Source organism: Glaciecola sp. HA4-3, assembly GCF_055693685.1.
Map to the genome: position 1 here is coordinate 2,373,014 of NZ_CM146340.1, position 57,671 is coordinate 2,430,684.

At 39.8% G+C, this 57,671-nt stretch carries 44 protein-coding genes, 1 other RNA gene and 7 pseudogenes (2 of these 52 running past the window's edge); 34 read left to right on the forward strand and 18 right to left on the reverse strand.

What is annotated here, in order from left to right; translation table 11 throughout:
- The 3 genes in view from ACZ1G6_RS11340 to ACZ1G6_RS11350 are tightly spaced (at most 11 nt apart) and all read left to right on the forward strand, a layout consistent with a single transcriptional unit that may run on beyond the window.
- Positions 1-2,558, forward strand: partial view of a hypothetical protein gene (locus ACZ1G6_RS11340; RefSeq protein ID WP_472616393.1) — the 3' portion only. Its footprint begins 898 nt before the window's first position; only the last 2,558 of its 3,456 coding nucleotides appear in the window; the start codon falls outside the window, past its left edge; the stop codon is at positions 2,556-2,558.
- Positions 2,559-2,569: 11 nt separating this feature from the next.
- Positions 2,570-3,457, forward strand: coding sequence for a glycoside hydrolase family 17 protein (locus tag ACZ1G6_RS11345; protein WP_472616394.1), 888 nt, complete (start codon positions 2,570-2,572; stop codon positions 3,455-3,457).
- Entirely contained in the window at positions 3,450-4,427 is a 978-nt protein-coding gene (locus tag ACZ1G6_RS11350) for a glycoside hydrolase family 17 protein (RefSeq protein WP_472616395.1), read from the forward strand. Before ACZ1G6_RS11345 ends, ACZ1G6_RS11350 begins: the two co-directional genes overlap by 8 nt.
- 90 nt (positions 4,428-4,517) lie before the next feature.
- Here the strand turns inward: ACZ1G6_RS11350 and ACZ1G6_RS11355 are convergent, their stop codons facing one another.
- Positions 4,518-7,955 (reverse strand): M36 family metallopeptidase, encoded by a 3,438-nt coding sequence (locus ACZ1G6_RS11355; RefSeq protein WP_472616396.1) that lies wholly within the window; start codon positions 7,953-7,955, stop codon positions 4,518-4,520.
- Positions 7,949-8,569 carry a hypothetical protein gene (locus tag ACZ1G6_RS11360; protein WP_472616397.1) on the reverse strand — a complete coding sequence of 207 codons (621 nt, stop codon included), beginning with the start codon at positions 8,567-8,569 and terminating at the stop codon, positions 7,949-7,951. The genes ACZ1G6_RS11355 and ACZ1G6_RS11360 overlap by 7 nt, the downstream gene beginning before the upstream one ends.
- Before the next feature lie 300 nt (positions 8,570-8,869).
- Here ACZ1G6_RS11360 and ACZ1G6_RS11365 point away from each other — a divergent pair, with 300 nt between their 5' ends.
- Complete coding sequence (locus ACZ1G6_RS11365; RefSeq protein WP_472616398.1) at positions 8,870-9,424, forward strand: hypothetical protein; 555 nt, start codon at positions 8,870-8,872, stop codon at positions 9,422-9,424.
- A gap of 39 nt (positions 9,425-9,463) precedes the next feature.
- On the opposite strand, the gene moaB is transcribed toward ACZ1G6_RS11365, so the two are convergent.
- Together moaB and ACZ1G6_RS11375 are read right to left on the reverse strand one after the other, a co-directional pair.
- A complete protein-coding gene (moaB, locus tag ACZ1G6_RS11370) occupies positions 9,464-9,985 on the reverse strand; it encodes a molybdenum cofactor biosynthesis protein B (RefSeq protein ID WP_472616399.1) in 522 nt (173 codons plus the stop codon).
- 29 nt (positions 9,986-10,014) lie between these two features.
- Positions 10,015-12,552 carry an EAL domain-containing protein gene (locus tag ACZ1G6_RS11375; RefSeq protein ID WP_472616400.1) on the reverse strand — a complete coding sequence of 846 codons (2,538 nt, stop codon included), beginning with the start codon at positions 12,550-12,552 and terminating at the stop codon, positions 10,015-10,017.
- 198 nt (positions 12,553-12,750) lie between these two features.
- On the opposite strand from ACZ1G6_RS11375, the gene ACZ1G6_RS11380 reads away from it, so the two are divergent.
- From ACZ1G6_RS11380 to ACZ1G6_RS11395, 4 genes and pseudogenes are all read left to right on the forward strand, one after another.
- Complete coding sequence (locus tag ACZ1G6_RS11380) at positions 12,751-15,093, forward strand: putative bifunctional diguanylate cyclase/phosphodiesterase (RefSeq protein WP_472616401.1); 2,343 nt, start codon at positions 12,751-12,753, stop codon at positions 15,091-15,093.
- A 101-nt stretch (positions 15,094-15,194) separates the two neighbouring features.
- Positions 15,195-16,090, forward strand: a pseudogene (locus ACZ1G6_RS11385) (histone deacetylase family protein).
- 100 nt (positions 16,091-16,190) lie between these two features.
- Positions 16,191-17,099: a WYL domain-containing protein gene (locus tag ACZ1G6_RS11390; RefSeq protein WP_472616402.1), complete on the forward strand. Its 909-nt coding sequence runs from the start codon at positions 16,191-16,193 to the stop codon at positions 17,097-17,099.
- A gap of 35 nt (positions 17,100-17,134) precedes the next feature.
- A complete protein-coding gene (locus ACZ1G6_RS11395) occupies positions 17,135-17,521 on the forward strand; it encodes a hypothetical protein (RefSeq protein WP_472616403.1) in 387 nt (128 codons plus the stop codon).
- Between the two features lie 120 nt (positions 17,522-17,641).
- Here the strand turns inward: ACZ1G6_RS11395 and rnpB are convergent.
- The 3 genes from rnpB to zapE form a co-directional block, all read right to left on the reverse strand.
- Positions 17,642-18,002, reverse strand: an RNA gene (gene rnpB / locus ACZ1G6_RS11400) — RNase P RNA component class A.
- A 15-nt stretch (positions 18,003-18,017) separates the two neighbouring features.
- Complete coding sequence (locus ACZ1G6_RS11405) at positions 18,018-18,734, reverse strand: YebC/PmpR family DNA-binding transcriptional regulator (protein WP_472616404.1); 717 nt, start codon at positions 18,732-18,734, stop codon at positions 18,018-18,020.
- 117 nt (positions 18,735-18,851) lie between these two features.
- Positions 18,852-19,949, reverse strand: coding sequence for a cell division protein ZapE (zapE, locus tag ACZ1G6_RS11410; protein ID WP_472616405.1), 1,098 nt, complete (start codon positions 19,947-19,949; stop codon positions 18,852-18,854).
- Positions 19,950-20,131: 182 nt separating this feature from the next.
- On the opposite strand from zapE, the gene ACZ1G6_RS11415 reads away from it, so the two are divergent.
- The 3 genes and pseudogenes from ACZ1G6_RS11415 to ACZ1G6_RS11425 all read left to right on the forward strand — a co-directional run bounded on the left by ACZ1G6_RS11415 (position 20,132) and on the right by ACZ1G6_RS11425 (position 23,200).
- Positions 20,132-20,590, forward strand: a complete 459-nt coding sequence (locus ACZ1G6_RS11415; RefSeq protein WP_472616406.1) for a ZapG family protein — start codon at positions 20,132-20,134, stop codon at positions 20,588-20,590.
- Positions 20,591-20,661: 71 nt separating this feature from the next.
- Entirely contained in the window at positions 20,662-22,020 is a 1,359-nt protein-coding gene (locus ACZ1G6_RS11420; protein ID WP_472616407.1) for a DegQ family serine endoprotease, read from the forward strand.
- A 99-nt stretch (positions 22,021-22,119) separates the two neighbouring features.
- Positions 22,120-23,200: pseudogene (locus ACZ1G6_RS11425) on the forward strand (trypsin-like peptidase domain-containing protein).
- Here the strand turns inward: ACZ1G6_RS11425 and murA are convergent.
- From murA to ACZ1G6_RS11460, 7 genes and pseudogenes are all read right to left on the reverse strand, one after another.
- A complete protein-coding gene (gene murA / locus ACZ1G6_RS11430) occupies positions 23,197-24,456 on the reverse strand; it encodes a UDP-N-acetylglucosamine 1-carboxyvinyltransferase (RefSeq protein ID WP_472616408.1) in 1,260 nt (419 codons plus the stop codon). The pseudogene ACZ1G6_RS11425 and the gene murA sit on opposite strands and share 4 nt — an antisense overlap.
- 79 nt (positions 24,457-24,535) lie before the next feature.
- Positions 24,536-24,784: a BolA family protein gene (locus ACZ1G6_RS11435; RefSeq protein WP_472616409.1), complete on the reverse strand. Its 249-nt coding sequence runs from the start codon at positions 24,782-24,784 to the stop codon at positions 24,536-24,538.
- Positions 24,774-25,103, reverse strand: coding sequence for an STAS domain-containing protein (locus ACZ1G6_RS11440; protein WP_472616410.1), 330 nt, complete (start codon positions 25,101-25,103; stop codon positions 24,774-24,776). Before ACZ1G6_RS11440 ends, ACZ1G6_RS11435 begins: the two co-directional genes overlap by 11 nt.
- Before the next feature lie 2 nt (positions 25,104-25,105).
- Positions 25,106-25,849 carry an MlaC/ttg2D family ABC transporter substrate-binding protein gene (locus tag ACZ1G6_RS11445; protein ID WP_472616411.1) on the reverse strand — a complete coding sequence of 248 codons (744 nt, stop codon included), beginning with the start codon at positions 25,847-25,849 and terminating at the stop codon, positions 25,106-25,108.
- Positions 25,850-25,851: 2 nt separating this feature from the next.
- A pseudogene (mlaD, locus tag ACZ1G6_RS11450) lies at positions 25,852-26,377 on the reverse strand (outer membrane lipid asymmetry maintenance protein MlaD).
- Between the two features lie 8 nt (positions 26,378-26,385).
- Positions 26,386-27,177: a lipid asymmetry maintenance ABC transporter permease subunit MlaE gene (gene mlaE, locus ACZ1G6_RS11455; RefSeq protein WP_472616412.1), complete on the reverse strand. Its 792-nt coding sequence runs from the start codon at positions 27,175-27,177 to the stop codon at positions 26,386-26,388.
- A 10-nt stretch (positions 27,178-27,187) separates the two neighbouring features.
- Entirely contained in the window at positions 27,188-28,009 is an 822-nt protein-coding gene (locus ACZ1G6_RS11460) for an ATP-binding cassette domain-containing protein (RefSeq protein WP_472616413.1), read from the reverse strand.
- A gap of 339 nt (positions 28,010-28,348) precedes the next feature.
- Between ACZ1G6_RS11460 and ACZ1G6_RS11465 the strand changes: the two genes are divergently transcribed.
- The 12 genes and pseudogenes from ACZ1G6_RS11465 (at position 28,349) to mgtE (ending at position 37,880) form a co-directional block, all read left to right on the forward strand.
- Positions 28,349-29,317 carry a calcium/sodium antiporter gene (locus ACZ1G6_RS11465; RefSeq protein ID WP_472616414.1) on the forward strand — a complete coding sequence of 323 codons (969 nt, stop codon included), beginning with the start codon at positions 28,349-28,351 and terminating at the stop codon, positions 29,315-29,317.
- Positions 29,318-29,320: 3 nt separating this feature from the next.
- Positions 29,321-30,283, forward strand: coding sequence for a KpsF/GutQ family sugar-phosphate isomerase (locus tag ACZ1G6_RS11470; RefSeq protein WP_472616415.1), 963 nt, complete (start codon positions 29,321-29,323; stop codon positions 30,281-30,283).
- On the forward strand, positions 30,280-30,828 hold the full coding sequence (gene kdsC / locus ACZ1G6_RS11475) for a 3-deoxy-manno-octulosonate-8-phosphatase KdsC (RefSeq protein WP_472616416.1): 549 nt from the start codon (positions 30,280-30,282) through the stop codon (positions 30,826-30,828). The genes ACZ1G6_RS11470 and kdsC overlap by 4 nt, the downstream gene beginning before the upstream one ends.
- Positions 30,825-31,385, forward strand: a complete 561-nt coding sequence (gene lptC / locus ACZ1G6_RS11480; RefSeq protein WP_472616417.1) for an LPS export ABC transporter periplasmic protein LptC — start codon at positions 30,825-30,827, stop codon at positions 31,383-31,385. The genes kdsC and lptC overlap by 4 nt, the downstream gene beginning before the upstream one ends.
- Positions 31,354-31,998 carry a lipopolysaccharide transport periplasmic protein LptA gene (gene lptA, locus ACZ1G6_RS11485; RefSeq protein WP_472616418.1) on the forward strand — a complete coding sequence of 215 codons (645 nt, stop codon included), beginning with the start codon at positions 31,354-31,356 and terminating at the stop codon, positions 31,996-31,998. Before lptC ends, lptA begins: the two co-directional genes overlap by 32 nt.
- Positions 31,995-32,723, forward strand: coding sequence for an LPS export ABC transporter ATP-binding protein (gene lptB / locus ACZ1G6_RS11490; protein ID WP_472616419.1), 729 nt, complete (start codon positions 31,995-31,997; stop codon positions 32,721-32,723). The genes lptA and lptB overlap by 4 nt, the downstream gene beginning before the upstream one ends.
- Positions 32,724-32,826: 103 nt before the next feature.
- Positions 32,827-34,372, forward strand: a pseudogene (locus ACZ1G6_RS11495) (RNA polymerase factor sigma-54).
- A 21-nt stretch (positions 34,373-34,393) separates the two neighbouring features.
- The gene (hpf, locus tag ACZ1G6_RS11500; protein ID WP_472616420.1) at positions 34,394-34,681 is read left to right on the forward strand and encodes a ribosome hibernation promoting factor; all 288 of its coding nucleotides are present in this window, start codon (positions 34,394-34,396) and stop codon (positions 34,679-34,681) included.
- Positions 34,682-34,690: 9 nt separating this feature from the next.
- On the forward strand, positions 34,691-35,134 hold the full coding sequence (gene ptsN, locus ACZ1G6_RS11505; protein ID WP_472616421.1) for a PTS IIA-like nitrogen regulatory protein PtsN: 444 nt from the start codon (positions 34,691-34,693) through the stop codon (positions 35,132-35,134).
- Positions 35,135-35,220: 86 nt separating this feature from the next.
- On the forward strand, positions 35,221-36,147 hold the full coding sequence (gene rapZ / locus ACZ1G6_RS11510; RefSeq protein ID WP_472616422.1) for an RNase adapter RapZ: 927 nt from the start codon (positions 35,221-35,223) through the stop codon (positions 36,145-36,147).
- Positions 36,148-36,164: 17 nt separating this feature from the next.
- Positions 36,165-36,437, forward strand: coding sequence for an HPr family phosphocarrier protein (locus tag ACZ1G6_RS11515; protein ID WP_472616423.1), 273 nt, complete (start codon positions 36,165-36,167; stop codon positions 36,435-36,437).
- A gap of 84 nt (positions 36,438-36,521) precedes the next feature.
- Entirely contained in the window at positions 36,522-37,880 is a 1,359-nt protein-coding gene (gene mgtE / locus ACZ1G6_RS11520) for a magnesium transporter (RefSeq protein ID WP_472616424.1), read from the forward strand.
- A gap of 4 nt (positions 37,881-37,884) precedes the next feature.
- Here the strand turns inward: mgtE and arcB are convergent.
- Positions 37,885-40,246 (reverse strand): annotated as a pseudogene (gene arcB, locus ACZ1G6_RS11525) (aerobic respiration two-component sensor histidine kinase ArcB).
- A gap of 580 nt (positions 40,247-40,826) precedes the next feature.
- Between arcB and gltB the strand changes: the two are divergent.
- From gltB to ACZ1G6_RS11565, 8 genes and pseudogenes are all read left to right on the forward strand, one after another.
- Positions 40,827-45,293, forward strand: a pseudogene (gene gltB, locus ACZ1G6_RS11530) (glutamate synthase large subunit).
- 21 nt (positions 45,294-45,314) lie between these two features.
- A pseudogene (locus tag ACZ1G6_RS11535) lies at positions 45,315-46,731 on the forward strand (FAD-dependent oxidoreductase).
- Positions 46,732-46,897: 166 nt separating this feature from the next.
- The gene (locus ACZ1G6_RS11540; RefSeq protein ID WP_472616425.1) at positions 46,898-48,079 is read left to right on the forward strand and encodes a hypothetical protein; all 1,182 of its coding nucleotides are present in this window, start codon (positions 46,898-46,900) and stop codon (positions 48,077-48,079) included.
- A 139-nt stretch (positions 48,080-48,218) separates the two neighbouring features.
- Positions 48,219-48,887: a DUF2726 domain-containing protein gene (locus tag ACZ1G6_RS11545; RefSeq protein ID WP_472616426.1), complete on the forward strand. Its 669-nt coding sequence runs from the start codon at positions 48,219-48,221 to the stop codon at positions 48,885-48,887.
- Between the two features lie 102 nt (positions 48,888-48,989).
- Positions 48,990-49,682 carry a 5'-methylthioadenosine/adenosylhomocysteine nucleosidase gene (locus tag ACZ1G6_RS11550; RefSeq protein WP_472616427.1) on the forward strand — a complete coding sequence of 231 codons (693 nt, stop codon included), beginning with the start codon at positions 48,990-48,992 and terminating at the stop codon, positions 49,680-49,682.
- 9 nt (positions 49,683-49,691) lie between these two features.
- Positions 49,692-50,648, forward strand: a complete 957-nt coding sequence (locus ACZ1G6_RS11555) for a cobalamin biosynthesis protein (RefSeq protein ID WP_472616428.1) — start codon at positions 49,692-49,694, stop codon at positions 50,646-50,648.
- Positions 50,649-50,650: 2 nt separating this feature from the next.
- Positions 50,651-51,496, forward strand: a complete 846-nt coding sequence (locus ACZ1G6_RS11560) for a helical backbone metal receptor (RefSeq protein WP_472616429.1) — start codon at positions 50,651-50,653, stop codon at positions 51,494-51,496.
- A 26-nt stretch (positions 51,497-51,522) separates the two neighbouring features.
- Positions 51,523-51,909, forward strand: coding sequence for a rhodanese-like domain-containing protein (locus ACZ1G6_RS11565; protein WP_472616430.1), 387 nt, complete (start codon positions 51,523-51,525; stop codon positions 51,907-51,909).
- A gap of 40 nt (positions 51,910-51,949) precedes the next feature.
- Here the strand turns inward: ACZ1G6_RS11565 and tyrS are convergent, their stop codons facing one another.
- Positions 51,950-53,149 carry a tyrosine--tRNA ligase gene (gene tyrS / locus ACZ1G6_RS11570; protein ID WP_472616431.1) on the reverse strand — a complete coding sequence of 400 codons (1,200 nt, stop codon included), beginning with the start codon at positions 53,147-53,149 and terminating at the stop codon, positions 51,950-51,952.
- A gap of 231 nt (positions 53,150-53,380) precedes the next feature.
- Between tyrS and ACZ1G6_RS11575 the strand changes: the two genes are divergently transcribed.
- A complete protein-coding gene (locus ACZ1G6_RS11575) occupies positions 53,381-54,694 on the forward strand; it encodes a peptidoglycan DD-metalloendopeptidase family protein (RefSeq protein WP_472616432.1) in 1,314 nt (437 codons plus the stop codon).
- A 9-nt stretch (positions 54,695-54,703) separates the two neighbouring features.
- Here the strand turns inward: ACZ1G6_RS11575 and ACZ1G6_RS11580 are convergent, their stop codons facing one another.
- Positions 54,704-55,132, reverse strand: coding sequence for an SRPBCC family protein (locus ACZ1G6_RS11580; RefSeq protein ID WP_472616433.1), 429 nt, complete (start codon positions 55,130-55,132; stop codon positions 54,704-54,706).
- 166 nt (positions 55,133-55,298) lie between these two features.
- On the opposite strand from ACZ1G6_RS11580, the gene ACZ1G6_RS11585 reads away from it, so the two are divergent.
- Positions 55,299-56,237, forward strand: coding sequence for a D-2-hydroxyacid dehydrogenase (locus ACZ1G6_RS11585; RefSeq protein WP_472616434.1), 939 nt, complete (start codon positions 55,299-55,301; stop codon positions 56,235-56,237).
- Here the strand turns inward: ACZ1G6_RS11585 and ACZ1G6_RS11590 are convergent.
- Complete coding sequence (locus ACZ1G6_RS11590) at positions 56,231-57,355, reverse strand: HD-GYP domain-containing protein (RefSeq protein ID WP_472616435.1); 1,125 nt, start codon at positions 57,353-57,355, stop codon at positions 56,231-56,233. The two genes, ACZ1G6_RS11585 and ACZ1G6_RS11590, sit on opposite strands and share 7 nt — an antisense overlap.
- Before the next feature lie 258 nt (positions 57,356-57,613).
- Between ACZ1G6_RS11590 and ACZ1G6_RS11595 the strand changes: the two genes are divergently transcribed.
- Positions 57,614-57,671, forward strand: the start of a protein-coding gene (locus ACZ1G6_RS11595) for a 1-acylglycerol-3-phosphate O-acyltransferase (RefSeq protein WP_472616436.1). Its footprint extends 542 nt past the window's final position; only the first 58 of its 600 coding nucleotides appear in the window; the start codon lies at positions 57,614-57,616; its stop codon lies beyond the right edge, outside the window.

Sequence of the window (57,671 nt, forward strand, 5' to 3'; positions counted from 1 at the left end):
CGCTTCAAAGTGAATTAAAAGATAGTGCACAGCTATCAAAAGACATTGCGCTGTCAGTCGAAAACGGTAGCCGCGAGCTTGCCAATATTATGGCAGCTTCCGATGGTTTCCAAGCGACTGCAGAAGAAGAAGTGAGCGTGCATCACTATGCCAATACGCTATTTAACGTATTGCGCGGCGGTATTTTTAATGACCAATATAATATCGAAACCAATGACTTTGTGTCCAATATACGCATGTTCAATATTGATGTTTACAATGCGCATTCCTCATTTTTAAAAAACCTGCCCAGCAACATCAACGCAATGAATTTGAAAAAACTGATAGCGGCCCAAAATGATGGTCAGCTTGAACGTTTATCCAATGAGTATTTACCGATTTATTTTGGACGACGCCATGGCGACCCAAGTCGGCCGTGGAATCAGTTTTTGATTAAACTTAAAGATGACAATGGCCAAGCGCTTTTGACCTATCAAGGAAATTGGCGTGATATATTCCAAAATTGGGAATCACTTGCGTTTAGCTACCCTGAATTTATTGAGAATATTATCTCAAAGTTTGTAAATGCCAGTACAATTGATGGCTATAACCCATATAGAATAACCAAAGAAGGTATAGATTGGGAAGTTGAAGAGCCTGATGATCCTTGGAGCTATATCGGGTATTGGGGCGATCATCAAATCATATACTTGTTGAAATTATTAGAGCTCTCGAGACAATTCCACCCCCAGCAGCTCAACGATTTGTTAGACCGTAAATTGTTTAGCTATGCAAATGTGCCCTATCGTATCAAGCCATTTGAAGACTTACTCAAGGATGCTAAAGATACCGTTTATTATGACGAAGAGTTGTCGCAAAAAATCGAAAAGCGTGTAGAAACAATAGGTGCAGACGGTAAGCTTTTACTTGATCACCACAACCGAGTATATCAAGTCAATTTGATTGAAAAGTTACTAGTGCCTTTGTTAAGTAAACTAAGTAACTTAGTAATTGATGGCGGTATTTGGTTGAATACCCAACGTCCAGAATGGAATGATGCAAACAATGCATTAGTTGGGCAAGGTATTTCCATGGTGACCTTAAATTATCTACGGCGTTATGTTGATTTCTTGCAAACATTGTTGGGCGAACAAGCTAACGAATATGAAATATCAAGTGAAGTGAGTGAATGGTTACTACGCACCAGCTCCACTCTTGAAGCGGTATCTCATAAACTTGATGGCACGCTAGTCAGTCCAAGCCTTAGATATGGCGTATTAAGCGACCTTGGCAAAGCGGCAAGTGACTACCGTTTGAAAGTGTATAAGCAGGAAGGATTCACAGCGACACAAAAATGTACAAGCACACATATTCTTAACCTTTTGAAACACGCTCAGATCGCAATAGAACATACTATCAGTGTTAGTAAAAGTCATGACGGTTTGTATCATGCTTACAATCTATTGTCATTTGATAAAGACCAAGCACATATCGAGTATTTATACCCCATGCTTGAGGGGCAAGTTGCCGCCCTAAGTTCTGGTATGCTTGAATTTAGCGAAGTAGTATCCATTACCGAATCGCTGTATGGAAGTGACGTTTATCGACAAGATCAAGATACCTTTATGTTGTATCCCGATAAACCGCAAATAGCGTTTATGCTTAAAAATTGCATTGAACCCTCGCAAGCCCAAAAAAGCACTGCGTTGAATGAAATGCTAGAAAACGGTGATCCAAGACTTATTAAGCTCGATAATGCCGGTAAGCTCAGGTTTAATCATCAATTAACCAACGCTGGGGCAGTAAAATCGCGTATCGACAGTATGACTGCAGATTACCCGCAGCTAGTATCACAAACTGATATCATCTTGGACATCTATGAAAGTGTATTTGATCATCAATCATTTACCGGACGCTCAGGTGGCATGTTTGGCTTTGAGGGCCTAGGTAGCATCTATTGGCATATGGTGTCCAAAATGCTTTTAGCCGTTGCTGAGAACTTTCAACGTGCAAGTATTGCAAATGTTGAACACAGCACATTACAGGCATTAGGGAATGCTTACTATAAAATAAGACAAGGCATTGGTTTTAACAAAACCCCTGAAGAATATGGTGCATTTCCAACTGATCCATACTCCCATACACCTAAACACAACGGTGCACAGCAACCGGGGATGACCGGACAAGTTAAAGAGGAGCTTATTGCTCGATTTATTGAATTGGGGCTTAAAGTGAATGAAGGCAGTGTCTTTATTCAACCAACTTTACTCAGAAGCCAAGAGTTTTTAAAAACCGGCAGAGATTTTTGGTATTTAGACGTCAATAAAGAATGGAAGCAACTGCTATTAAGACCAAAATGTCTTGCTTTTACTTGGTGCCAAGTGCCCTTTGTTTACGAATTAAGTGATCAAAAATCAGGCATAGCGCTTGAAATGAGTGATGGGAAAACCCAAGAGATAGGAAAATACAAACTTGATAAACCATTAGCATCCCATCTGTTTACTCGAAATGGGCAAATTAGGAAAGTGACCGTTTATGTAGACGAAAGCATCCTATTTACGCCATCAACTGTTCATTAAGAGAGTACCTTATGTCTAATTATTACAAAAAGAAACTGTCACTTAGTGGAATAGATGCAAACGCCCTAAGTGTCGACCAGATGCAAAAAATAGTAAAGCAGTTACTTGATGATAAGATCCACGGAATTTCATTTAGTCCTTATGTTGAAGGCCAAGGCCCAGGCACTATCATGGAGCCTGCACAAATAAAACAAAGACTGATACCAATTCAATCTTCAGTCAAATGGATAAGAAGTTTTTCATGTACCGAAGGAAACGAAAATATTCCCGGTATTGCCAAGCAAGCAGGACTTAACACAATGGTTGGCGTGTGGCTTGAAGACGATCTTGAAAATAATGAAAAAGAACTTCTTGCCGGGATTGAAGTCGCCAAAGCAGGAAATGTCGATATATTAGCGGTTGGTAATGAGGTATTGCTACGAGATGAATTGAGCGAAGACCAATTAATCGATTATATTAATCGAGCCAAAGCTGCTTTGCCCGGTGTACAAGTGGGATATGTAGATGCTTACTTTAAATTTGTAGACTATCCAAAAGTAACCGAAGCCTGTGACGTTATATTAGCAAACTGCTATCCCTTTTGGGAAAGCTGTCCAGTGGAGCATTCCTTGCTTTATATGAAAGAGATGTATCGTAAAGCTTGTAAAGCGGCTAATGGTAAAAAAGTGATCATTAGTGAAACAGGTTGGCCAAATGTTGGTACACCTGAAGGCGGCGCTATACCTAGTTATGAAAATGCAATACGTTACTTTATAAATGCATATCAATGGGCAGAAGAAGAAGGAATAGAAATATTTTACTTTTCGTCATTTGATGAAACATGGAAGATAGAAGAAGAAGGCGATGTTGGTGCATTCTGGGGTCTATGGGACAAAGATGGAAACCACAAATATGTCTAAGTATAATCGAACAACGCTTATTGATAACGGTAAATTGAATATCCCTTACGGAAATGCCATTTGTTATTCAGGTTATCGTGATGGTCAAAGCCCTCAAACCGGTGATTATCCTAGTTATGACGAAATACTTGAAGACTTAAGGATCCTATCTCCTCATTTTTCGTATCTGCGGGTCTATGACTGCAGCCCTCATGCACAGACAATGCTCAAAATCATAAGAGAGCATAACCTTGATTTTGCAGTCATGCTTGGGATTGACTTAGGGGCTGAGGTTAATAATCCAAATTGTCCTTGGGGAGCAGACTATGATGAATCTACGCTTCAACAAAATCGTCAAGCAAATGATGCTCAAGTGAATAAACTCATCGAGACAGCAAACGAATATGACGACATTGTTTTTGCAACGTCAATCGGCAATGAAGCTAGTGTTGAATGGAATGATCACATGGTTGAGGTATCTCGCTTGGTAGAGTTTGCCACCAAAGTAAAAGCCAACACAATACAGGCGACTACTTTTTGCGAGAACTATGTACCATGGCGCGATAAGCTAGTACCGCTTGTCGAGGTAATTGATTTCATTTCTATTCATACATATCCAGTGTGGGAATATCACTCTATTGACTCTGCGCTTGATTATACGCAATTAAATCTTCAATCCGTCGCAGATGTGCATCCAAATAAGCCAATTGTCATTACTGAAGCAGGATGGACAACACAATCAAATGGCAGAGGAATTGAACCTTGGAACGCTAATGCTGAATTGCAAGCCCAGTATTGTGAGCAGCTAAGTAATTGGAGCCGTGAAAATAATATTCTCACATTTATGTTTGAAGCATTTGATGAGCCTTGGAAAGGCTCGGCTGATAGTCAAGAGCCTGAGAAGCACTGGGGGTTTTATTTTGTTGATAGACAAGCTAAACCAGTCGTTGAAAGACTATTTCCACCTACTAAATTACACGCAGTCAACTAAGCTCAACTTACAATCTCAGCAAGTATTTTTAATATAAAGGACAAAAAAACCAGCGACTAATCGCTGGTTTTTTACATCTATAAAGCGTACCTATTTAGAAGACTTAAACCTTCTTCTTAATATAGCTACTGGCAGCAATATTAGCGCCAACCAGCTAGGTAAACTACCACTACTACCTGTTAAGTCTTCCGTCACTGGACGTGCAGGAATAACAGGCGGTGCGTTATTTACAGTAACTGAAGTACTTGCTGAGTCAGTATCAGTACCATCGCTAACTGTAACAGAGAACCCTAATTGTGATGCATTAATCACTTCTGGCGCTGTAAAGCTTGGCGTAGCTGTATCAGCATCCATTAAGGTTACAGCAGGTCCAGATGTCTGAGTCCATGAGAATGATAGAGCATCATCTGCATTTCGGTCAGAAGCTGTTGCACCAAGTGTTGCAACTTCACCTTCAGTAACATTGTCACCTGAAATACTTGTTAACCTTGGAGCAGAGTTATCACACTGAGTCGTTTCACCGCTCACTACATCAGAGAAAATTGGCGATGCCAAGTTCGTAAATGTAATGTTGTCAATGAACCAACCAAAGTCTGAAGCAGTGAAGTCAGTCGCTAATCTAAATCTGAACTTAACTAAACTACCATTTAAGGTTGAACCAAAGCTAATACGCTCTAAGTTACCCGTTCCACCTACAGGGAATCCAGCGTCAATATTTCGACCTGTAAACACAGGACGACCAGCTAATGGCTGACCACCTAAGGTTGGATCTAGTGTCGCGTTGTAACCAACATCAAAGACACCACCAAAGGCTGTAACATCTGCCCATTCTCCGCCATTAACGCTAATTTCAACGACACCACCATCGAATCCTTGCTCAATCAAATATGAATGCCAGAACTCAATCGAGAAATCGTCTCTAAAGCCAACTTCAACGTCTCGAGTTTCTATGCCTACATCTGATTCAAAGCCTAAGTTATCAATGAATAGAGTGCGAGCACCTAGGTCTACACCTGGGTTACGTGCCCCAAAGAAGCCTGTGTTAACAGTATCAAAGAATAAGACATTGTTAGCAGCAGCATCGCCACCTGCCATTGCATTAACTGACCAATCAGTGAATGTCGATAAATCTTCAATATCATCTACCGCTAAACCATTTACTGGATCGACAACTTCAAAGTCAAAGTTAACAGTTGTTGAGAAAGACAAGTCACTTGGCAACGCTATTGCATCACCTTCAAAGCCTTCAGCTTCTTGTGACGGAATAGAGAACTCAACATTAAACTCAAGATCTTCAGCTACACCAGCTTCGTTTAGCGCAACCGCTATTGCACCGCTTGTTGTTGATTGGAATGGCGCTAAGCTAGGTAACTCAATAACACCGTCATTTTCAAGTGTTACATCTTGGTCGCCCACCACTGTGACTGTTGCAACAACGCCACTAATGGCTTCGCTACCAGTATTGCGTACTTGCACAGCAAGCAAACCAGTTTCATTCACATCAAGAATACCATCAGCAGTACAGAAGCCTGCATCAGCACCGTCAAAGTTAGCAGCAAACTGAACACTTGCGCCAGCAAATGCAGTTAACTCAGTCGCATCTGACTCAACCACACCCTCAAAATTAAGCGAGTTACGATCAGGTGCTACAGCCTCTAGACCCATGCCACGTTTGGCAAATGCAGCTAATGCTAATTGCGTGTCGCCTGCATCATTAGCAGCAGTTGCCGCAAGTATGCCATCACGCGCTTCAAGGTAAGTTGGCACGTTTGGTGTCATCTTATACCCTTCAACGATATAACGAGATATTCTTGCTTTACCCTCATCAAAACCATGAGTGTTGATTAAAGAAACATATAAATCCCACAACGATACGGCCCAAATCTCACCTGCCGCATGCGGCGATAAATTATTATCAGTTGGTCTGAAACCATCTGGTGCTGCGCCTGTTGTGATGTGTTGGAAAGTAAACGGGTTTATTTCCATATTTGAAGAATAAGGTGCTCTACGAATACCGGCAAAGAAATCAGTTACATAGGAACCAACACCATAACCAATACCAAACTCTTCGTTACCTTCAAGGTCAAGATGTTCTTCTTTAGTAACAAAGATCATTGCGTGGACGTCAGCCCAACCTTCACCCATTGAACGACCTTGACGGTTGCTTAGACCATTTGCATTACCAATCAAACGGTTTTGGATGTAGTGACCAAATTCGTGAGCAATGATTGCATTATCAAAGGTTGAATCTTTAAGTGAGAAATCACTAAACAATTCAGCCTCTACAGTGGTATCAGCATCAATCAAGTCGTATATAACTTTACCGTCTTGGAAACTCAACCCTTGGCTAGGAATAGTAACTGATGCATCAGCTCCACCCATAGGTGCTGGCGTGCCATCATCGTTATTGTTAACGATAATCGCGCCTATCGCACCCGCTGCTTGTGCGCTTAGTACTTTTGTAGTGAACGCACAACCACCGCGGTCAATAATCGCAATTTTACCCGCTAAATCAGCGCCATTTGTAGCCGCTTCACAACCATCGTTTACTGGTGCTGTGCCATCAACTAGACGTACAACTTCAGCTTCAATATCTTCATATTGTTGTGGACCAAAGCTAGCAACGGTACTGGTAGGCAAAGCGCCGATATCTGCAGGATTGGTAACGTTTACCGCCCAGTTTTCACCTACAACCGCGTCTTTATCTGTCCATAAAAATTGTTGCATACGAGGACTGCCGCCGTCAGAAGGCGTAGACATGTTTGCATTGTTTAATCCAGAAAAATCTTGCGCTTCAAGTCTAAGTGGGTCACCTTCAACACCGCCACGCCCAAAGTTATCAAGCTGAGCATTACCTGATGCTTCGTCAAAACCAAAGTCATAATAGTAATTGTGTAAATAGTTACTCATATAGAACAGGTTAACGATCGCAGACTGTCTGTTGGCAAATGAGTTTGCTCGTGCGTCTTGATCAAACGGATAATCAAACGTTTTATCTGATGAAGTTTCAACAGTAAAATCGCCATTTCCAAAACCATCAGGCGCAATCAAATCAGCATAAGCAAAAGCGTTATTGCCCGATAGCGTGGTTGCATCATCTGCTAACCATGGATCTTCTTGGCTAAAACCTGGTAAAAATGGAATCGTAACCATTCTCATGTCAACGATGTCCGTCGTGTCGTTTCCAGGAGTAAGTTGTGGAATAACATCGCCGTGAGGACCATGTAATGGAATAGAATCTTCACGAGCGAATACGTTATAAGTAAAGTCATCTGAGGTAAGATTATTTTCAAATAACACCTTACCGCTGTTTGCATCGACTACGTATGAATACATCTTACTATCCACACTATCAATTTCACTCATACTTACTTCTACATAGAATGCAGGGACAAGTCCACGAGCAGAATCAAATAATACTGGCTTTGTTCTTGGTTCTGAAGATACAGTCATGCCTGGAGTAACAGATTTACCAGTAAATTTGGTGTATTTACCTGCTTGTTCTGGGTTGCTAACAGTTACTAGCATCTTACCGTTAGACAATTTGTCAAACGCGGTACTAACTGCATCTTCTGGCGCACCAAAAGTAAAGTCTGGCGCAACCTATAGCCAGCTGGTAATGCGCTAAGTGCAAAGTAACCAGAACCCGCGACTAGGTTATTCTCGACGTCAAGCATGACGTTATAATTGCGATTAAAGACTTCATAGCCACCAACTTCTTGTTGATAAGTTGCTATGCGAGTACCTTTATTTTGGTCATGTAAATCAACAAGTCGTGCAGTATTTAACGAATCTTTTAAAGATGACACACCTGTTAATAGCTGCAAATAATGGTCAGCAGCATGTTCAGAGTATTTTTCAGGTTTAACGTTCGTTAAGTTTGGAGCAGGTAAGCCTTTTGGCGCCCATACAAAGGTCGCTTTACCCAAAGTGCTATCGAACTGTGATTTCATTCCGCTGACTGTTTCACGGCCGGCTAGTGCTTGCTGTGATGCAAAATCATGGCTGACGGCGTTTACGCCTGCGCTTAATTTTATCTGGTCTGCCGCAAATTTAGAATTAGTGGGTGCTGCTTGGATTGCAGTTGCAGAAAGCGTTGAAATAACTGCAGCCGATACCAGCGCAATTTTGAACTTTTTCATCTAGATTCCTTCTGTCTTTTAAAAACGACAAACAGGTGAGTGACTGCTGAACTTGTAAAAGTCCTACTCAGATTGTCCTTAATAAAGAGTTTAGTGTTGTTTATAGTTATATAGTGCTGATACCTTGTGTATAATTTAAGTTAATACTTTATTATTATTTTTTGGTATCGAGTTACATACTACCGAAGAAACCTGAAATTACTAGCCTGTTTTTGGAATACTTTCAGACTAAATTACAGTTTTGTTAATTTTTATGAACACTTACTACTAAAAATTTTTGATCCTCAAAGGAGTTTTTTTGTGAAATCCGTTTTTTTAATCCTAAGTCTCCCATTTTTTTTATTTGCCTGTTCACCACAACAAGAACAATCGCAAACAGACGAAAAGACTGAGGTACAACAATACGAAGAGCCAAGTCAAACGCAAGATGAAATTACAAGTACGCCAGTATCCTCAAGCCCTTTGGAGCAATCTAGAGGTATTCCTTTAGGTGTAGGAGAATCACTTAGCGTTACCAAGCACTTGTTAATAAACGGCAGAAAAATGGAAGTATCAGACCCGAACTTCGCCGTAGGTGATATGTTGTTTGATGTTGCGGTTCAACAAAAAGCTATCATTAAAGGCAGCTTCACTGTCGTTATGAACGACAATCAGACCTTAGAAAAAAATGTAACAGATAATTACAAGGTTGAATCTATTGCACACAATACCTTCCGTTTGGTGCCTTATGATTTGCACGAGCAAGAAAAAACGCCCTTACATGTTCATTTTTCGAATTTGAAGGATTCAGCGTCGTTTAAACAAGTAGAACTTGATCTGTATTATGAAGGGCAAGGGCAAAAAGCATTGATGTAGTACAGCTAATAACGTTGACACTTATAATACCTAAATTGGCTACAATAATTGCGGGACAAAATTGCAAGGCCTGTGTGTTGAATCCAGTTGAGGTGAAATAATACCCCAAGCTGTTTTGCATGCTCCTGTCGAACCGGGGCATGCAAAAATAACGGTCTTATTGGCCATACCTGCTATGGCTCTTGACTGCATAGTAGAGGTGCCGATTTCTTCAAAAGAAACAGCCCTAAATACTTCACCAAACCCAGGAATATCTTTATCAAAAAGTACTTGCAGCGCATCTGGTGTCACGTCGCGTTTGGTGAAGCCTGTGCCTCCTGTAATTAATACACAATGTATCTGAGCATTTGCAATCCACGCCGAAACTACTTTTCTAATTTCGTAAACGTTATCTATTACGATTTGACGCTCAACAATGTGGTGCTGATTTTCTTTACAGGCATCTACTAAAAACTGTCCACTGGTGTCTGTTTCAATAGTTCTTGTATCAGAAACAGTCAATACAGCTACTCCTAAACACTGAGATTGTTGCATAGTATTGGCAGGTGACTTTTTTGACATGGGCATCCTTTTAAATTGTGTAGTGTACCTTAGGAAACTTTACTTTCTGTTTGTTGTAAATAGCTTCTAGCTCGTTCTGTCGTCATTGGCTTACTAAAGTAAAAACCCTGTTGAACTGGACAATTGTGGGCAAGCAACCATTGCTTTACTTCTTCAGATTCAACTCCCTCTGCAACAACTGAAAGGCCTAAATCTCGACTCAACTCAATCATAGATTGAATAATCTTCGCATCTACTGGGTTTTTGAGTACCCCAGTAATAAATTCTTTATCTATCTTGATAGCGTCAAGTGGCATTTTACGAAGTAAGTTTAATGAAGAAAAACCCGTACCAAAATCATCTAAGGCAATATGAAAACCATGCTTTTGAAGAGCTAATAGGTTATCTCCTGCCGTACCTGGGTCTTGAATAAATGCCGTTTCGGTGACCTCTAAACAAAAACAATCTGTAGGCACTTCATAACGCTCAAAGGTACTTATAAGTTGCTCATTAAACGTATGCAGGTGTAATTGAACCGCAGATAGATTTAACGATAAGCGCGAGCGAGATGAAATTAAACCTTCATTTAGCCATTTCTTGGCAATCGGTAAAACAATTTCTAATTGCCAAACAAAAAATTCATTAATCAGTCCGTTTGTCTCTAATTGCTCAATAAATTCTTGAGGATCAACATGAGTATGCGACGGATAAGCCCAACGAGAAAGAATTTCTAGACCTACGACGTCTCCTGTGGCGGCATCAACTTGAGGCTGAAATTCAAAGGAAAAATCACCTGTGCTTATATTTTCTAAGCTGTTTTTAAGATAATTGATTAGTAAGCTTTCTCTTTCCAGCGCTTCGGTGTATACGTAAAATTGGTTTCGACCAGCACTCTTGGCTTTGTATACGGCTAAATCGACTTGTTGTAGCACACTTTTACTAGACACCGCACTTGAGCTCACAGTTGTCAGTCCAATGCTGCATTCAACTTTCAGTTTATGGTCTTCAACTAACATTGGTCGGGAGATTTCAATAATAATTTTCAACGCTAAATTTTCAATATGCTGAGAATGGTTGACATCACCGACAATGATTGCAAACTCATCACCACCAAGACGCGCAATTGTATCTTCTGTTCTGACAACATTTTTAAGACGTTGAGCGACTTTTTGAATAACGATATCGCCTGCATTATGTCCATATGTATCGTTGATCGCTTTGAATTTGTCTAAATCTAGGAATAAAACACCCGCGGCACCATGTCGATCCACTCGCGAAATAGCGACCTCTAATCGGTCATTAAAGCATGCCCGGTTACTAATACCTGATAGTGAGTCGGTTGTGGCTAAACTATGCAGTTGAAGCTTTTGTTTATGCGCTAAACTAACATCATCAAGTGTAACAATATAACCATCTAATTCGCCCAGTGAATCAAACAACGCAACACTTTTTATCGACACCCACTTTACTGCATTTTCAAGTGTGACAATCTGAAGCTCGGTCGAATACGCTTTGCCTGCTAGGTTATCTTCTTGCATCTTAGGCAAAGTGTTATGTAAATCATTAGAATTGAACGTCTTGGTCCAGCCTGATTTCATCAAAGCATCACCTGTTTGTTCGGTAATAACCTCAATAGCTGAATTTGCATACAGGCAATTAAAGTCCTTATCTAATTGCAATACACCAAGTGGCATAAGCCCTGTAAGCGCTTGAAACCTTTGTAAGCTGTGAAGTTCATCTGAGTCCGCATAGTCGACAATCAAAATAAACGTCGCTTTTGCGGCTTGTTCATCACTTGGACTTAAGTAAAGACTCAATAAAGTAAAATCAAGTGCAACGGTTTGAAAGGCATTTATGTTAAAAGGCGTACTTAACCATTGAGTTTGATGAAGCTTCCCATTGACTGTAAAATTTTGCACCGCTCTTTTAATCTGATGAGCCTGATTATGAGGCATTCTTGAAAATAATGACGTGATATTGTTGTTTATTGAACTTCCGTTAAACAAGCTCATACTCTGGGAGTTACAATGAACAACATTAAAATGCTCATCAAAAAAGACCATCGGTTGCTTTATATGCTGTAATAAAGGGTACAAGATATTGGGTAAAGTGATATCTGCGCTTATCTTTTTTGTATTAGGTAAAAAATCTCGAATATGCTTAATACTAAACAAATTGGCAGCAGCGATGATAAAAGGCTCTATGCTCATGGCACGGTTACCCCAACTAGACTCATCGAAATTGACCAAAAATACCAGTGCATAAACCCGTGATTGACTGGCAATTGGAATGACTTTTATTTGATCAATTAGTCTATTAGTTTCATCTTGATAGGCAAAATCATGATTATCGATAATAAATGGACTACGTTGAGTGAAGGGCCTTGTTTCAATTTCGGATTGAAACGTCTTTATTTGCGTTGACAACTGCTTGCTTAAATCGTCTCCGACCAAGCCAGTTTGAGTGCTCGTATCGCAATGGTAGGCAGATTCCTGAGTCGTGACCATATAGGCAAAGTATGCTTGTGATTTTACCACTTGCGATAATTGTTCGGCGCATCGACCAAGAATATCTACACTATTTGTCATTAACTAAAGCACACCTTTTCACGTTGGCTGATTAAACGTTAGCACTGGCAAGTATATATATCAACAAAACAGTGCTAAGACCATAAAACAACAAGCCAACGCTCTATCGAGAATATCTGATCTCAAAGATTCAAGTATTTGTTGATAATTCCGATATTTATATCCAACAAAGATAGTGTTCTTAACTATAACAAGTAGATGAAACTTACACTTAATCAACAAATATTCAAAATTACGACACTTACCGTGATTGGTACAGTTTTGGCATTACTGCTAATTGTATGGATGAGCACGAGTAAGATTGTGCTCAATAACATTGAGCGCCAATTAAATAATTCAGAAAAAGTGCTTATCAGTGAATTAATTAATCGACAGCGTAATAGAATCAAAAATGTCACCCTTATTGCTCAAAGCGAAGGGTTTACATCCGCAGTGTTTGATAGTCAAAGTGAAACCTTACAGAAAGAAATTGATCAATTTAAAGTAGAGTCAAGTTCAGACTTCGTCGCTATTTTCTCTTCCGATTACACAATTGAGGCCTTTTCTGGCGATTTAGGCGATCGTCTACATGATGAAGATATACGCAAAAATGTAGAATACGTCGCATTAGATGGCGCGTCAGGAAATCTATTCACCGTTAATGGAGAACTTGTATGGACTTATTGGCTAAGAGTCGATGATATATCAACAAACACTTATAAAGTGCTCGTCTCTGGTATAGCACTTTCGACGTCTTATTTTCAAGAAGTTTCCAGTTTATTGGATGTTGATATCTCTGCATATACCAAGACAGATCCTATTTCTTTTGTCAGTAGCCTGCCATTACCAGAATATTCAGTTGACGATTTGGAAGCCAGTCTGCTGTCTGAGTATTCGTCATTTGATATTGTCAAACCCTTTGCAAATGACAAAAACATCCTTTCTGAAAAGTTCGACATTCCTCATTCAGGTGATGTTGAAAGCATGATTTTTGTCTCAGTGAACACAAGTGATATCCAACAAAGCTTTTATGATTTACAAATTAAAATCGGGTTTACCAGCATCACAATTTTAATGCTTGCATTATTAGCAGGCCACCTTTTATCAAAGAAAGTCACTAAACCACTTGAAGCAATGACAAATTATTCCACGGAGATATCAAAGGGGAATTATTCAGAAACGCAAGACCTTGATGTCAGCACGCTGGAAGTCGAAAAGTTATTTACATCTTTTAAAGCAATGGAGGCGAGCGTAAAAAAACGGGAGCAAAAAATAGTTTATCAATCACGACATGACTTGTTGACAGGCTTATATAATAGAAATTACATCAAAACTGTCGTTGACTCATTATTAAGCAGTCAAAAAGAATTTCAAGCACTGGCAATTAACATCAAAGGGTTTAGAGGAATTAATGACGTTTTTGGATTTGAATATGGCAATTTATGTTTAAAGGAATTAGCGTCACGCTTGCGAAAATATGATGGCTTAGCTGCACGTCTATCAGGTGGTGAATTATTTTATATTCCTAGCACAAACAAAACCCAAAGCGACTTCGATGCTTTGAAATTTGTTTTAGAAAACCCTGTCAAGATTGAAAATATCAATGTACCAATTAAGGTAACGTTTGGCATACTAGATTGCCCAAGCGAGACGCAAGACGCCGAAGACTTGTTTAGGCGATTGGATATAGTGATTGATGAAGCTCAGGATAAAGGCTTAGCTACGCTTTATTTTCAAGAATCTCACGAAGAAAAACACTTACGCAAGCTTGCTATTATTAATAAGCTAAAATATGCGCTTTTAAATAATAGTGACGATTTGAAACTCAATTATCAGCCTAAACTTCATTTGCGCGACAACACCATATCAAATATTGAAGCACTCATTCGATGGCATGACCCCGAACTTGGTATGATTTCTCCAGAGGAATTTATTAATATTGCTGAGCAAGCAGGCTTTATCAATATAGTGACAAATTGGGTTGTAAAAAGAGCGTTGGAAGACTTAATCATGTTCGCTAAGCAAGGCATCAATGTGTCTATCTCAGTCAATATCTCGGCTCAAGACATCATGCGAGATGACTTTATTGCTTATGTAAGTTCACTGATTAAAAACTACGGTTTGGCGACTCATAACATTGTATTTGAGCTCACCGAAAGTGTTATCGTAAATGACCCTGAAAAAGCGATAGTGCAAATGCAAAAGCTCCAAGATGCAGGGTTTTCATTAGCTTTAGATGACTTTGGAAAAGGATATTCTTCGCTATCTTACTTAGCACAACTCCCAATTGATATTCTTAAAATTGACAAAAGCTTTGTGATCCCATTAGCTCAATCGAAAAATGAACAAGCCATCTGTAAAGCCATTTTGCAGTTAGCTAAACAACTCGAAAAAGCCGTTATTGCAGAGGGGATAGAAGATATTGAATCGCAAGAAATGTTGGCTCAATGGGGATGTGATTACGGACAGGGGTATTTTATTAGCCGCCCAATTTCTAGCGAAGATTTCATTGAATTTGGCCGACAGCATATCATTAGCAGTCCCAAAAACAGTCAGTCTTAACGATGCGCTTTACACTAAAATGAAGACAATAAATTCCTATCTAGTTTACTAAGGTTTCCGTAAGGCTATACTTAGTATATTAACGTTTTATTTATACTAGTATGATTCCATTAATATTTGACCCTATATATAGTCAACTCGATTTGCCGAGTCGACATCGTTTTCCCATTCAAAAATATCAAGGCATAAAAGATGCCCTATTAGGATTAGGAGTCAGCGAGACAACATTTTTTCAGCCAACAGCGCTAACTCCAGAACAAATATGCCAAGTCTATGACCCCCAATATGTGACGCAATTAGTCAAGGGTGAGCTACCTTACAAAGCAATGCGCAGAATTGGTTTTGAATGGTCATCACAGTTAATAAAAAGAACCTTAACTGCAGCAGGTGGAACCGTTTTGTGCTCAGATTTAGCACTAGAACACGGAAAAGCGCTGAATCTGACGGGGGATATCATCATGCTTTTGCTAATTTTGGTTCGGGTTTTTGCATGATCAATGATTTGTATTTAGCAGCCTTGAATATGCTACAAAAACAAACGATCAACAAGGTCTTAATATTTGATTGTGATGTGCATCAAGGGGACGGTACAGCAAAACTTGCAGCTAATAATAATCGCGTTTTCACAGTATCTATTCATGGAGAAAAAAATTTCCCTTATCGTAAACAACAATCTGACTTAGACTTTCCTTTAGAAAAAGGAACAAAGGACGATGAGTTTTTATCGACAGTTGAACAGGCACTAGCAATGGCCATAAACTTGTCTCAAGCAGATGCAATCATCTATGATGCAGGTGTTGACGTTCATATCAACGATGACTTGGGACATCTTGATATCAGCACAAAAGGCGTCTTAGAGCGAGATCAAATTGTTTTTAATACGGCGAACGAGCATGGTATCCCAATTGCTGCTGTTATTGGTGGTGGGTACCAAAGAGATATAACAGCATTAGTAGATGTTCATCTTCAATTATTTAAAGCTGCGCAAGTTTTTTAGTTAATACACCTTATTCGTCTCATCAAAATGATTTGATCTCTTGAAATAGTCACAACATATGTATATATTTACAGTATAAAAATACATAAAGTGATTGTTCATGAAAATTAGTTCCGCTTATCATCACCAAAATCATTACATTGAAGGACTGGCGCTTGCACAAAAAGAGAGACTTGCCTTTATAGATTTCAACCTTCAGTTTTTTGGCAAAGTCGCAAGAGCTGATCTTATTCAACGATTTAAAACCGGCCTAGCTGCAAGTACTAGAGATTTTGCAGCATATAAAGACATAGCGCCAAACAATTTACATTTGGATCACTCAAGTAAACAATATTGGAGAACGCCAAATTTTGAGCCTTTATTTCAATTTTCTGCCGACGCAATTTTACAGTCGGTAAGCAGAGGTTTTAGTGACGGGATTACAGCACCCATTCAGCCTTCTTCACATTGTTTTGAAGCGATACAACTTATTCACCCTAATGTGCATATCATTGCCGCTTTAATGCGGGCAATTCATAATAGACTAGGATGCCGCGTAAAATATGTATCCGTTTCATCTGGACTATCCGAACGCACGATAATTCCTCATGCAATTATTGATAATGGACATAGATGGCATGTCAGGGCATATGACACAAAGTCCGAGAGTTTCCGTGACTTTGTATGCACGCGGTTTGTTCAAGTTGACACCTTAGATATTGAAGCCACTCAAGAACAAAGCCCCTCATTTGATGAGAGTTTTAATAAAATGGTAAGCCTCATTTTAATTGTGCACCCTGATATCAAAGAAGCACAAGCAATTGAAATGGACTATGCGATGCAAAATGGTAAAAAACTAATGAGAGTCCGCGCAGCACTTGCCGCTTACATACTCCGTTATTGGCAGGTAGACTGCTCGTTCGAGCACCGAATATTAAATCAAGGATGTCAGTTAGCATTGCAAAACCATGAAGTGCTTGCACAGATTGATAGCCCTTATCTTGCTCCTGGAGTAAGTAACAAAGATTGAACTTAATGTAAAAATGAGCATCTAAAGGACACCGAATGAAAAGCGGCAACAAAAAAATGGACAAAATCGCTCCAAAAACATCTGACTTACCACATGATGGTTTTGATGATAGCCAAATCGAAACTGGCTATCAATCAACAGAGCAAGGCCAAGATTTTAGAATAAGTAAAGAACAACATTTCAATGAATCTTTAATTAAACTTGCCGTTCTTCTGTACCAAATTGATGGAAAAGTTACGCTAAGCGAACAAGACTTCTTTGACGCTTTAGTTGACCAACTTACTTGGAATAGTGGAATTGCCATTGAAGCTTTTATTAACGATTCCATTCATCAAACAAGAGTCGCTATTGACCAAAAGCAAACTCGAGAATTCCTTTTTCCCTATCTAGCGGTCTTAACAATAATCCAGCCAAGGCTCTAGAAGTAGCGATGGATATTACTCAAATCGATGGGAATAGAAGTGAAGACGAACTAGAGTTGTTATCACTCTTATCCAATCGTGTGCTTGCAAGAGGGCTAGAGAACTAGCCCTTTAGAAATGAAATGGAGTTGGCCGATAAGCCGGGTTCTGTTTCAAAAAGAATAGCAATCATTCCTCTAGGCTATTAATCGCTCAATAGCTCAAGCAACCTACCCGTTTTCAACGCGGACCACGTCATATGAAAACCTATTTGGTCTTGCTCCGGGTGGAGTTTACCTTGCCATAAACTGTTGCCAGCCATGCGGTGCGCTCTTACCGCACCCTTTCACCCTTACCCACTAAAGCAGGCGGTCTTCTCTCTGCTGCACTTGTCGTCGGCTCGCGCCGCCCAGATGTTATCTGGCACCCTGTCCTATGGAGCCCGGACTTTCCTCCCCATAATCAATAAATTAATTATGCAGCGATTGCCTTAGCCAACTCCGCGAGCGATTATAGTCTAAGCGTTAGCGTTATGATAGATGTTTTGCACATCGTCACAATCTTCTAGCATATCCATGAATTTTTCAAACATCGGCATGTCGGCTTCATCTATATCTTTTGTATCTTGTGGTACCCAGCTAATTTCTTCAACATCAAATTCAAGTTCAGGAAACTCATTTAGAAGGGCCGTTTTTGCTTTAAAGAATTCAGTATGAGGAACAAATACTGTAACAACACCATTATCGACCTCGACATCACTAACATCAACGTCATCTTCCATAAGGGCTTCTAAAACGACTTCGTCATCTTCTCCTGCAAAACTGAATATCGCAAGGTGATCAAACATAAATGCCGCAGAATTCTGGGCACCTAACTTGCTATCAGTTTTAGTAAAACAATTTCTTACATCGGTAATAGTGCGATTTACGTTATCGGTTAAACAGTCAACAATGACCATACAACCACCGGGTCCAAAGCCTTCATATCTAGCGGGTGCAAAATCCTCACCTGCCCCACCTGCTGCTTTATCAATTGCTTTATCGATAACATGTGCAGGCACTTGGTCTTTTTTGGCTTTTTCAATTAACCGTCTTAACGTTAAATTTGCATCTGGGTCTGGACCACCATTTTTAGCAACAACATATATTTCTTTTCCGTATTTTGAATATACTTTGGTTTTGGCGGCGGCTGTTTTAGCCATAGAAACTTTACGAACTTCGAATTTTCTTCCCATAATTTTCTCGTGTTTGTCGTTAATCTAGGCCACTACAGCATTTGAGTGGCGATGATATTGCTTATATTGTAGTGACTTTTGCTAATGAAAAACAGCTAAATCAAATGATAGACGCGTCTATGCTATGTGAGCTTGAGATAAGTACTCTCTAGATTGCATTTCTTGCAATCGACTCAAACAACGTTGAAACTCAAATGCCAGTCTTTTGCCTACGTACAAGGATTCAGCGTCAACTTGTGCAGAAATAATAAGTTTTACTTTTCGCTCATAAAACTCATCAACCATGGCTATAAAACGCCTAGCAATATCATCGTTGTTTTCATTCATTTGACTCACATTAGCCAATAAAACGCTTTGATATATCCGGCTTAGTTCAATATAGTCAGTTTGGCTTCTTGGGCCATCACATAACTCAAGAAAATCAAACATAACGACACTCTCTGCTTTTTTTAAGGCTTTTATCTCTCGCCCTTCTATTTCAACTCCGATATCCATTTCATAGGTTTCAGCCGCTAATTGCTCAAAATAGCGATCTAAGTTTTCTTGCGCTTCATCATCAAGGGGAAAATGATATATTTCTGCATTCTCAAGCGTCCGCAACCTATAATCTGTGCCGCTATCTACATTAACAATCCGAGTGTTTTGATTGATTAACTCAATTGCAGGCAAAAATCGCGCTCTTTGAAGGCCATTTTTATACAAGCCATCAGGTTCAATATTTGACGTTGCAACAAGTACAATATTATGGCTAAACAACTCCTGCATAAGTGTACCTAGGATCATTGCATCTGTAATATCTGACACAAAAAACTCGTCAAAACAAATTATGCGCGTCTCGCTAGCTAGCTTTTTTGCTATCAGTTTTAAAGGGTCTTGCTTTTGTTTCAGTAGGCCTAGCTCTTTATGAATACGATGCATGAAACGATGAAAGTGCACCCTCATCTTTTGTTCAAATGGTAAGCAATCAAAAAATGTATCGACAAGATAGGTTTTACCGCGGCCTACTCCGCCCCAAAAATAAATCCCCTGAATGTTAGCTTGCGTCATCCCTTTTCCGAATTTATTAGCAAGTGTAACGCGCCATGTTCTTTTTTTCGTTGGCTGGGTTAATTCGTCATAAAGGCGTTGTAGCTCTTTTACCGCATTTTCTTGCGCTGGGTCGTACTGAAAGTCAATTAACGATAAGTCATCTTGATACTTTTCCCAAGGGGTCATTCTGCGGCCTGTCTCTTATAATGTGTGATGATTTATTATGTAATTATACTTTGCAAAATAGCTAAAGCATAGCTTTGGATAGACTCAATTGACTGTAGTGCCTTTAAATTAGTAAATAAGGCTTGCAAGTATAGCCTCGATGGTAAAAAATCTAAGTAGCTAAAGTATTCAAGGTGTACAAAATGGAAGTTTTATCGTTGCTAGTAGGTCTTTTCATCGGCGTGGTGCTAGGAGCCGCTGCTATGTATTTTTGGTTTACAACAAAAGAAAAAACAAAACAAGCATCTGTTAATAATACAGAAGTAGAGCTTAAAAATTTACTGGCTCATCAAGCGCAAAATCATCTACACCAAAGTCAACAAAGCATCGTTGCAATTGAAAAGGAGTTAGATGCGCTAAAGCACTCAGTTAATCATTATGAGCAAACATTGAACACCCAAATTCCAGACGAAACACGCTCAACTTTTTTTGGTGAGCATGCAAGTACCTTTTTAAGAAACACAGGAAACACCAAACACAAAAGCATAAAGATGCAAAATTCAGAAGCGCAACCAAAAGATTTTGCCAACAACGGTTCTGGGCTTTTTGTCGGCCATGCGCCAGATGAAATCGTTTCTGAAGTAGAAAAATCGAGCAAATAACTTGAGTTTGTGAACTTATGCCCCTAAATCTGTGTCTGTATAGGTATATTTATTTAGGAGTAATATAGTTCATGAGAAAAGTGTTCCGTAAAGCTACCATTGCCATGGTTTCAGCTGTTTTCATTGCTGCAAGTTCTGCTTCAGCACTTGCGGGTATACCGTTTTTTTCGAAAGACGAAATCCCTTCTTTAGCCCCCATGTTAGAAGAAACGACCCCTGCTATCGTTAGTATTGCGGTAAAAGGGACGCAAACATCTCGGCAACAAGTCCCTGAGATGTTTCGCTATTTCTTTGGGGCACCAAATGAGCAAGTTCGCGAAAGGCCTTTTAGAGGACTAGGTTCAGGTGTCATCATCGATGCCAAGAAAGGCTATGTTGTTACTAACAATCATGTCGTCGATAATGCCGATGAAATTACCGTTAAGCTTACTGATGGTAGAGAGCTAATTGCTGAAAAATTAGGCGCTGACCCGCAAAGCGATATTGCTTTATTGCAAATTCCAGCAGAAGATTTAACCGATGTTCCCTTATCAAATTCAGATGAACTTAGAGTAGGTGATTTTGTTGTCGCCATTGGCAATCCTTTTGGCTTAAGTCAAACAGTCACCTCAGGAATAGTGAGTGCATTAGGTCGCTCGGGTTTGAACATTGGCGGCTTGGAAGATTTCATACAAACAGATGCAGCGATTAACCGGGGTAATTCAGGCGGAGCTTTAGTGAATCTAAGAGGCGAGCTTGTTGGCATTAATACCGCTATTTTTGGGCCCAACGGTGGAAATGTTGGCATTGGTTTTGCGATTCCCAGCAATATGATGAAAGGGTTAGTTGATCAAATTGTTGAATTTGGAGAAGTTAGGCGAGGACGCCTCGGTATCCTAGGTGGTAACGTCGATGAAGCTTTAGCAGATGCTTTGAATTCAGATACTAATTTTGGAGCCTTTGTCAGTGAAGTTGTTGAAGATTCAGCCGCTGACCAAGCGGGTATATTAGCCGGGGACATCATCACTAAAATTAATGGCAATAGTCTAAATAGTTTTGATGAGCTTCGCGCGAAGGTTGCGACGCTTGGTGCTGGTGCACAAATTAACCTGACAATCATTAGAAATGGTGATGAGCAAAATGTGAAGGTTACGCTAGGTGCAGCTGAAGCTGAAGCAGTTGAAGAAAAAGACCTTCACCCAAGACTAGAGGGATCTCAGCTTGAAAATGCCGAAGACCGCTCAGGCAATCCGGCTGTTGAAATTACCACCGTTGCTGATGGTTCTCCTGCAGCACGCATTGGTTTAAGAGAGGGTGATGTAATCGTCGGCGTCAATAGACAGCGCATTAGAAACCTTGATGAGTTATCTGAAGCGCTTGAAGCTAACAATAGTGTTGTTGCTTTGAGTATTCAACGGGGCAATAGTAATTTAGTTACAGTCCTTAGATAAACATAAATAGAAGGGTTTTGTCTAAGATAAGACAAGGCCCTTCTAGTCATTGTGCATCGTGTTTGCTACTATTGAGTATCTCAATGGAATAGTACTTACATGTCTCTTATATCACGTTTTTTTATCGCATTAATAAAACCTATTATTTTAGGCGTTGTCGTTGCGTGTGCGCTTTTGATTATTTTCCCAGAATTTAGACAAGGCAGTGGCCTAGACATCAAATGGCTCAATACTGAAGCAAACATTCCAGCTAGGCTAAGCTACTACGACGCATTAGAGAAAAGCGCTCCTTCAGTTGTCAATATCTATAGTGTTAGTATTGAAAATGATAATCGTTTATTTAGAGGACGTAATCAACGCACGAGTCTAGGCTCGGGCGTAATCATGAAAGAAAACGGGTACTTACTCACTTGCTATCATGTCATAAAAGATGCAGACAGCATTTTTGTTGCATTGCAAGATACTCGGCTTATCCAAGCGCAACTGATTGGCTTTGATGAAGTGACGGATTTAGCTGTTCTTCGTGTTTTTACTGATAACCTGCCTGTCATACCTCAGATAGACAATCCTGACTTACGCGTTGGTGATGTTGTCATGGCAATTGGCAATCCATTAGATCTTGGCCAAACGATCACGTCTGGCATCGTCAGCAGAGTCGGTCGTAAGGGTTTGTCAAATTTCTTTGATTTTGTGCAAACCGATGCAGTGTTGAACCAAGGAAATTCTGGTGGTGCCTTAGTTGATTCAAACGGTTATCTTGTTGGCATTACAAATGCTAACTTCAAGACCTTAGATGACAGAAGAAGAATCCAGGACGTTGAAGGTGTAAATTTTGCTGTCCCTTATGATTTAGCTAAGCGCGTCATGGACGAGATAATCGAAAACGGAAGAGTTGTGCGAGGACAATTAGGATTTAGTGGTAAAGGATATCTGGATACCCCCGGTATTATTGTAGAATTTGTAACAGAGAACGGTCCTGCGGATAAAGCGGGTTTACAAATCAGTGATATCATATTATCGATAAATGGAACGGATATTCAAAACGCACTTTAGCGCGCTAGATTTAATTGCTGAGACGCCTCCTAGTGCTGAAATTGTGCTGGTCATCGCACGCGATGAACAAATTCTGACGATGACCGTTGTTGTAGGTGAGCTAAACTACAACAATATATTAGGTTAATTTATTCGCGAAATATTAGCGCCTAGACCGCCTAACTTAGACTCTATAGATTCATAGCCCCTATCTAAATGATAGATCCGATCTACAATCGTTTCGCCTTCTGCCACTAAGCCAGCAATAACTAAACTTGCAGATGCCCTTAGATCAGTAGCCATCACCTGTGCCCCTTTTAAGGACGAAGAGCCGTTGGTTACCGCATTATTTCCTTCTAATTCGATATGTGCTCCCATTCTATTTAATTCAGGCACATGCATGAAGCGGTTCTCAAATATTGTTTCGCTAATCACGCCGCTACCACTGGCAACCGCATTTAGCGTTACAAACTGAGCTTGCATGTCAGTGGGAAAGCCAGGGTGAGGCATCGTTTTTATATTCACTGCGCTTGGGGCCTTGCCTTGCATATCAAGACTCACCCAATCATCACCAACTTCTATTTTTGCACCAGCCTGTTCAAGCTTGCTAAGCATCGCGTCAAGAGTATGCGGTGCGGCGTTTTCGCACCTTACACTACCTTTTGAGACTGCTGCAGCCACTAAGAAAGTGCCCGTTTCAATGCGATCTGGTAAAATACTGTAAGTGCATCCTGATAGGGATTGTACGCCTTCAATGATTATTTTATCTGTACCAGCACCTTCAACTTTGGCGCCCATTTCATTTAAACAATTCGCTAAGTCGACTATTTCGGGTTCGCGTGCAGCATTTTCAATTGTCGTTGTGCCTTGGGCAAGAGACGCCGCCATCATAAGATTTTCTGTTGCCCCTACACTTACAATGTCCATAAATATATTGTTGCCCTGAAGACGCCCGTTTGTAGAAGCCCGAACATACCCCTCTTCCACATTGACTCTTGCCCCCATCTTTTCCAAACCATTTAGATGAAGGTTGACTGGACGGGCACCAATAGCGCAGCCTCCTAGTAAAGAAACATTGGCTCGTTGGTGCTTAGCTAGTAAGGGACCTAAAACCAAAATTGACGCACGCATCGTTCTAACTAACTCATAAGAAGCTGTAACACTATCTAGTTTGCTAGCATCAATCTCTACAGTCGATGCATCAACTTGATTAACATGAGCACCTAGGTCTTTGAGCAATAATAAGGTGGTATTAATATCACGTAGGTTAGGCACATTCTTGAACGTACAGGGACTGTCAGCTAATAAACTTGAAATTAATATAGGCAGTGCAGCATTTTTGGCACCAGATATAACGACCGAGCCCTTAAGGGGAGGGCTTTGTTTAATTGAAAGTTTATCCACAAAATTTTCCTAGAATACGAAATTAACTTGAAAATAGATTATATTGACAAGCGCAGGCTCGCTTTAGTTCAAGCCTGTCTTAATTGAAAAGCTTTTCGCGTTGCCATTGAGCACTTGAGAATGTTTTTATTGTAACGGCGTGTATAGTGCCATCGGCAATCAAATCAGACAAGGGGGCATATACTAACTGTTGCTTTTTAACACGGCTCATACCTTCGAAAACATCGTCTATGGCGATAATCTGAAAATGCGTACCTTCGCTCTTTACTTTAATTTCTGACAAATTTAGTGCCGAGGAGAGTAAAGCTGAAATGTCGTCATTGGTCATTTTTGTTCCTCATTAATTCTGAAACCCCGCTTAGCTCAGCTAGCCTTGAGATTTTTGATGGTAATGATGTAAACGATAATTGTTTATCATGTTTGTTACAATCTCGCTTTGCGTTAAGCAACCAAGCCAAACCACTTGTATCAATTTTCTCAATAGACTCACACTTCATTTCAATATCGTTAATGTCATGTAACAGATTCAATTGATCTTTGGACAACATAGTCCAAAAATCATTGTGCAAGTCGTATTGGTCGAGACTCCCAGATAAAGCAATAGCGCCTTTATTGTCGGCCGTTGAAATATCAATAGTAAGGCTCAAATCTATCCTTCCTGCGCCGTTTGTAAGACGATTGGCTGCTTGATACTTTCACGCATGGTTTCGATTACTTTTCCGATACCGTCTTTTCTTAAAATGCTTTCAAATTCAGACTGCTTTGACGACAACAAACTTATTCCTTCTGCCACCATATCATATGCTTGCCACTCACCACTGCGTTTATCTTTTCTAACTTTAAAGGCCACTTTGATATCAGGTCTATTATCGTCTTTTATAACAGCTCTAACGGTGACATCAGAACGCGTATCAAAATCTCTAGGAGGCTCAAATTCGACCAATTGATCGTCATAATACCCCATTGCCACAGCGTAGCTGGTAATCAAATACTCTCGAAAGACCGCTACAAATTCTTGGAGCTCTTTAGGTTCAACTCGACGGGCGTACTTACCTAATACTTTAAAAGACGAAAAGCGATAATCAATGTAAGGCATCAGCTCTTCTTCCATGATAGTACGCAAAATTTCTGGATCATTTGCGATATCGTCTTTTTGTAACTTCATTCTAGCAAATGTTTTTGACCCAGCAGCTTCTACCATTTTGTATGGGTCATCTTGAGACACTTTTATCTTGTCAGGTAATGGAGTGCCTTCACCAATCACTACTTTGTCTTGGCTTGCTACATTTACATTAGTTGCATTTGCTGCAGCCGTCGCGCTAAATAAACAGATACCAACGACACTTGCTGTTAACAATAACCGCTTGATGTTTGCTAAGGAATTTACATTCATCGCTATTCGCTTCCTTGATTAAATAAGAACTGGCCGATTAAATCTTCAAGCACTAATGCTGATTTTGTGTCGATGATTTCTTCGCCATCTGTAAGGTATGGACAGTCAGATTGGCTAATGGTTTCACATACTTTGTCTTCTTCCATTCGCTCTAAGTCTTCTGGAAAAATAAAACCAAGGTGTTAAGCCAATAAACTGTTCACCTAAAAGCCCTGATGTCAAAATTGATAAGCTACTGGTGTCTGGAAACGTATTTGCATACTCACTCGATATTTGAAGCTCGACAACAGGAATAAGGTCTATCTCGTCTAAATAAATCCTTTCTACGCGACCTACCACGACCCCACCTACTTTTACCGACGAGCGCGCCTTGAGGCCTCCGATATTATCAAACCTAGCACTTAATTTATACGTTTCACCACTGCCGCTCATCCCTTGATTTGCGACACGCAAGGCCAATAGCAGTGTGGCAGCAATTGCTAATGCGACAAAAAAGCCGACTAATATTTCTGTTTTTCTAGTTGTCATTTCCTATCCTAACTAATGCCAAACATTAAGGCCGTTAATACAAAATCAAGTCCAAGTATCGCTAATGAAGCATATACTACCGTTTGCGTGGTTGCTTGGCTGATTCCCTCAGATGTTGGAACACAAGAATGCCCCTTATAAAGTGCAATCCAAACCACTACGAGGGCAAACACGAAGCTTTTGATTACGCCGTTAATGACATCTTTTTCCCATTCAACAGTTGCTTGCATGATAGACCAATAACTACCAGCATCAACGCCAAGCCATTCAACACCGACAAGATGTCCACCTAAAATACCGATAGCGGAAAAAATCAATGCCAACATGGGCATGCTAATAACGCCGGCCCAAAATCGAGGCGCAACCACCCTTCTTAATGGGTCTACTGCCATCATTTCAAGACTTGAAAGTTGTTCAGTAGCTTTCATTAAGCCAATTTCTGCGGTTAGCGCACTACCCGCACGTCCAGCAAATAACAAGGCAGTAACCACTGGACCAAGTTCTCGTAAAATTGACAGTGCAACCATAGGTCCTAAACTACCCTCAGCTCCATAGTTAACAAGTATCGTATAACCTTGTAGAGCCATGACCATACCGATGAAAAGGCCTGATACCATGATTATTAATAAAGACTGAACACCGACAACATACATCTGTTCAATAGTCAGGCGTATGTTTTTAAATAAAGGGATTGCTATTAGAGCGCCATAAAGCATCAAAGATGCTTGTCCAATGGCTGAAAGGCGATCTAATGTGCCTTTGCCGATAGTTGCGAAATATTCTGAGACTATCTTAAGCATGAATATCTACCTATGCTCCCGTATCTTGCGAAGCAAGACCAGACCCAACAAAATCGTCCTTAATGGAGCTTGCTGGAAAATGAAAAGGAACTGGCCCGTCTGCGTTTCCATTTAAAAACTGTTGGACTAATTCTGAATCGCTTTCTTGAATTTCCTTTGGTGAACCTTTCCCGATGATGGTTTTGTTCGCCAAAATATACACATAATCGGCAATACTCAATACTTCGGTGACATCATGTGTCACCACAATCGATGTCAATCCTAGTGCTTGATTGAGTTGTTTTATTAACTTAACTAACACGCCCATCGATATCGGATCTTGTCCGGCAAAAGGTTCATCATACATTATTAAATCTGGATCTAGCGCAATTGCTCTTGCAAGGGCTGCACGCCTCGCCATACCGCCAGATAGCTCACTAGGCATAAGATGAGCAGCGCCTCGCAAACCCACCGCTTCGAGTTTTAACAGCACAATAGTATGAATGATGGACTCGCTTAACTTAGTATGCTCTCTTAATGGGAATGCAACATTATCAAAGACTGATATGTTGGTAAAAAGCGCCCCACTTTGGAACAACATGCTCATTTTTCGGCGCATACTAAACAGCTTACTTCTCGATACTTTGTGTACATCATCGCCTTGAAATAAAACTTGTCCTTTACTTGGCGTCAACTGCCCGCCAATCAACTTAAGAAGCGTGGTTTTACCGATGCCGCTTGGACCCATTATTGCCGTTATTGCACCATGCTTTACTTCCAAAGAAATGTCGGTGTAAATTTCTCGTTCATGACGAGAAAAAGCCATATTGTTAACTGAAACGATATTTTCCAATATTTACCTCAACATTCCGTTTAGTTTCGATAATGTAATTATACACCAAGAATTCGCATTAATTGCTAGTATTTACATGGCCTCAAAGGCAATTGATCATTAAATTTAGTTTATGAACATTATGTCACTTTGATATGCAAAGTCGGCAAAAGTTGTTAAGCAACTAGAATAGTTGAGCTAGTATACGACTTTTCAAGTCCATAAAGTGAATAAAAACGTAACAAAACGTACATTTTATCGTTATATCTTATAAAATGGTGAATTTGTGTGATTTATTAGCGCTTAATGGCTACAATTGTTGCATAAACGTATGATTTAATTTTTAAGAAGAAGTATTTAGTGACTCTGTATATTGTTATTTTTATATTGGGCTTAATCGTGCTTAGTTGGAGCGCAGATCGTTTTGTTTATGGCGCATCTGCATTAGCCAAAAATATTGGTGTTGCGCCAATGATGATAGGGTTAACAATAGTTGCAATGGGCTCGTCTGCGCCAGAGATAGTTGTAGCCGCAACCGCGTCATTAGCAGGTAACCCTGATACAGCAGTTGGCAACTCGCTTGGGTCTAACATAACTAATATTGCGTTAGTTTTAGGTGTGACTGCGCTTATCAAACCTCTACTTGTATCGTCTACTACGTTGAAACGTGAGCTTCCGCTGATGCTCATTATTACGCTTATTGGCGTATATTTCCTTTCTGATAGCGATTTAAGTCAAATTGAAGGTATTATTTTAATTACTTTGTTCGTTTTAGTCATTGCAGGCATGGCCTTGTTGTCGTTCTCGGTCGATAAAAACGACCCATTAATCGCTGAAACAGAAACAGAAGTGCCTAGTAATGTTTCCACATCAACGGCTGTGTTTTGGGTGATTGTGGGGCTTATTCTTTTACCATTAAGTGCTCATTTCTTAGTTGAGTCAGCTGTTTATATCGCAGAATATTTTGGCATAAGTGACTTGGTCATAGGTTTGACAATTATTGCAATTGGTACAAGTCTGCCTGAGCTAGCGGCAAGTGTAGCTGGTGTATTGAAAGGCGAAGATGATTTAGCACTAGGTAATATCATTGGCTCAAATATTTTTAACTTGCTAGCTGTGTTGGCAATGCCCGGCCTTATTAGCCCAGGAGCAATAGATGCAAGTGCCGCTACACGTGACTCGCTTGTCATGCTAGCATTATCGGTTCTACTATTTGTTTTTTGTTTTAATCTAAGAGGTACGCGTCGTATTAACCGATACGAAGCTGCGGTCTTTTTAATTATTTTTATCGGATATCAGTATATTTTATTCGCACCAAGTTCAAATTAAATTATGACTTTTTTATCATCAGCAAAACGCACTTTCAAGATTCAACAAGCCGGGCTAAATAAGCTGTGTGAACATTTAGACGATTCATTTACGCAAGCATGTCAGCTGTTAATGAACTGCAAAGGCAAAGTAGTTGTTAGTGGCATGGGAAAGTCAGGACACATCGGCAACAAAATTGCAGCAACCCTTGCAAGTACAGGTACACCCGCATTTTTTATGCATCCTGGTGAAGCGAACCATGGTGATTTTGGCATGTTGAGCAAAGATGATGTGCTCATTGGTATTTCAAATTCAGGGGAAAGTAGCGAATTGGTAAGTTTGTTACCTTCGATAAAACGTATAGGCGTTCCCATAATTGCCATGACTAACAAAACTCATAGCAGCCTTGCGTCAGCATCGAAAATTATTTTGAATCTACATGTAGAAAAAGAAGCATGCTCTTTGGGTTTGGCGCCAACCACTAGCACCACATCGACACTGGTTTTAGGTGATGCTTTGGCTGTCGCTTTGCTTGAAGCAAAAGGTTTTACTGCTGAAGATTTTGCTTTTTCTCATCCAGGGGGCGCACTAGGAAAAAGATTACTGTTAACCGTCGGTGATATTATGGTCAGCAATGATGATGTACCAATAATACATCAAAGCGCAAATATCAAACACGCCTTGTTGGAAGTTTCATCTAAAGGCTTGGGTATGACTGCAATTGTGAATGATAAAAACGCAGTTATAGGCGTTTTCACTGATGGAGATCTGCGCCGTTCTTTAGATAAGCAAATAGACATCCATACAACCTCGGTATTTGACGTAATGACGAGAGGTGGTATCAGTATTGCCCGCGAAGCATTAGCGGTCGATGCAATAAATTTAATGCAGAGTAACAACATCACCACGGTTTTAATACTTAATACTCAGGGTGAAGCAATTGGTGCCTTAAGCATGCAAATGTTGTTAAAAGCAGGTGTTATATGATTAGTACTCTTTATCAAGATGTACCAAGTAGTCTTTACGAAAAATGCAGCGACATAAAATTAGTTGCCTTTGACGTTGACGGCGTATTTAGCGATGGCAGTGTATATTTAGGTAATCATGGTGAAGAATTTAAAGCCTTTAATACGAAGGATGGTTACGGAGTAAAGTCACTTTTTTCATGTGATATTGAGGTAGTTATTATCACAGGCCGCAGGTCAAAAATCGTTGAAGATAGAATGCACTCTCTAGGCGTAAAATATATTATTCAAGGTACAGAAGATAAATACAGCGCTCTAAATTCACTAATGAGCGAACTTGGTTTAGCAAAAAAACATGTCGCCAGCATGGGCGATGATATGCCAGATATAGGTATGTTTGATTTAAGTGAAATTAAAGTAGCGCCTGCAGACGCGCATCCTATGGTAAAAGCAAATGCAAACTACATCACTTCGCTAGCTGGTGGTAAAGGCGCAGTACGCGAATTTTGTGATTTGTTGTTACAGTCTAATAATCGACTCAAAGCTCAACATGGTGCCAGTATATGAATCGCATCACATGGAGCATTGCACTAATATTCTCAACGGTGCTCTTGTTGTATCTACCATTGTTATTTCAAAGTGACGACGAACAAAAGGATATCGACACCACATTGTCTTTGATTCCCAACTATCAGGCGGTAAACTTAAACAGTAAGCTTTACGATAGTACCGGAAATTTAAGCCATCAAGTGGTTGCTGAAAAAATGGAACATTTTGAAGAATTAGGTTTCACAGTATTTGATAATCCAATTTATACGCTGTACCTTGACAGTGGAGAGCCTTGGCAAATAACGGCAGCTGAAGGGACATTATACAGCAACAACAGAATACTATTAGAAACAGATGTCAAAATCATTAACTTGCGTACACAAGAATATGTAAAACAAATCAGTACTCAATTTATTGAAATTGACCTAGAACAAAAAACACTTTCATCTGATCAGTTGGTTGAGATCAGAGGCATAGATTATTTCGTCACAAGCGTTGGCCTGTTTGGTGACTTGGTGACCCAACAATACGAGTTAAAAGATCATGTACAAACACAGTTTAATCCTCCTCGCTAGCATAAGTTTGGTTTACGGTGGTGGCAGTTTAGCGGCTCAAAGTCAAACTGACAGCGCTGACACCCCAGCTGTGCAGACAGATTCGCGTTCTAAGTCAGATGCACCGTTTATTGGTAGTGATTTTTCGCTACCTGTTACGCTTAAGTCTTTGCATCAAAACCTTGACGGTAAAAGTAAAACGTCGATTTTTACTAAAAATGTCGTAATTAGGCAAGGTAGTCTTGAGATTTTGGCGGATAGAGTTGAAGCTGATGGCGGCGCAGGGCAAGGTAAAGAAGTGATTACTGCTAGCGGCTCACCTGCCAGTTACAAACAACGCAAAGAAGACGGTACTATGGTTGAAGCACAAGCCAATGAAATCATTTATGAGGTAGTATCTAGGACAATATCGCTAAAAGGCAACGCCGCCATCATCCAAAATGATGTTACGGTTAATGGTGATTCGATTATATTTGATATGGCTAAAGAACAAATATTAGCCTCTACTGATACTAACAATACTACTCCTGTTACTACCGTAATAAGTCCTGGGGCTTTTAGTGAAGCGCTGCCTGATTCGGTTAATGACGACAAAAGCCAAAAACCCAAAGGTAACGGAGAAAGCGACGAGTGAGTAGTGTTCTGTGTGCTAGAAATCTCGCAAAGTCTTATAAATCTAGACAAGTTGTTCGCGATGTAAGTTTAGAAGTATCGACCGGTCAAATAGTAGGCTTGCTGGGCCCAAATGGTGCTGGCAAAACCACCACCTTTTACATGATTGTTGGTCTTGTTCCTCTAGACAAAGGCAATATTTCAATTGATCAAATGAACCTTAGCTTACAACCCATGCATGAAAGAGCAAGAATGGGAATTGGTTATCTGCCACAAGAAGCATCAATATTTCGCAAGTTAACGGTGTATGACAATCTAATGGCTATATTGCAAACAAGAAAAGATATATCGAATGAGCAGCGCGAGCAAAAAGCCGATGAGTTACTTGATGATTTTAATATTAACCACATAAGAACGAATTTAGGTATGAGTCTATCTGGTGGAGAGCGAAGACGGGTAGAAATAGCAAGAGCACTTGCAGCTGATCCTAAATTCATACTTTTAGATGAGCCATTTGCAGGCGTTGATCCTATATCGGTCAATGACATCAAAAAAATTATCTATCAATTAAAAGAACGTGGAATTGGTGTTTTAATAACCGATCACAATGTAAAAGAAACCTTAGATGTTTGTGAAACTGCGTACATAGTTAGTCATGGGGAGCTTATTGCATCTGGCACTCCAAGCGAAGTACTTGCTAACCAAGTAGTAAGAGATGTATATCTTGGTGAACAATTTGCGCTTTAAAACTATAGGATTCATCTTCAACAAAGAGTATATTTGTAATTCGATGTTAATAATATGAAGCAAACCAGCATCATAATGACAACAGGATAGCCAATTAACCGTAATGAAACCTTCGTTACAGCTAAAGTTTAGCCAACAGCTAACTATGACTCCACAACTGCAGCAAGCTATTAAGCTTTTGCAGTTATCAACTCTTGACCTACAGCAAGAGATTCAAGAAGCATTAGAATCGAATCCATTGTTAGAGTCAGTAGAACAAGACTATGATAGCCCTGATACACCTAACGACACCTTAGATAATAAGACAGATGCTGAGCAAGACATTACTAATTCGCAAATACAAGATAACAGCGAAGGTCATGCGGATGCTCAAGCGGCTTTATCAAGTGGCGAAAAAGACACTCCCGACCCAATGGACTCTCATGAAGCTCTAGAAAATCGTGAATTGCCAGATGACCTTCCCTTAGATAGCTCCTGGGAAGAGTATTTGGGGTCGACTTCCGCACCTAACAAAATGGTTGCCACTAATCTTGATGATGACTATGTATTTCAAGGCGAAACGACCCAAAGTATTCAAGACCACTTAATGTGGCAAGCTGAAATGACTCATTTTTCTGATTCTGATAAATCAATCGCCATTGCAATTATCGATTCGATAGATGAATCAGGTTATCTCACGATTAGTAGCGAAGAAATATTGCAAAGCTTGGACGATGAAGAGTTAGAGCTAGACGAAGTGGAATGTGTGTTAAAGCGTATTCAACGCTTTGACCCTATTGGTGCTGGCGCTCGCTCTGTTCAAGAATGTTTGCTTGTACAGCTTCAGCAATTTGACGAACAAACCCCATGGTTAAGTCAAGCTCGCATGTTAATTCAAGAACATGCAGACTTACTAAGCAGCAAAGACTATCGCACCTTGATGCGCAAAACACGAATGAAAGAAGACCAATTGCGCGAAGCAATGAAGTTATTGCAAACGCTCAATCCTAGACTAAGGTAGCGCAATCTCTTCTAGAGAGCCAGAATATATTGTTCCTGATGTTAATGTATATAAGAAAAAAGGTGTGTGGACCGTTGAGTTAAATAACGAAGCACTCCCTGCTCTAGCCGTCAATGAAACATACGCAAACATGTTAAAAACAGCGAGTAACCCAAGTGATTCGCAGTATATAAAAGCCCATTTGCAAGAAGCCAAATGGTTTATAAAAAGCTTAGAAAGTCGGAACGAAACTTTATTAAAAGTGTCACATTGTATAGTGGCAAAACAAAGAGAGTTTTTTGACAAAGGCCCAGAGAAAATGCAACCAATGGTATTGAATGATGTTGCAGAAATGGTTGATATGCATGAATCAACAATATCTAGGGTGACAACACAAAAGTATATGCATACGCCACGCGGTATATTTGAGTTGAAATACTTTTTCTCTTCTCACGTAGCGACTGAATCTGGCGAAAATTGTTCATCAACTGCGATTCGAGCATTTATTAAAAAGCTTGTTGCCGATGAACCCGCTAACAAGCCACTAAGTGATAGTAAGATTGCGCAAATGCTTGCCGACCAAGGAATTAAAGTTGCTCGGCGGACAATTGCAAAATATAGGGAGTCGTTAAACATTCCCCCTTCTAATCAACGAAAAAGCCTTGTTTAACAAGCAAAGAGGACCATTATTATGCAAATAAACCTGACCGGTCATCACGTCGAAATCACCGATGCACTTCGTAATTATGTTGATACTAAATTTGAAAAGCTAGAACGACACTTTGACCACATAAGTAATGTTCATGTTATTTTAAATATTGAAAAACTTGCACAAAAAGCTGAAGCGACTGTCCATCTTAAAGGCGGTGAAGTATTCGCTAACGCAGAACATACTGATATGTATGCTGCTATTGATGGCTTGATTGACAAACTAGATCGACAGGTCATCAAACATAAAGAAAAATTGAAACGGCATTAAGTTACATAAATGATTATTAACGATATTATCTCACTTGACCGAACGCAATGTTCGGTCGAGTGCAATAGCAAAAAGCGTATTTTTGAAGTCATTTCAGAAATCGCTGTCCAACAATCTCCAGAGCTCGACCAAAGCGAAGTGCTGACGAGTTTATTATCAAGAGAAAAAATGGGCTCAACTGGTATCGGCAATGGCATAGCTATTCCACATGGTCGCATCAAAGAGCTGAGCAATATGATTGCGGTGATTGTCACTAGCAACCAAGCAATTGACTTTGATGCTATTGATAACAAACCTGTTGATATTTTCTTCGCTATTTTAGTCCCTGATGAACAAACCGATAAACATCTGCAGGCCTTATCTGGGATTGCTAGAAAGCTAAGCGACAAAGAAACGGTAAAAGCTATTCGAAGCGCTGAAAACAAAAACCAAATTGTTGCCGCATTAGCCTAGGTTTTTCGACCACTTAGTCATTGATTTCTTGTATTTTATTATCCGACTTGCTAGCCTCAAGTTTCAAAAATTAATGGCACCAAAATATGAAACTCTTGATCATTAGCGGTCGTTCAGGCTCAGGAAAATCAATTGCGCTTAGAGCCTTAGAAGATTTAGGATATTACTGCGTAGATAATATTCCAGTGGCCTTGCTTCCTACCTTAACACATACTGTTGTCGACCAGCATGAACAGGTTGCTGTTAGTATTGATGTAAGAAATATGCCAGAGTCCGAAAATGAGATTGGTGAGCTGTTAGAATATCTGCCCAACTATTGGGATATTACCATTATCTATTTAGATGCTAGCGATGATGTGCTTATCAAACGCTATAGCGAAACACGTCGGCTACATCCACTATTTAAATTAAGTAACTCATTGATTGATGCAATCAATGCCGAACGAGAAATCTTAATTCCTGTCGCCGAAAAAGCGGACTTAAAAATTAATACAGATCAGCTGTCAGTTCATGATTTAGCAGAACTGGTCAGAGAACGAGTACTGGGCAAAAAGAGCACGGATTTGGTGCTTGTTTTTGAATCCTTTGGTTTTAAGTATGGCATACCCAAAGACGCTGACTATGTGTTTGATGTTAGGTTTTTGCCTAATCCTCATTGGGACCCTGATTTACGTCCCCTAACAGGACTTGATGGCCCTGTCGAACTATTTTTATCTAGTCAACCCTTGGTAATGAAGTTGATCTGGCAAATTCAAAACTTACTTACAACATGGTTGCCACATTTAGAAAGAAATAATAGAAGCTATGTCACTATCGCTATTGGATGTACAGGAGGTCAGCACCGCTCAGTTTATGTAGCACAGTCATTAAGTGATGCATTCAAAACGAGTCACGGCGACGTACAAGTAAAACATAGAGAATTGAAACGCCATAGACGACAAGGAGACATGGAAGAGCCGCACAGCTCTTTAACGGATAATACTTTAACAGATAACTCTTCAACTAATAACTAAGGGGAAGAGGAAGCATTATGCAAATCGTCAAAACCCTTACAATCATCAATAAATTGGGCTTGCACGCTCGCGCTGCCAGTAAGCTTGTTGAACTTGCGAATAATTATGAATGTGACATTACGCTTCAACAAGATGAGCAAAGTGCACCTGCTAACTCGGTTTTAGCCTTGCTAATGTTAGGTAGCGGCAAAGGCAAACAGGTTACAGTTAGCTGCATAGGTATCGATGCCCAAATTGCTATGGAAGAAATAGAAAACCTGATCGCAAATAAGTTTGATGAATCTGAATAGCAGGCTAATCAGAAAATTCACTGAATTGTCATTGACTTAGTGATATACTCTAACTTCATCTAAACACGCTAATCGGTGTGAAGCATGTCCGAAATTATCGAGCAAACTACCACACAAGTTCGGCTACAGTCGATTAATACATCGCTCGCTGCTGGGGCATACGTTCGTGTTCGTAAATTACTCCACGATATTCCACCTGGCGATGTTGCTCTTTTACTCGAATCATCCCCTAGCAAAACTCGTTATGACTTATGGAAGATGTTGGATGCGGATTTCCACAGTGATGTTTTAGAGGAGCTAAGCGAGGACGTTAGAAACGGAATCATTGCAAAAATGATGCCTGCAAGCGTAGTAGATGCGCTTGAAGATATGGATACGGACGATCTTGCTGAAACATTAAGCACACTTCCTGAAGATGTCCTTAATAATGTTCTAACCTCAATGGATACACAAGATAGAGCAAGAGCTGAAAAAGCCCTTAGCTATGGCGAAGAAACCGCCGGCTTTATCATGAATACCGATACTATTACACTGCGACATGAAGTTAGCGTGGACGTGGTTATTCGGTATCTAAGGTTAAAATCAGAACTACCAGAAAATACCGACACACTCTATGTTGTCAATCGAAAAGACTACTTGATTGGGACAGTTTCATTAGCAAAACTCTTAACCTCAAGCCCTGATGTGAGCGTTGCTGAAATTATGGATGATGAACCACCATCAATTAAAGTACACATGGATGATGGCGAAGTAGCTAGTATGTTCGAGCGATACGATTGGTTATCTGCACCAGTGGTAGATGATGATGGCAAATTGGTCGGTCGGATCACAATCGATGATGTTGTTGATATTATCCGCGAAGACGCTGAGCATAGCATGATGAGTATGGCGGGTTTAGATGATGAAGAAGACACATTTGCTCCTGTTGGGCAATCTACCCAAAGACGGTCTATATGGTTAGGTGTCAATCTAATTACCGCTCTTTGCGCAGCGGCTGTAAGTGATTTATTTGAATCAGCATTAAGTCAACTTGCGGTATTAGCTATATTAAACACTATTGTACCGAGTATGGGTGGCGTAGCTGGCAATCAAACGCTGACCTTGGTGATTCGTGGAATGGCTTTAGGGCATGTTACTACGACAAACGCCGTGTGGCTTGTGCGCAAAGAGTTAGCAATAGGATTTCTCAATGGTCTGATATGGGCCTTGCTCATTGCTTCGGTAATTGCATTGTGGAAGCAGGATTATGTATTGGGCGCTATCATTGCCTTTGCAATGATGGTCAACATGATTGCCGCTGGACTTGCGGGTGCTACGCTGCCTATTATCATGAAGAAAATGAAAATAGACCCTGCATTGGCGGGTAGTGTGATACTCACTACCATTACCGATGTCGTCGGGATATTTGCCTTTTTAGGAACTGCGACTATCTTTTTGCTTTAAGCCCTTAATCATCTATTTGTTGTTGCTTGAGCCATAATTTTAAATGTTCAACATCTTGTTTGATCGCTAACGCTAAATTTTCTGTCCATTCATGTACATTCTCCCACCAAGCTGGATGATCGCCTTGTTGAATCATATTGGCTGTTTTTTGGGCTCTAGCTAGACCAACGGAACCGGCGGCGCCTTTAATTTTGTGAGCTTGTGAACACACTTCGTCTTTGTCATCTGCAGCCAAAGATACGTTTAATATTTCCATGTATTCAGGAATTTTGTCTTCAAATACCGCTAAGCTTGTTTCAATCATGCCAAGGTCCAATCGTTTCCACCAGCATCGTCAATAATTCAGTATCAAGTACATCTTGGGTTTGGTTTTCAATAACAACTGGCGCTTGAATCTCGCTTACTACTGGCAGTTCCACTTTTGTTTCTTCGGCAAACAATTCATTAAATACTCTAATAATTCTGCTCTTTTTAACAGGCTTAGCGATGACATCATCCATACCGTTTTGGAGATATTCTTCACGCTTCTTTATCACATTTGCAGTTAAGGCAACCATTGGTGTACCCAATACAAGATCTTCTTCCAATAAGGTCCTTGCTACATCGAAACCGGTCATATCCGGTAATTGAATATCCAGCAAAATCAAGTCATATGTTGTTTCTTTGACCATATCAATCGCTTCTTGACCTGTCATTGCAACTGATACTTTTTGACCCAACTTTTCAAGTAGTGCCTTAGCTACCATTACGTTTAACTCGATATCCTCAACTAAAAGAATGTTGAGTCCCGTCACTCTTAACTCTTCAACATCAGGTTGCTGATGAGTGACTGTGACTGGTAGGGTAATTTCAAAGCATGTTCCTTTGTTTATTTCGCTATTTACACGTATTGCCCCGTTCATTTTATCAACCATTTGCTTACATATAGCTAATCCAATGCCCGTACCTGTTGCCGATTGAAAGTCATCCCGTTGGATTTGATAATACATCGCAAAAATCTTGTCTAATTGAGACTTGTCGATTCCAATACCGGTATCTTGGATGGTAAATACAATATCTGCTTTTTCTTCACTATGCATAGTGGCAGACATAGTTAGGGATACCGCGCCTTTTTGAGTAAATTTAACGGCATTAAATAACATGTTCCACAGAACTTGTCGCAGCCTTGTCCCATCGGCTTCAAACGCAGTCGGAACAGGGTTCACAATCTCGGCATTAAAACTAAGCCCTTTATCTGCCGCTAACAATTTAATAATACTGGCAATTTCATTTACAAAGTTTGCGGTGTTAACCGTCTTAACCTGAATCTCTACCTTGTCTCTGTCAAGCTTATCAAGATCAATGATGTCATTAAATATATTGCCAAGCGTAATCGCACTAGCATATATAGTGCTTACCCATTCAAACTGCTCACTATTTAATTTTGTGTCACGCAGCATTCGAGACAAACCGACAATACCATTTAGCGGTGTTCTTAATTCGTGTGAAATAGTCGCAATAAATTTCGTTTTATCTTTACTGGCCTGCTCTATTGCGAGCTGTGATTGTTTTCTTTCGGTCATATCCCGACCAAAAGCTAAGATCCCAAGGCGATGTTCATCACCATCAAAGAATGGGACTTTGCGCATTTCGAAATAACGTCTTCGCCCATCTGCAAATTTCAACCATAGTTCTTCAGTTATAGAAGCATTACTATCCAAAACTTCTTGGTCTGATGCCGCTACCTGTCGAGCAAGTTCTTCGTCATATACTTGATGAGGCGTTAAACCCAGCAGTTCTTCTTCTGATTTTCCAGTCAACGCTTCTGCGACTTTGTTACATCCGGCGAAGCGCCCTTCTTCATTCCGATAATAAATTAGGTCTGGCGAAGCATCGATAATAGAGCGAGTAAGCGTAGATAGGCGTCTAGCTTGAATTTCTTGTTCAGATTTTTCTTTAATTTCTTGTTCAAGCTTTTGAAACATTGCTTCACGTTCTAATTGCGCATTTTTACGCTGCTCTATTTCGTGGTTCAATTGACGAATATTGTTTTGTAATTCTCGATTAAGAATAACATCGTGTCGTCGAAGCCTTTCTAATTGATCCACCGCATCTTCTAAATTAATGCGTGAGTGTTCAAGTTGTTTTATTAATGCACTAAAAAATACAACACGCTAAGGCGCAAAAATAAGCGTTAATGCTATGGCGCTCACAAAATCAGTTAGGGTTATTTCTTGGGAAAATATGGTCCGAATAATATAAGAACCCAACACCATAAAAAACAAAGCAAAGAGAACAAAAACGATACTCACTTTTATAGGCCCACGCTTATCAATGAATTTTGCGAATTTGAGCGCCCATGTATTCGGAGGGGTTTTAATGAACATGCCTAATAATTGCCTTGCTTTGCTAGAGTAAAATCATGTGCATGCTAACAAGAATTAAGCTTTCACAACAGAAAAAATTTAGCCTGGATAAACTAAAAATAGGATGCTAAAAATGATGTTCATTTTCTAAGTTAAAATAGCGGTCAAATAAATACTTATGCGTTTTAAACGATATATTTTGCATAAATAATAATAGTAAAGTTGTGATAGCAACTAATTTTTACAAGTGCTTAACGTATTGTGTCAAAATGTAGACATTAGTAGAGCATCTATTTTATATATATAAATCATTAAAATTCAATATCTTAAGTAACAAATATGCTATCAACGATAATTATAAGCAATGGAGTAATTGATTTATTTCGCGTAAATAGGTATTTTCGGTAATCTGCTTGGAAAAATGAATAAACATTCGGTACGAAAGAGTATCCTCAAACAGTAAACGTCACACATATAAGAAGTTGTAGCAATAATAATAAGTGGCAATAAAAACGACAAAAAAATCAATTAGCAATCGTCATCGATTGCTCGTAAATAAGTTTATTTGAGCGGTGATAAAGTCACTTTGAGGGGAGTATGTATGGGTTTGTATCATTCGTCTGATTCAAAAGATAATTGTGGGTTTGGTTTAATTGCGCATATCGAAGGTGAAGCGAGTCATAACCTTGTTCAAACCGCTATTGAAGGCTTGGATCGCATGCAGCACCGTGGTGGCGTGGCTTCAGACGGCAAAACGGGCGATGGTTGTGGTTTATTGTTGCAACGTCCCGATAGCTTTTTTAGGAAAGTTGCAGCAAAAGCTGGCTGGCAACTTAACAAAAATTATGCGGTTGGGATGGTGTTTCTTTCCCAAGATCCAGTAAAAGCATCTCATGCTCGACAAGTTTTAAGTGAAGAGTTAACTCAAGAAATGCTGAGCGTGCTTGGTTGGCGTGAAGTACCTGTTGATCACAGCGTGCTAGGTGATCTAGCGAAAACTGGCGTACCTCAAATAGAGCATGTTTTTGTTAATGCACCTGCTGGTTGGTTGACACCTGACATTGAACGCAGATTATACATGGCACGACGCCGTGCCGAAAAACGTATTAATGATGATGATGTTTTGTATGTTGCGTGTTTATCCAATTTTGTAACTGTCTATAAGGGCTTGGTTATGCCTAAAGACTTATCAAAATTTTATTTAGACTTAGCAGACCCAGAGCTTGCTTCTTCCATTTGTGTTTTCCATCAACGATTCTCTACCAATACACTTCCGAAATGGCCATTAGCACAACCATTTAGATTCTTAGCCCATAATGGCGAAATAAACACAATCAAGGGAAATAGGGATTGGGCATATGCCCGAACTGCTAAGTTCGCAACACCTCTTATTCCTGACTTGATGCAAGCGGCTCCATTCGTAAATAAATCAGGCTCAGATTCTAGCTCACTTGATAACATGCTTGAGTTATTCCTTGCTGGAGGCATGGATTTATTTAGAGCAATGAGATTACTGGTACCACCGGCTTATCAAAATAACGACACGATGGACCCTGAGCTACGAGCCTTTTATGAATTTAACTCAATGCATATGGAGCCGTGGGACGGCCCTGCAGGGATTGTCCTAACTAATGGTAGACACGTAGCTTGTAACTTAGATAGAAATGGTCTTAGACCAGCAAGATACGTCATTACCAATAATGGCTATATCACTTTGGCGTCCGAGATTGGTATCTGGGACTACGCTGAGCATGATGTTGTTGAAAAGGGGCGTGTAGGTCCCGGTGAAATGTTAGCAGTCGATACGCATAGCGGAAAAATATGGCGTTCAAATGAAATAGACAATGAATTGAAATCGCAACACCCCTATTCTAAATGGTTAGAGGAACACATAGCACGATTAGAGCCTATAGAAAATTGTGATGCATCATTGATTGGTCAAAGAGCATTAGATGACAATGAAATGGCGGTATACCATAAGCTTTTCAATTACAGCTATGAAGAAATTCAGCAAGTCATCAAAGTTTTGGCAAAGGATGGTCAAGAAGCAGTAGGTTCCATGGGTGACGATACTCCTATGGCGGTTATGTCATCAAAACAGCGCACCATATTTGACTACTTTAGACAGCAATTTGCCCAAGTCACAAACCCTCCCATTGATTCGCTTAGGGAAAATCATGTCATGTCCTTAGCAACATGTATTGGGAAAGAGCAAAATGTATTCAATGAAACTCGTGGTTATGCACATAGGGTATTATTCGATTCGCCGATTTTGATGTATACGGATTTAAAACAACTTCGCGAGTTTGATGATAAGTACTATCACAATGAAGTCATTAGTATTAATTATGCACTAGAAGAAGGACTGGAAACCGCGATTCGTAGGGTATGTGACGAAGTAGTGGAAGCGGTCAAAGAACGAAACGCTGCATTCGTTATTTTATCTGACCGTCATATTTCCAAAGGTACGCTACCAATCCCATCAGCAATGGCCGTAGGTGCAGTTCAACGTCGCCTGATCAATGAGCAATTAAGATGTGATGCAAATGTTGTAGTAGAAACCGCTTCAGCCAGAGATCCTCATCATTTTGCCGTCCTCATAGGCTTAGGTGCAACTGCCGTTTATCCGTTTCTTGCGTACGAAACGATCGAACAGTTAGTACAAAAAAATGATTTAGACATGTCACCGCTTGAGGCTGTGAAAAACTATCGAAAAGGCATCAACAAAGGTTTGTATAAAATCATGTCCAAAATGGGCATTTCAACTATCGCAAGTTACAGAAGTTCCAAGTTATTCGAAGCGATTGGCATAGATAAAGACGTTGTTGACTTATGTTTTATTGGTGTTCCTAGCCGGATTAAAGGTGCCAGTTTTGAAGACTTTGAACAAGACCTTATTAATACAGGAAGACTGGCGTGGCTAGCTCGCAAAAATATGAGCCATGGAGGACTATTAAAGTATGTGCATGGTGGAGAATATCATGCATATAACCCCGATGTAGTGAGTTCACTGCAAAAGGCAGTCGTTAGTGGTGAATACGCGGACTATAGTGTGTTTGCAGATTTGGTAAATCAACGAAAGCCTAGTCATCTTAGGGATTTGATGGCACTTAAGCCATGGACAAGCTATCAGTATTGATGAAGTGGAACCAGCTGAATCGCTTTTCCCTCGATTTGATACCGCCGCGATGTCTATTGGCGCGCTGAGCCCAGAAGCACATGAGGCATTAGCTATCGCTATGAATAGATTAGGAGGGCAGTCTAATTCGGGTGAAGGCGGCGAAGATCCTGCGCGTTTCAACACTGAGAAAAACTCTAAAATCAAACAAGTTGCCTCTGGTAGATTTGGTGTTACACCGCATTATTTAGTCAACGCAACTGTTATTCAAATCAAAGTAGCGCAAGGCGCTAAACCAGGCGAAGGCGGTCAGTTGCCTGTGGATAAAGTAAATAAGTATATTGCTGAACTTCGATTCTCAGTGCCGGGAGTTACGCTGATATCACCACCTCCTCATCACGATATTTATTCAATAGAAGATTTAGCCCAATTAATTTTCGATTTAAAACAGGTTAACCCAAGTGCCTTGATATCAGTAAAGTTAGTATCCGAACTATAGGTGTTGGGACTATTGCAACGGGGGTTGCAAAAGCGTATGCCGATTTAATTACTATATCAGGATATGATGGTGGAACAGGTGCAAGTCCACTCACTTCGGTTAAGTATGCAGGTAGCCCATTTGAACTAGGTTTAGCAGAAACTCAGCAAGCACTTATTGAAAACGGTCTTCGACATAAAGTCAGAGTGCAAACTGACGGTGGCCTAAAAACAGGGCTTGATGTGGTTAAAGCGGCTATGCTCGGTGCGGAAAGTTTCGGTTTTGGTACTGGTCCAATGGTTGCCTTAGGTTGTAAATATTTACGCATATGCCATTTAAATAACTGTGCTACTGGCGTAGCAACCCAAGATAGTAAACTTAGAGATAATTATTTCATTGGTTTACCTGAAATGGTCATGAATTATTTTAGATTTGTCGCTCAAGAAGTACGTGAAATAATGGCACAAATCGGTATTCGAGAGTTTAAAGACCTCGTTGGTAGAACTGAGTTATTGGCCTTAGTTGATGGTCAAACAGCCAAACAATCAAAATTAGACTTGTCCCCTTTGCTAGAGAAGCCATCAGCGGGCGAGCATACACAACTATTTTGTAGCGAGACGACTAACGCCCCTATTGACAAAGGAGAGCTAAACACTCGCATTTTGAGTGATTGTGAAGGCGCAGTCATGGCAAAGATGTCTAAATCAGCAAAATACAAAGTACGCAATACTGATCGCTCTGTAGGCGCAACCTTGTCGGGATTTATCGCACAGCATCATGGCAATAACGGTTTGGAAGACAAGCCCATAAAAATCACCTTATCAGGCACTATTGGTCAAAGCTTTGGCGTATGGAATGCAGGCGGACTAGAAATGACCTTGATAGGTGATGCAAATGACTATGTAGGTAAGGGAATGACCGGTGGCAAATTAATTATCCACCCTGCTAAGGGAATTAGTTTTGATCCTCATAAAAGCGCAATAATGGGCAATACCTGTTTATACGGTGCGACAGGAGGCAAGCTATACGCAGCAGGCAGAGCTGGTGAGCGTTTTGCGGTTAGAAACTCTGGAGCAATTGCCGTGATCGAGGGTGCCGGAGACAATGCCTGTGAATATATGACCGGTGGTATAGTTGCGATTCTTGGCAGTGTAGGCGTTAATTTTGGTGCCGGTATGACAGGTGGGTTTGCATACATATATGACGAATTTTCTGATATCGACCGAAGGATTAATCAAGAGCTCGTTGAGGTGTTAAGTATTGAAGATAAAGTTATTTTATCAGAACACTTACGAGGGTTAATCAATTCACATTACGAAGCAACGGGTAGCGAACACTCGCTACATTTATTGACAAACTTTAGCGACGAACTAAAGCATTTTTTATTAATAAAACCCAAGACCAGCGATGTGAAAAATTTATTAGGGCATATTAGCCGTTCAAGCGCAGAGTTGCGTGTGCAAGCGCAATAAGCGATTAGGAGAAAGTAAAATATGGCTAAAAATGTTTATCAATTTGTTGATGTAGAGCGAATCGATCCGCCCAAAAAACCTATCATTATGCGAACCGAAGAGTTTGGTGAAATATATCAACCGATGACTTCTTCGCAAGCTGCTGGGCAGGCAGATCGCTGCTTAGACTGTGGAAATCCATATTGCGAATGGAAATGCCCTGTTCACAATTTTATACCTCAATGGCTGGCCCTGACTAATGAGGGAAAAATCTTAGAAGCGGCAGAGCTATCGCACAAGACCAATAGTTTACCCGAAGTTTGCGGCAGAGTGTGTCCTCAAGATAGATTATGCGAAGGAGCCTGTACCTTAAACGATGATTTTGGGGCAGTGACAATTGGTAGTATAGAAAAATATATCACTGACACTGCATTTAAGATGGGCTGGCGTCCAGATATGTCTCAAGTGGTTTGGACGGATAAAAAAGTCGCTGTGATTGGTGCAGGGCCAGCAGGTTTAGCCTGCGCAGACATTCTCATTAGAAATGGCGTTAAACCTGTAGTATTTGATAAATATGAAGAAATTGGCGGCTTACTAACGTTTGGAATCCCCTCGTTTAAACTTGAAAAAGAAGTTATTCAATTAAGACGACAAATATTCACTGATATGGGTATTGAATTTAAGCTTAATACAGAAGTCGGTAAAGACATCAAATTTGAAGCCTTAATCCAAGAATATGATGCAGTATTTCTAGGAATGGGAACATACACTGCAATGCAAGGTGGCTTTGAACATGAATCAGCACCCGGTGTATATGAAGCATTACCATTTCTAATTGCAAATACTAATCGGGTGATGGGTATAGAAAAAAGCCCAGATGATTTTATTGATATGAAAGGAAAAAAGGTAGTTGTGCTTGGTGGTGGTGATACTACGATGGACTGTGTCCGAACCTCGATCAGGCAACTGGCATCAAGCGTGACATGCGCATATCGACGCGATGAACAAAGCATGCCTTAGTTCACGACGAGAAGTTGTTAACGCTAAAGAAGAAGGTGTTATCTTTGAATTTAATATTCAGCCTATAGATATTGAGGTTGATGAGCATGGTAAAACTATTGGGGTCAGAATGGTGAGAACCCAAATGGGTGAGCCTGATAGTGCAGGTCGAAAAAGACCCGTTGAGATAGAAGGGTCAGAGCATGTTATCCCAGCAGATGCCGTTATCATCGCCTTTGGATTTCAACCTAGTCCTGCTCCTTGGTTTGGTGAGTATGGCATCATGCTTGATGAGAGAGGATGCGTTAGGGCACCCTCTCAAGGAAATTATCCATTTCAAACAAGCAATCCAAAAGTGTTCTCTGGTGGCGATATGGTTAGAGGCTCAGATCTTGTTGTCACTGCTATTGATGAAGGAAGAAGAGCGGCAGAAGGGATACTAGACTATATAGATGTGTAATCGATAGGATGCGTTTAATAAGAAAATGTTGAGTATTTACTTATATTTATTAATAATTAAACTTAATAAATTAGACACTTATTACGCATCACTTAGTTGCATGAGATGCCAATAAGGATTACCCTTTTAATAAGTATATTGTCAAGAATTCTAAAGGCATTCCGATATGACACTCATGTCACAAACATTTGGTAGTAAAATGCGAAAGTCCAGCTTCATCATATTATTGAGCGTTTTTTTTAGCGCTTGCTCGGTCATAGACGACTCACCTATTACAAAAGCAGAACCAAGTGTTGAGCCTGTCCAAGAAAATGTAACTGATGTTGTAATAGAAGCAATTCCCGAATCAGAAGCGTTCGCGCCTCTTGATGGCGTTACTACACAAGACCCCGCCATAGAAGAAGTAATAGAAGAAGATGACGCCGAGCTTGCTGCTGCATTAGAAGCCGAAATGGCAGCTGCATTGGCCATTAACGATGGCGCTTCTGAGGAACTTCAAGCAAGCACAGACGCACTTAATGAAGTGTCAGAAGTGATACCTGAGCCTGAAGCTATGCCTGAGCCTGAAGTTATGCCAGAGCCTGAAGCTATGCCAGAACCTGAAGTCATGCCTGAGCCTGAAGTTATGACAGAGCCTGAAGTCATGCCTGAGCCTGAAGCAATGCCTGAGCCTGAAGTCATGCCTGAGCCTGAAGTTATGCCTGAGCCTGAAGTCATGCCTGAGCCTGAAGTTATGCCTGAGCCTGAAGTCATGCCTGAGCCTGAAGTCATGCCTGAGCCTGAAGTCATGCCTGAGCCTGAAGCAATGCCAGAACCTGAAGTGATACAAGAGCCTGAAGTCATGCCTGAGCCTGAAATCATGCCTGAGCCTGAAGTCATGCCTGAGCCTGAAGTCATGCCTGAGCCTGAAGTCATGCCTGAGCCTGAAGTCATGCCAGAGCCTGAAGTCATGCCAGAACCTGAAGTCATGCCTGAGCCTAAATCAGACTCTACGTCATACGCTAACTTACCTAGATTGCCTGATTCAAATGCACAAACTACTACGGATGTACTAACCTTACCTACAGGCCCTCAGGCGTGTCCTCAAAATTTTTACGAAGTACCATTGCCAGTTGGTGGCAAACTTTGTCAAGTATTTGCCGCTCAATTGCCTGCGTCAATGGTGATGTTTGTGCCTGATACGCCCCAGAATGTCAGTGACTTTTTTCAAAGCCAAGATATCGGACTTAGCGAGGTTCAAAATGTCAAAGGAAGAATCATAATGAAATCAAGCGACAGTAATATCACCATTATACTGTCTAACGATGGGCCCGGAACGCAAGTCGATTTGTTAATAAAACAAGCCTAAATTTACTCAATCTGAGTTAGCGATAATGAAAAGCCTGCAACACGCAGGCTTTTTTGTTCCATAAGTTAATATAAAAATATGGCACAAGCTTTGCTTTTAGTTCACATATCATCGTCAAATGTGCTGGTCTGGAGTAGTTATGGAAATCGCAATCGTCTTAATGGCTTTATTAATATGCTTATCTTTAGTCGCAATAAAGTTTAGTCAACAACAAATAGACGCGCCTTTTTTAGGAAAACGCCAATTATTTACGGCTGCTGAACGTCAATTTTTAGGCCTTATAGAAGCATCCGTTTCAAATGAATTTAGGGTATTAACAAGAGTTAAGCTCTCCGATCTTGTAAGTCTGAAAAAAGGTGTAAATTTAAAACTTGCCAAAAGTGCACTTTATAAGGCGTCTTCAAAACAAGTTGATTTTGTTCTTTGCGATAAAGATGATATGGCGCCTGTTATGGTAATAGACCTAGTTTACGGAAGCGGTATTAATGGACATAACACAAAAAAAGATTTTTTTGTATCAAGCGCTTTAGAAACAGCATCGATTCCGCATGCTAGGATAAAAGTAAAGAATGGTTATACCCTGCGTGAGCTTCAAGAATGTATTGAAGCAAAATTAGTTCCTTTTAGAAGACGACAAGGAAAACCTGCATTTAACTTATCTACTCAAAGCAATCATTCAGTCATCAAAACAGCAAAACGACCAACGCGACCTCTTCCTGCAAATAGAAAGATGGCGATAAACGCAAGCAATCGACACAGTATTGGGCCCAAAGATAAAAATACCAGTGTTGAAGGCGCGGCAGCATAATGATTAAGTGAGCGTCTTAAGCAACTTGTAAAATTTATTGAAGCGCCTAGAATGGCGCTTTTATTTTGTACTTGAATCCTTTTTAGTCCATGGAGTGATCACATGAACATTGTCATTATAGGCGCAATGGAAGAAGAAATCGTTTTACTCAAATCTGCGTTAAGCTCCCTTGAAATTGACGTGCATCATCACTTAACTGTATTTACTGGCAAGATTGGGACTCATCAAGTCCAAATTGTCCAATGTGGAATCGGCAAAGTGGCTTCTGCAGGCGCAACGGCATTGTTAATTGCAAAATATTCACCCAATATTGTGATCAATACGGGCTCAGCAGGTGGTTTTGATCCAGCTTTAGATATTGGTGATGTAGTCGTTGCAACTCACTTATTGCATCATGATGTTGATGTAACGCATTTTGGCTATGATTTAGGGCAAGTACCGCAAATGCCAAAGCAATTTGAATGTAGTCAAAAGTGGATAGGTATTGCTTGTGACACTATTGATGAAATGGCCAATGTAAAGGTGAAGACAGGTCTTGTTTGTAGTGGTGATAGTTTTGTAGGCAGCGACGAAGCAGCGCAAAAAATTAAGCAAAATTTTCCCGACATGGCAGCTGTTGAAATGGAAGGCGCTGCAATTGCCCAAATTTGCCATCAAATGAGTGTTCCGTTTATCGTTATCAGAAGCTTATCGGATATAGCAGGAAAAACATCAACTGTGTCGTTTGAAACCTATCTTAAAACAGCAGCTAAAAACTCTGCCAACTTAGTGCTAGGAATGATAAATCGAGCTTAGTGCAACTTTATGATAGATATTGATTGGCTTCACAACTACGATACAGTATTTGTACTTATCACGGCTTTATTGCTTGAGCGATTTATCCCTCTACCTGTTAATGTCAATCCTTTGGTGTTTTTCCGATTTATTTGTGGACAGATGGCAAGTAAAGTATTGAACACCAATTATTCCCCTCAACAGTTGTTTATTTCTGGTAGCTTGGGCATGCTCATGCTGATTTTGCCAATAATACTTATTATCTACCTTATTGTTTACATCGCACAAATTGAGATTATCCTCAATATACTAATACTGTGGTGCGCGTTAAGCTTTAGACTAGACCAGTCTGGCATAGCAAATGCCTGCGTAGCAATTAATGACGGTAAAAAGCAATTGTCTAAAGCGCTTTTGAGTAAAGTAGTGCTTAGGGAAACTGACACTCTTTCACCCATTGGGATCTATAAAGCAAGTATTGAAAGTCTAGCAACAAGGTACTGTCATCAACATTTAAGTGTTGTATTGTGCTACCTACTTTTAGGCCCTGTATTTGCCGTTTTTTATAGGTTGTGCTTCGAATGTAATCAACAATGGAATCGCAAGAATCCTAGGTATCTTTCATTTAATACCATTGCCTACTACATAAGTAGTGGCATTCAATTGTTGCCCAGTATACTCTTTTCCATAAGCCTTTTGTTGAGTACACGCCCTTTACATAGCGTACGTTTTTTAATCTCTCGTCACTTTTGGGCTTTGTGTTTACAGGGCCAATCAAAGGCTTTATTTTTCGCTTTAAGTGCTACACTAAAGGTCAAAATAGGTGGGGCGATTATCTATGATGGTAAAAAGAGATTGAGACAGCGCTTTGACACGTTTAATGAAAGGAAGGAGCCTAATATTAACGCCGTAGAATCACTTCAACATCTGATCAATCTCAATACTATTGTATGGATGTTGGTTGTAAGTTTTATGCTGAGTGTTTCGTAATTATGGCGTCAATTTCACGCTTTCATTTTACGATTGCTTTTTGCGCGAGTTTTATACTTGCTGCCAACCAACATGTTGCAATAGCAAAACAAACCGATACGACTGTTAGTGACCAACGCATTATAAGCTTAAGTCCTCACTTAACAGAATTGGTCTATGCGATGGGCAAACAAGCTTCCCTTGTCGCAGTTAGTGATTTTAGCGACTATCCCGATGCGGCAAATAATCTTCCTAGAGTCGCAAGCTATGAAGGTGCCAATATAGCCGAAATCATCCGGCTTGAACCGACTCATATTTTAGTATGGGAAGGAGGAAACAAGGATGCTGATATTCAGAAGCTGCAATCATTGGGGTTTTCGATATATTTTTCAAACATACAAAACCTTAATGATTTAAAAGCGGATATTGAAGCATTAGGCTTATTTTTAAATACCCAAGAACGGGCGCTTGAATTAGTAAAACAGATTGATCATCAAATAAGTACTATAAAGTTAACTTACCAAGGCAGGCAGTTGCGCGCTGCATATTATCTTAATCATCACCCTTTGTTTGGCTTAGGCAATGACCAATGGCTCAATGATTTATTGGGTCTATGTGGGATTAGGAATATTTATCAAGACAGTTTGCGTGCATTCTTTGATTTAGACAAAGCCGATCTAATAAGGCAACAACCCGATGTATTAATAAGCGCAAGCAATATAAGCTTGCTTGATCAAGCACCGATTTGGAAAAAGCATTTGCATGTTTTTTCACCACAATTTGTGCTTGCAGACCCCGATTCACTGCATCGTTTTACGCCTAGAGCGATTAGCGAAATAAACCTTGTGTGCCAAAAAGCGTACAAATAATACTACAACATAATAATAGGTTTTTTATGAAATACATATTAACGCTCAGTATTGCCCTTTTTTTAAGCACGGTTTCATTTGCAAAGGAACATAAGAGTATAAGCGCTGAAACGTTGCTCTTGATGCAAAACGATGAACATATACTATTAGATGTTAGGACAGTTGAGGAGCACAATGATGGTCATATAGAAGGCTCAATCAATTTACCAATTGCTCAACTTTCCGAATCATTTACACAGCTCAAAGACAAGGATAAGAAGATCGTTGTTTATTGTCGTTCAGGCAGAAGAGCAGCTAACGCAATTGATTTATTAGAATCGCAAGGATATACCAACGTCATTCATCTTGAAGGCGATTATGGGCAATGGGAAGCAAATCAACGGCCTATTGTTAAACCTGCGGAAACAAACTAGCTGATTCAAAGGATGCTCTGAAGCAGAGCATCCTTTACTCCTATTTGATGATTATTTTCGCAAATTTTCTTTTTCCGACTTGATAGACGGCGCTGCTTGGATCAGAGATAACAAGCCTTGTGTCTTCTACTTTTTTGCCATCAACTTTAACAGCACCTTGTTTTATCATTCTCATTGCATCTGAGGTCGAATTGACAAGTGCTGCTTGTTTTAACAGATTTGCAATAGCTATCCCTTCACTGGGTAGTTCAATGGTTACTTCCTCAATGTCATCAGGTATTGCATTTTTCTGGAAACGTTGAATAAAATCTTGATGAGATTTTTGAGCGGCATCTGCATTATGAAAACGCGCGATAATCTCTTTGGCTAAATCAATTTTAATATCTCGTGGGTTTGTACCACCATCAACAGACGCTTTTAATGATGCAATTTCTTCAAGTGGACGAAAGCTTAATAAATCGTAGTAACGCCACATCAATTCATCAGATATAGACATTATTTTCCCAAACATTTCATTGGGTTCGTCAGTAATACCAATATAATTATTGAGTGATTTTGACATTTTTTGAACACCATCAAGCCCTTCTAGCAATGGCATCATTAACACCGTTTGTTGAGGCATGTTTTGTGATTTTTGAAGTTCGCGTCCCATTAATAAATTAAATCGTTGGTCTGTCCCGCCTAATTCGACGTCAGATTCCAACGCAACAGAATCCCAACCCTGTACTAAAGGATATAGAAACTCGTGTATCGCAATAGCTTGCCCATTAGCATAACGCTTTTTAAAGTCATCTCGTTCTAGCATTCGAGCAACCGTTTGACTAGCAGCAAGCTTAACCAAACCTGCTGCACCTAATTTATTCATCCATTCGCTATTAAAGCGTATGGTGGTCTTGTTAGGGTCTAGAATTTTAAAGACTTGGTCTTTGTAGGTTTGTGCATTTTCAAGGATCTGAGCTTCCGTTAAGGGTTTTCTAGTGACATTTTTACCAGTAGGGTCACCAATTAAACCAGTAAAATCTCCAATTAAAAAGATTACTTCATGACCCAACTGCTGGAAAGTTCGTAACTTATTTATTAAAACAGTATGTCCTAAGTGCAAATCTGGCGCTGTTGGATCAAAGCCTGCTTTTATTTTTAAGGTCTTTCCTGTCTTTAATCGCTCAATGAACTCTTCTTCAATAAGAATTTCATCTGATCCACGCTTAATCTCAGCAAATGCCGATTCCCAACTTGCCATTTTATTATTCCTACTTTTTGATATTCAGTATTCGAATTTACGCAAAATATATATATAAATTAGTGTTTTAGCTATAGCCTTTAAGCTTACTTGAGTAATTTTTTACCGAGCCGATAAAATGTAAGTGACAAAAGTGAACCATTTGACTGGAATACAGACTAAAATCATTATATTCTGCGGTTTTATCCTGTTAATTTTCATGTATTTTACGAGTGTACTTTCGACAATACAATGCGCAATTCAATAAAACATTTACCAAAAGCACATCGAGTTGCATTAATCAGCTTATCGGTACTTATCATTACTGTACTTTTATGGCCAGTTGATGAAGTAGAAGCATCGAGAAATAATCACCAAACTATTCCGTTTTTTGAACAGCTTGAAGTCGGCGTTAGATACGATGTAGAAATGCCAAGCGAAGTACTTAAGACTGGCAATACGGATATTCAATTCGCGCCTGACATCAGCGATTATATCAATCATACGGTTAGAGGTGGCGATACACTTGCTAGTATTTTTAAAAGTCTAGGATTAAGTGCAAATACAACACATCGAGTGTCTCACGCAGGCAAAGAAGCAAAAGAATTAGTTAAAATAAAGCCCGGTGATCAAATATATGTCCGTCTTGATGAAGCCGGTAATTTGCAATCCTTGCAATATCCACTTAACAAAACTGAAACCCTCATCATTGCGAAGCATGAGCAAAGATATCAAAGTAGTATTGAGACGAAAAAAATAGAAAAATTACTTAGCTTTGCCCAAGGCACTATTAATAGTAATTTTTGGAATGCAGGTATAGAAGCAGGTTTAAGTGACAACAAAATTATGGAATTGGCCGGCATTTTCACTTGGGACATCGATTTTGCTCAAGAAATTCGTGCTGGTGATACCTTCAACATGGTATACGAACTACTATATGTCGATGGCGAGTTTATTGGCTTTGGCGATATTTTAGCCGCAGAGTTTATTAACCAAGGTGATAGGTTCGCTGCAGTTAGATATACCGATGGGAGATACTACACGCCTGATGGTTTAAGCATGCAAAAAAGCTTTTTAAGGGCACCTATTGATTTTAAGTATGTAAGTTCAAGTTTTAACCCAAGACGATTTCATCCTGTCCAAAAACGAATCAAACCCCACCGAGGCGTAGATTATGTTGCTCGAGTAGGTACGCCGGTAATGGCTGCTGGAGATGGCAAGGTGATCCGAGCTAGTTATGATAAATTTAATGGTCATCATGTATTTATTCAGCATGGTGAAAGATATACGACTAAGTATCTGCACTTTACTAAGCGAGCGGTAAAAGTGGGTGAAACCGTCAGACAAGGACAAATTATTGGTTATCTAGGTTCCTCTGGTATGGTAACAGGTGCACATCTACACTATGAGTTTTTAGTAGATGGGGTGCATCGTAATCCTAGAACGGTAGAGTTACCTAAGGCAGAACCTATTGATACAAGCCAAAAAGCAGCCTTTGCTGCAATTGCTGAAAATAAAATGGAATTGTTGAGTAATCACAAACGTATCATGCTAGCAATGCGGTGAGTGTGACTATTAGCATGGCAGGCGAGTAGCCATTGTGAGTTTTTCTAAAGACGCTAACCACCCATATTGTTGCGATAACATATCATCTTCTTTGTGAAAGCCTGATTGCACTAATTCGATTTGTGTACTTTTGTTTTGTTTTTCAATGAACGTTACATCAACTTTGGTCACATCATTGGTATCATCCCAACGCCATGTAAAACTAATCTTTTGCTGTGGTTTGATGCTTTGATACGTTCCTACAATTGTTTGCTGAAAGCCATCTTTGCTCTCTAAAACCGCCCGATACGTTCCACCTTCAATAAAGCTTGATTGGAATTGAGAAACCACTAGAGACCCAGGACCAAACCATTTGCATAATATTTCTGGATTATAGAAAGCTTCATATATCGTTTCTACATTTGAATTAAAGTGACCTTTTAAGGTGAAATTATACACGTAAGCAAACTCTCTATATTATTTATACTACATAAATAGTATCGGCATATTAGTTGTGCTTATGAGAGAAAAGCACAAGAAAATTTAGTTTTAAAGGTGTATTCTGTTATAAAAATACACACCTAAAAATCACTCAAGTCTTAAAGAAAGTCAGGAAGAAACATTGATGATAAAACTCGCAATCGTTACCCATGAACACAAGACTTTAGCAAAATGTTTTAATCAACATAGTGAACTGCCCAAACACTTCAAGCTTATTGCCTCTACAGATAAATTCACTAATGATATATGTAGTGATGCAGATGTCATTTTAGGCTCACCTAAGGTTGCGGCACAAAACATAAGTCAGTGTAAGAAGCTCGCATGGTTTCAATCTACTTGGGCAGGTAATAATAGTCTTCAGTCAATAAATAAGAACGATTACACATTAACTGGTGTAAAAGGTATTTTTGATGACCAAATGAGTGAATATATATTTGCCTATTTATTATATTTTTCCCGTCAGATAGAAAGCTTCAATCTTGCGCAAAAAAACAAGGAGTGGAAGCAGCACAAATGCTCAACTTTGCGTGGACAGACGATTGGTATCATGGGACTTGGTAATATTGGACTAGCAGTTGCCAAAACCGCCAAGGCATTTGGAATGAATCCCATTGGATTTAATCAATCAGGTTCAAACAAACATGGGATACCTTGTTATACTCACAAGCAACTTAGACTGTTCCTTGAACAATCTGACATCATTGTTAGCCTGTTACCCGAAACGCCTCATACTATCGGTTTGTGCGATGCTATATTTTTTGAATCAATGAAAAAAGGAGCTATATTTATCAATGCAGGTAGAGGCAGTCTGATAGGGTCACAAGAAGCACTAATTAATCAACTTAATAGTGGGCACCTACAAGCAGCAGTTTTAGATGTATTTGACACTGAACCACTATCAAGCGCTCACCCTTTTTATAACACCAACAAGCTTTATATCACAAATCATACTGCTGCGATGTCATATCCAGAGAGGGTTTTCGATGTTTTTGCAAATAATGCTCTTCGTTTTATCAATAAACAATCGCTTTTATACGTTCACGATTTTGCCAAAGGTTATTGATTTAAATAGGTGGTCATACCCTGATTAAATAGTCTTAACCACCTGCTACTTAATTGTGTTTTGTAATGCTTGTTGAGACTGATCACTGCATCAATAGGCGCCAAAGGTTCGTTATTTTGTGAGCCAAAAGTAATCAATGTAAAGTAACGGTCTAAAATAGCTAAGAGCTTAGCACCTTCACAGATATCGTCGCCCTTGATGCCAAGCGGATATCCAGTGCCATCAATATTTTCGTGATGCTGCATGATAATCTTTCTAGCCTCATCCCACGCTGTTAGGTGCTCAAGCAATCGTGTACTTTTATAAACATGAGAGCGCATCAAGTTAGCTTCCATTGAACTTAACTCAACTTTCTTTGTAACGACTTCTTCTGGCAAAAAAGCTAAACCAAAATCATGTGCATAACAGGCCACTGCTAATTGTTCATCACTGATAGGCGTTTGACTAAGACTGTTGATGTAAAGCGCTAAGGCTGCCACTTTGTCACCACGCCCTTCTATTGCTTTACACCTTTTTTCTATCGGGCGCATCAATTCTCTAAAAAACAACAGATCATTTTGCTTTTCAGGTGTGATATTTTTAGGCACGCCCGTTTTGCCTACTAGAACTTTACTTGCTTTTGCAAGGCTTTGATTGCTTGTAGTATCGGCTTCTTGACCTGACAAAGCTATTAAACTTTGCTTAAATAAAGTTTCATGTTGCTTATAATTTGAAGCATTAAACTTTTTGATGACGACGATAGTGTTATCTATTGCTGCTTTATCATATTCAGCGCTTCCCTGTTTCACAACGTCTTCAACAAAATGACTAACTCTATCCATTAAACGCAGCACAAGGTCACTTAATAAACTTGAGTAAGATATTTCGCCTTTACGAAGAAGATCTAAAATATCTTCTAAGTATTGCAACACCTCAATCATTGGTGTGAACCCAACTAAACCTAAGTCGCCTTTAATTGTATGCACGGAGCGAAATAGACTCCTTTGTAGTTCATTATCGTGTGGCGTTAATTCGAGCTCTACAAGAGTCTGCTCACTAGCTTCATATAACTCTATGATTTCTTCTTTTAAATCATGGAGAATATCGTCTTCTATTTCATCAGGTACAAATACTTTCATTAATGGCTTAATTGTCAAATGGCTTGTTAACAATATCGGCAAAGATTACAGTTTATTGATACTGATGCTTTGCATTTTTAGTATTACTAGTATAATCGTGCAGAATCTTCTTAATCGGTCATTTATGTGTTAGCAATCCTTAGAGCACCTGTGCTGTTAATCTATTTTTTAATCATAAACTTTATTTTAATTTTGGTGTTTTTACTGCGTCCTATGCATCGGAATAATGTACATACTGCCGCAAAGTTTTATTCAAGTATGAGCTATATAATTGGCGTTAAATTAATCGTCAGAAGCGAAGTCGCACTAAACGAAC

Coding starts and splice junctions, on each gene's coding strand:
- ACZ1G6_RS11345 (WP_472616394.1), top strand. CDS start 2,570: ATGTCTAATTATTACAAAAAGAAACTGTCACTTAGTGGAATAGATGCA.
- ACZ1G6_RS11350 (WP_472616395.1), top strand. CDS start 3,450: ATGTCTAAGTATAATCGAACAACGCTTATTGATAACGGTAAATTGAAT.
- ACZ1G6_RS11355 (WP_472616396.1), bottom strand. CDS start 7,955: ATGCTAGTAACTGTTAGCAACCCAGAACAAGCAGGTAAATACACCAAA.
- ACZ1G6_RS11360 (WP_472616397.1), bottom strand. CDS start 8,569: ATGAAAAAGTTCAAAATTGCGCTGGTATCGGCTGCAGTTATTTCAACG.
- moaB (WP_472616399.1), bottom strand. CDS start 9,985: ATGTCAAAAAAGTCACCTGCCAATACTATGCAACAATCTCAGTGTTTA.
- ACZ1G6_RS11375 (WP_472616400.1), bottom strand. CDS start 12,552: ATGACAAATAGTGTAGATATTCTTGGTCGATGCGCCGAACAATTATCG.
- ACZ1G6_RS11380 (WP_472616401.1), top strand. CDS start 12,751: ATGAAACTTACACTTAATCAACAAATATTCAAAATTACGACACTTACC.
- ACZ1G6_RS11390 (WP_472616402.1), top strand. CDS start 16,191: ATGAAAATTAGTTCCGCTTATCATCACCAAAATCATTACATTGAAGGA.
- ACZ1G6_RS11395 (WP_472616403.1), top strand. CDS start 17,135: ATGAAAAGCGGCAACAAAAAAATGGACAAAATCGCTCCAAAAACATCT.
- ACZ1G6_RS11405 (WP_472616404.1), bottom strand. CDS start 18,734: ATGGGAAGAAAATTCGAAGTTCGTAAAGTTTCTATGGCTAAAACAGCC.
- zapE (WP_472616405.1), bottom strand. CDS start 19,949: ATGACCCCTTGGGAAAAGTATCAAGATGACTTATCGTTAATTGACTTT.
- ACZ1G6_RS11415 (WP_472616406.1), top strand. CDS start 20,132: ATGGAAGTTTTATCGTTGCTAGTAGGTCTTTTCATCGGCGTGGTGCTA.
- ACZ1G6_RS11420 (WP_472616407.1), top strand. CDS start 20,662: ATGAGAAAAGTGTTCCGTAAAGCTACCATTGCCATGGTTTCAGCTGTT.
- ACZ1G6_RS11435 (WP_472616409.1), bottom strand. CDS start 24,784: ATGACCAATGACGACATTTCAGCTTTACTCTCCTCGGCACTAAATTTG.
- ACZ1G6_RS11445 (WP_472616411.1), bottom strand. CDS start 25,849: ATGAATGTAAATTCCTTAGCAAACATCAAGCGGTTATTGTTAACAGCA.
- mlaE (WP_472616412.1), bottom strand. CDS start 27,177: ATGCTTAAGATAGTCTCAGAATATTTCGCAACTATCGGCAAAGGCACA.
- ACZ1G6_RS11470 (WP_472616415.1), top strand. CDS start 29,321: ATGACTTTTTTATCATCAGCAAAACGCACTTTCAAGATTCAACAAGCC.
- kdsC (WP_472616416.1), top strand. CDS start 30,280: ATGATTAGTACTCTTTATCAAGATGTACCAAGTAGTCTTTACGAAAAA.
- lptC (WP_472616417.1), top strand. CDS start 30,825: ATGAATCGCATCACATGGAGCATTGCACTAATATTCTCAACGGTGCTC.
- lptA (WP_472616418.1), top strand. CDS start 31,354: ATGTACAAACACAGTTTAATCCTCCTCGCTAGCATAAGTTTGGTTTAC.
- hpf (WP_472616420.1), top strand. CDS start 34,394: ATGCAAATAAACCTGACCGGTCATCACGTCGAAATCACCGATGCACTT.
- ptsN (WP_472616421.1), top strand. CDS start 34,691: ATGATTATTAACGATATTATCTCACTTGACCGAACGCAATGTTCGGTC.
- rapZ (WP_472616422.1), top strand. CDS start 35,221: ATGAAACTCTTGATCATTAGCGGTCGTTCAGGCTCAGGAAAATCAATT.
- ACZ1G6_RS11515 (WP_472616423.1), top strand. CDS start 36,165: ATGCAAATCGTCAAAACCCTTACAATCATCAATAAATTGGGCTTGCAC.
- mgtE (WP_472616424.1), top strand. CDS start 36,522: ATGTCCGAAATTATCGAGCAAACTACCACACAAGTTCGGCTACAGTCG.
- ACZ1G6_RS11540 (WP_472616425.1), top strand. CDS start 46,898: ATGACACTCATGTCACAAACATTTGGTAGTAAAATGCGAAAGTCCAGC.
- ACZ1G6_RS11545 (WP_472616426.1), top strand. CDS start 48,219: ATGGAAATCGCAATCGTCTTAATGGCTTTATTAATATGCTTATCTTTA.
- ACZ1G6_RS11550 (WP_472616427.1), top strand. CDS start 48,990: ATGAACATTGTCATTATAGGCGCAATGGAAGAAGAAATCGTTTTACTC.
- ACZ1G6_RS11555 (WP_472616428.1), top strand. CDS start 49,692: ATGATAGATATTGATTGGCTTCACAACTACGATACAGTATTTGTACTT.
- ACZ1G6_RS11560 (WP_472616429.1), top strand. CDS start 50,651: ATGGCGTCAATTTCACGCTTTCATTTTACGATTGCTTTTTGCGCGAGT.
- ACZ1G6_RS11565 (WP_472616430.1), top strand. CDS start 51,523: ATGAAATACATATTAACGCTCAGTATTGCCCTTTTTTTAAGCACGGTT.
- tyrS (WP_472616431.1), bottom strand. CDS start 53,149: ATGGCAAGTTGGGAATCGGCATTTGCTGAGATTAAGCGTGGATCAGAT.
- ACZ1G6_RS11575 (WP_472616432.1), top strand. CDS start 53,381: ATGCGCAATTCAATAAAACATTTACCAAAAGCACATCGAGTTGCATTA.
- ACZ1G6_RS11585 (WP_472616434.1), top strand. CDS start 55,299: ATGATAAAACTCGCAATCGTTACCCATGAACACAAGACTTTAGCAAAA.
- ACZ1G6_RS11590 (WP_472616435.1), bottom strand. CDS start 57,355: ATGAAAGTATTTGTACCTGATGAAATAGAAGACGATATTCTCCATGAT.